We start from the raw sequence: 57,671 nt of genomic DNA on the forward strand, positions 1-57,671 counted from the left end.
AAACACGAGTTATCAGAGTGACATCTAGTAACTAACAAAATCGCCAGAGGCGGTTTTGCACAGCGAGGAACGCTGGCCCTGTAAAGGGTAAGTATCAGGAAGATACACGTAACAGAATCGGTGGAGCGGTAGTTCAGTTGGTTAGAATACCTGCCTGTCACGCAGGGGGTCGCGGGTTCGAGCCCCGTCCGTTCCGCCACCCTATTTAGGGGCGTAGTTCAATTGGTAGAGCACCGGTCTCCAAAACCGGGTGTTGGGAGTTCGAGTCTCTCCGCCCCTGCCAGATAAATAAATAACCCTTCGTGAAAGCGAAGGGTTTTTTTATGTCTAAAAAATCTGTGCCATATCGGTTTTTATTTCTGCGCCGTATCGGTTTGTGCTGTTGGCTACATTCTGAGTGTGTTTTATCCATCCCCTCCTTGCTGTAATGATTTCTACTCTTCTATTTTGGGCTTATCTCCGCATTGGCTCGATGACTTGAACGAGTTTCTCATGCTTGAACAGGCATCCTTATTTACCGTATTTCATTTTAAAAATTCAAAAAAATCCAAAAGGTAACGTTCCCAATGCATACCTATTTAGCTGAATTTATGTACAAAATGATTGTTATTCTGTGGTGTGACACTGCTCATTATTACTTTTACAAAATGTACTAAAACTAATTAACATTTCAGCTATCAGGAAGCTCACCTTAAAAAACATAATGTGTTTTTCGACCGACATTATCTGCAAATTGGCCGAAGTTCAGGGTTGTTAATGACCTGAATGATTATCTTAACTGTTCTTTGGAATAGTAGTGAGTCAACGGCCCGACGATGGCAAGTGAGGAGATAAATATGTACAGGCGTTTACTGTTAGCAGCAGCTGTAACAGCGGCAATGTGTAGTGCAGTTCAGGCGGCTCCGTTAGTCGTGGGCTTCTCTCAAATTGGTTCAGAATCCGGTTGGCGCTCGGCGGAAACTAAGGTTTCTAAGCAAGAGGCGGAAAAACGCGGGATAACATTAAAGATCGCGGATGCTCAACAAAAACAAGAAAACCAAATAAAAGCAGTGAGATCGTTTATCGCTCAAGGCGTTGATGCCATTTTTATCGCACCTGTGGTGGCAACAGGCTGGACACCAGTTTTACAGGAAGCAAAAGAAGCTAAAATCCCCGTATTCTTGCTCGACCGTATGATCGAAGTGAATGACCCTTCTTTATATACCGCAGCGGTTGCTTCGGACAGCGTTTATGAAGGCAAAGTCGCAGGCGAGTGGCTTCTGAAAGACGTAGCAGGTAAACCTTGTAACGTCGTTGAACTGCAAGGCACGGTTGGTTCTAGCGTGGCGATTAACCGTAAGAAGGGTTTTGCTGATGGAATAGCCTCAGCTCCTAACGTGAAGATTATCCGCTCTCAATCAGGTGACTTCACCCGTAGTAAAGGCAAAGAAGTCATGGAGAGCTTCATTAAGGCTGAGCAAAACGGCAAAAATATTTGTGCCGTGTATGCACATAACGATGATATGGCGATTGGTGCCATTCAAGCCATTAAAGAGGCCGGCCTGAAACCCGGTACAGAAATCAAAATCGTCTCTATCGACGGTGTTCCTGACATCTTCAAGGCAATGAGTAGCGGTGAAGCAAACGCGACAGTTGAGTTAACACCAAATATGGCAGGTCCTGCTTTCGATGCATTAATTGCGCTGAAGAAAGATGGTACTCAACCACCTAAATTTATCCAAACAGAGTCCCGCCTGTTGCAGCCAGATACGGCCAAGCAGGAATATGAGTCTAAGAAAAGCCTAGGTTATTGATTCAAATGGCGGGCTTGCCCCGCCTCTTTTCGTCACCTGTATTTAGGCAATATCTGAGTCGTTTTTGAACGTGGGTACATCTGATGGAAACACTGCTAGAAGTCCGTGGTTTGTCAGTTGAATTTCCAGGTGTTAAGGCATTGGATTCTGTCGATTTTTCTCTGCGTCGCGGTGAAGTGGTTGCGTTGTTAGGGGAGAACGGGGCCGGGAAATCAACGTTAATCAAAGCATTAACCGGGGTCTATAAACGTAGCGCCGGTGAAGTTTATTTGGATGGCAAAGCCATTTGTCCTGTTGATACCGCTGATGCTCAGAAAATGGGAATTGGTACGGTATACCAAGAGGTCAATTTACTGCCTAACATATCGGTTGCAGCCAATCTTTTTATTGGTCGCGAACCTTTGCGTTGGGGATTCATTGATCATCGGACGATGAACGAGCAGGCGGCGAAGCTGCTGACAGGCTATGGCTTAACGCTGGACGTACAGCAACCATTAGCTAATTTCTCTATTGCGATACAGCAAATTGTCGCGATTGCTCGAGCCGTTGACCTATCAGCAAAAGTCCTGATTCTGGATGAGCCAACTGCCAGTCTAGATGCTAAAGAAGTCAGTATGTTACTGGATATTTTGCGCCAGTTACGCGACCAAGGCATTGGCATGGTATTCGTAACCCATTTCCTTGATCAGGTTTACCGGATTAGTGATCGTATTACTGTATTTCGCAACGGCAAACTCGTCGGCACGAAAGCAACGGCAGAACTCCCCCGTATTGAGTTGGTCCAGATGATGCTGGGACATAGCTTCGATGAGCAATTACTGAAACGGGGCGAACATAATATTGCCGCCGGTAACCCATTGGTTGAGTTTAAAAACTATGGCCGTCGTGGTGTGGTAGAGAGTTTTGATTTATCTGTTTCACCCGGTGAAATCGTTGGGCTAGCAGGGTTATTAGGCTCTGGACGCACTGAGACAGCACAGCTCATTTTTGGTGTCACCACACCTGACACAGGCGAAGCGAAGATACAGGGGAAACCCGTCAAAATCAGAACGCCGCGCAAAGCATCAAAATTCGGATTTGGTTATTGCCCCGAAGATCGCAAGACGGACGGTATTGTCGGTGCGGCGACAGTTCGAGAAAATATTATTTTGGCCTTACAGGCTCAACGCGGGTGGTTACGGCCCCTTTCGATGCGTGAGCAAACTCAAATCGCTGAGGAATTTATCCAGCAACTTGGTATTCGTACCCCAAGTCCCGAGCAACAAATCCAGTATCTCTCCGGTGGAAATCAGCAAAAAGTATTATTAGCTCGCTGGCTTGCCACAAAACCACGATTCTTAATTTTAGATGAGCCTACACGCGGAATTGATGTGGGAGCACACGCTGAAATTATACGGTTGATAGAGAAGCTATGTGACGAAGGACTGGCACTGTTAATCATCTCATCTGAATTAGAAGAATTGGCGGGTTATGCCGATCGCGTCATTGTCCTGCGTGACCGTCGACATATTGCACAACTCGAACATGGTGAGATTTCCGTCCCTGCGATTATGCAGGCGATTGCGGTGTAATAAGGAGTACCTCATGGTGAATAGGAGCCTATCGATGCCGCAACGACCGCGTAAAGTTAAATGGGTTTTGCCAAAAGGTGCCACTCAATTTGGTGCTCTGGCGGTCATTTTATTAATCGATAGTTTGGTTGCACCGCACTTTTTCTCGATTCATATTCAGGATGGACGGCTGTTCGGCAGCATTATTGATATCTTAAACCGAGGCGCGCCAGTCGCGTTACTGGCTCTGGGGATGACATTAGTTATCGCGACAGGCGGTATTGATTTATCTGTTGGCGCGGTAATGGCAATCGCAGGCGCGACAGCGGCGACATTGACGAGCGCAGGGCAACCATTACCGACCGTGTTAGCTGCTGCAATCGCTGTTGGCGCGTTATGTGGGTTATGGAACGGGTTCTTAGTGGCGGTGTTTCAAATCCAACCGATTGTTGCCACGTTGATGCTCATGGTGGCAGGGCGAGGCATCGCTCAGCTCATTACAGAAGGGCAGATTGTCACATTTGATAGCGGTGGCTTGGCGGAATTAGGCAGCAGTACCTTGATGTATTTGCCAATGTCCGTGGTCATCGCGTTTAGCATGCTGATTATTGTGTGGCTATTGACCCGCAAAACAGCACTGGGGCTATTTATTGAGTCAGTCGGCATTAACCTTCGCTCAGCGCGCAATGCGGGAGTCAGTACTCGGTTAGTGCTTATTGCGGTGTATGTGATTTGTGGTATCTGCGCTGCGGTCGCGGGAATCATTGTGACCGCCGATATTCGTGGTGCGGATGCCAATAATGCAGGTTTATGGCTTGAGTTAGACGCGATTCTGGCGGTTGTTATTGGCGGTGCATCTTTAATGGGGGGACGTTTTAACCTTCTGCTCTCGGTGATTGGCGCTTTGATTATTCAGGGGATGAACACTGGGATTTTACTCTCAGGTTATCAACCCGAATTTAACCTCGTCCTTAAAGCTATCGTGGTATTAGCCGTCTTGGTGGTGCAGTCACCGATGATCTCATTTAGTCATATCTTCCGGAGGCGAAAATAATGTTAAAGCGCAATATTCCTTTGCTGATTACTATCGCCGTTTTTATTCTGGGATATGCATTTTGTCTTAGCCAGTTCCCCAGTTTTTCATCCACCCGTGTCTGGTGCGATTTACTCACTGATAATGCCTTTCTGGGGATTGTCGCGGTAGGGATGACTTTCGTTATTTTATCCGGCGGTATCGATTTATCTGTCGGCTCAGTGATTGCGTTCACGGGTGTATTGCTGGCGAAATTGATCGGCACATATGGCATTCATCCCGCGTATGCCTTTGTGATTGTGCTATTTATGGGAGCGATGTTTGGTGGATTGATGGGTTGGATTATTGATTCCCTAAAGCTCCCTGCGTTTATCATCACCTTAGCTGGGATGTTCTTCGTGCGAGGCATGAGTTTTATCGTATCCGAAGAGTCTATTCCTATTAACCACCCGATTTACGGCACATTAGCGAATTTTGCTTGGAAGATCCCAGGTGGGGGGCGATTCACCTTACTTGCCTTCATCATGTTAATGGTGGTGGCATTTGGCGTTCTGCTGGCTCACCGAACACGTTTTGGCCATAACGTCTATGCGATAGGGGGCAACAGTGTTTCTGCTGCGTTGATGGGGGTTCCAGTCAGAAAAACCACCATCAAAATCTATATGTTATCGAGTACTCTCGCGGCCTTATCGGGCATTGTATTCTCGCTCTATACCTCTGCAGGGTATGCATTGGCAGCCAGTGGCGTCGAACTCGATGCGATTGCGGCTGTTGTTATCGGCGGAACATTACTCACTGGCGGCGTCGGTACTGTCTTTGGGACTTTGTTTGGCGTGCTGATTCAGGGCTTGATACAGAGCTACATCACTTTTGACGGCACTCTCAGCTCATGGTGGACTAAAATTGTTATCGGCATTTTGTTATTTAGCTTTATTGCGATTCAGAAATTGATGAGTGCGTTTTATTTAAACCGCCGAGCACGTCCTCAGTCACCGCCGCTTAATCCTGTGTAGTGCTTTGTGTCGCGTTATTTATGGGGGTTTTTAATAGCTGCCGAATCAATGGTTGCTGATCACTATTTTGCAACCAAACGGCATACAGTGGCCGCATAATGACGGGGATATCAGCGTTCGCAATGAGCTGAGGATATTCTGTTTGCCAATGTTCAGGCAGGAATGCGTAGCCATTAGTCGTTTCTAAGAGTTGCCGAGTAAGATGAGCTGAGGTAGTTGTTAATACCGGTATCTGCTCACTGTCGAGTATCCGACTCTCTTGCTGATGGAAATCAGCTCCCCATTCAAGTTTTATATAGGGTGCCTCATTTGCATTTTCATGCTCATTTTTGGCATCAATATCTTGTGGTAAATCAACGGGTATTGCCGAAAAAAGCCGTAATGAAAAATGCCCTAATAATTGGCTCGCTAACTCATCCATCTTCGGTGGTTCGGTCGTCATCAACAAATCCAGTTGCCGTTCATGTAACTGTTTTACCAACGATTGCCGTAGGGCAATACGCGCTTCAAGGTGCAATGAGCCTCGCTGGTTGTATAGCTGTTGCAACCATGGGGTAAGATAAGCCTCCCAGAGTGAAGCGGTAGCACCGATGGATAACTCGGTATGTTGCGGCGAGTGAGCAACCTCTTTTTTAGCCAATTGCCAAGTACTCATCAGTGTTTCGGCATAGGGAACTAATCGTTCACCTGCCGGAGTCAGACGAATATTATTGCGGTGGCGCGTGAATAAATTTGCACCTAATTGATTTTCCAATTGACGAATACGAAAACTCACCGCCGACTGCGTTAAGTACAAAGATTCTGCTGCGCGACCAAAGTGGCGAGTTCTACTGACCTCCAAAAAGGTTTTCAGTAATTCAGTATCCACACCCATCTCCAATTATTTTTGTCGTTAAGATTTAAATGTTTTGTTTTACACGATGTCAAGCGTATCTAATACTCCGCGCCATAAACAGCACGACCATAAAAGAGTTAGGAGCGTGTCAGATGGCGGAAAGCTTCATCACGACCAATCGTTTTTTTGATAATAAACATTATCCTCGCGGGTTCTCGCGTCACGGCGATTTCACCATTAAAGAGGCGCAATTACTAGAGCGCCATGGTTACGCCTTCAACGAACTCGACTTAGGTAAACGCCAGCCTGCAACGGAAGAAGAACAGCTATTTGTTGCTGTCTGTCGCGGTGAGCGTGAACCCGTCAGTGCAGAGGAAAAAGTCTGGTCAAAATATGTGACCCGGACTCGTCGTCCTAAACGTTTCCACACGCTATCAGGCGGTAAGCCGCAGATGGATGCGGTGGAGGATTATACTGATAGCGATGATTAGCTGCATTCACTTACCCGAATCACTGACTTGGGTATGAGTATAGCGACTGAAAAATAGGGGGCTTTTGCTCCCTTTTTTCATTTTTAGTCATCCGCTACATCAAACTCTTATGCAACTGCAACAATAGCCGGTCCATACAACGATAGCTTAGTGCTTCAGAAAGATGATGCTTTTGAATGCTATCTTCCTGAGCAAGGTCAGCAATCGTTCGGGCCACCTTCAAGATAGAGTGCCAAGCACGCACCGATAATCCCAATTTCAGCAAAACTTGTTCAAGAAAAATGGCGTTTTCAGGCGTTAAATAACAATATTCGGCAACTTCTTGGCTATTCAACTCGGTATTAATCTTTCCGGCCCTATCAAGCTGCTTTTGCCTTGCCTGCAATACCCGCATCCTAACTGTTTCGCTCGTTTCCCCTTGATTCTTTTGTGCGCCAAGCATCCCTGCGGGAAGTAATGGGACTTCTATCGATAAATCAAACCGGTCCAGAAACGGACCAGACAGCTTTGCCAGATAGCGCAGAACTTGCTGGGGTGATGTCCGGTTATGCACCCCCTGATAGTGACCACTGGGGCTGGGGTTCATTGCGGCGATCAGTTGTACTTTTGCTGGGAAGCAAACTTTGGCTGCCGCACGGGAAATGATAATTTCACCTGACTCCAAAGGCTCACGGAGTGAGTCTAATACACGGCGCTCAAACTCCGGCAATTCATCCAGAAACAAAACCCCATTATGGGCCAGCGATATCTCACCGGGGCGAGGGATAGAACCTCCACCGATGAGCGCGGCCATCGAGGCACTATGATGAGGGGCTCGAAAAGCACGGCAACGCCATTGTGCCGGCAGTTCGTTGGTGTGCCGCAAGCCATTGATAGCGGCAGCTTCCAGTGCTTCTTGATCCGTCAGGGGCGGCAGAAGCCCCGTTAACCGATTTGCCAGCATGGTTTTACCTGTTCCCGGAGGCCCGAGCAGTAATAAGTTATGGCCTCCGGCTGCGGCAATTTCCAACGCACGTTTAGCCTGTGATTGGCCGATGATATCTTGCAAGTCCAGCTTGTTATCCCAAGAGGGGGATGATGCTAAATATTGCCCCTGAGCAAGCGTGTTCTCACCTTGTAAAAAACCGCATACAGCCAATAAATGATCAGCAACCCAACTGTTACTTTGTGGGATCAAACCCACTTCATGGCTGTTGGCTGTCGGAAGAATTAATTGCCGCTGATCATCACGACTGGCGAGTGCTGCCGGAATTGCGCCGCTAACGCGCCTTAGCGCACCTGAAAGGGCAAGTTCACCCAAGAACTCATAGTGCGTTAGTTTATCCGCAGGAATCTGTTCTGATGCGGCCAGTATCGCTAATGCGATAGGGAGATCATAACGACCCCCTTCTTTCGGTAAATCTGCCGGTGCCAGACTGACGGTGATTCGTTTGGCGGGAAAGGTGAAGCCGCTATTGATCAATGCGCTCCGAACCCTATCACGCGCCTCTTTTACCGTTGTTTCGGGTAGGCCGACCAAGACGAGGCCGGGCAACCCATTGCTGATATGGACTTCTACCGTCACATTGGGTGCTTGAATCCCCAATGTGGCCCGAGTGTGGATAGTTGCTAGTGACATCATGCATTCCTTTGCTGTCGATACCGCAGCCGAGATAGTGTCCCAGTATTTTTTTCTGTGTGCGGAAAAAACTTGGGATTGCGAAACCTCCCGAGAAGTTTCGTTGCAACGGGGAGTGCAGAATTTAAAATTGCGGCCAATCACGCAAAAAAAGACCAGTCTACTGATGTGGCTTTTACTGATTGATAAATAAAATATTTGTGGCGTTTTATGTGTGTGCTCACAGAATAATAATTTAAATAAATATTGTCAGGTGACCAATAACTGTGATAACTCTGTAGGTATTCGTTCGACACAAGACAGATGAACAACCTCATTATGAAAGCAATCGTCCAAGTGATTAACCTAGTCCTAATTAGCGTGGTGGTGATTATTATCCCACCGTGCGGGGCTGCACTTGGACGAAGAAAGGCATAAAAATCAAGCCTTAATCTCAAGAGAACCCCCGCACCGAAAGGTCCGGGGGTTTTTTTATTGTTACGTTAAAGACGCGAGGAACATAAAATGCACAACAGAATAAAATCCTGTGCCTCCCGCAAAAGGTCGGGGAAATAACTATGAATGGTGCTCAGTGGGTGGTTCAAGCGTTGCGTGCGCAGGGTGTTGACAAGGTATTCGGCTACCCAGGTGGTGCGATCATGCCTGTGTACGACGCTTTGTATGATGGTGGTGTCGAGCATTTGCTCTGCCGCCATGAGCAGGGTGCTGCAATTGCCGCGATAGGTTATGCACGTGCAACCGGTAAAGTCGGTGTGTGCATTGCCACTTCAGGCCCTGGAGCCACGAATCTGATCACCGGTTTGGCGGATGCCTTGCTGGACTCTGTTCCCGTTATTGCGATCACCGGTCAGGTGGGTTCTGCCCTGATTGGCACTGATGCTTTTCAGGAGATCGACGTACTCGGCTTGTCACTGGCCTGCACCAAACACAGTTTCCTCGTTGAATCTCTGGAGGCGCTGCCGGGTATCATGGCTGAAGCATTTGCCATCGCGACCAGCGGCCGTCCGGGACCCGTTTTAATTGATATTCCTAAAGATATTCAGTTAGCTGTGGGTGAGTTGACCCCGCATCTGATGCCGGTTGAAGAATACCTCGTTGATTCTGCCGCTGAGTTACAGCAAGCATGGGATATGCTGGCGACGGCTAAAAAACCCATGCTGTACGTCGGTGGTGGTGTGGGCATGGCACAGGCCGTACCTGCATTGCGCGATTTTATTGAGACGACGGATATCCCTACGGTTGCCACCCTGAAAGGTTTGGGCGCACCTGATGCTGAGCACCCTTGCTATCTTGGGATGTTGGGGATGCACGGCACCAAAGCGGCGAACTTTGCCGTACAAGATTGTGATTTGTTGATTGCGGTTGGCGCGCGTTTTGATGACCGCGTAACCGGCAAACTGAATACCTTCGCCTCAAAAGCAAAAGTTATTCATATGGATATTGACCCAACTGAATTAGGCAAACTGCGTCAGGCACACGTGGCATTACAGGGCGATTTGAAAGTGTTACTGCCCGCGCTACAACAACCACTGAATATTCAACCGTGGCGCGATGAAGTTATAGCGTTAAAAAAGCAGCATAGCTGGCGTTACGATCACCCTGGGCAAGCGATTTATGCCCCGTTGTTACTGAAGCAAATTTCTGAGCGCAAAGCCCCGCAAACCGTGGTGACAACGGATGTCGGTCAGCACCAGATGTGGACAGCGCAACATATGAGCTTTACCCGCCCTGAGAATTTCATCACCTCCAGTGGCTTGGGTACGATGGGCTTTGGTGTACCTGCAGCGGTGGGCGCACAAATGGCCCGTCCCGATGATATGGTTATCTGTGTCTCCGGCGATGGCTCGTTTATGATGAATGTTCAGGAATTGGGCACGATAAAACGAAAACAATTGCCGCTGAAAATCGTGTTGTTAGATAACCAGCGATTAGGGATGGTTCGACAGTGGCAGCAGCTGTTTTTTGATGGACGTTATAGCGAAACCAATCTTTCTGATAACCCCGATTTCATCACTCTGGCCAGTGCTTTTAACATCCCCGGCCAACGTATCACCCGAAAAGACCAAGTCGACGCCGCCCTGGATGCGCTGTTTAACAGCGAAGGCCCTTATCTGCTCCAGGTTTCCATCGACGAACTCGAAAACGTTTGGCCGTTAGTGCCGCCAGGCGCAGGTAATGAAACCATGCTGGAGAAAATCTCATGATACAACATCAACTCTCTATCCAAGCCCGCTTCCGCCCTGAAATGTTAGAGCGCGTATTGCGGGTTGTGCGGCACCGCGGGTTCCAAGTTTGTGCTATGAATATGTCGCCAACGATTAATGATGAGAATATTAATATTGAATTGACCGTTGCCAGCCAACGGCCTGTCGATTTACTGTCTTCTCAGCTGAGTAAGCTTATGGATGTCGCCTGCGTCGAAATCCTACAACCTAATTCATTACAGATACGCGCCTAATGCGCGACAAGGAAAGAAAAGAATGACGAAGAAAGCTGATTACATTTGGTTTAACGGTGAGATGGTTCCGTGGGCAGAGGCGAAAGTTCACGTGATGTCTCACGCGTTACACTATGGCACGTCAGTCTTCGAAGGTGTTCGTTGCTACGATTCCCATAAAGGGCCGGTTGTTTTCCGTCACCGCGAACACATGCAACGCTTGCATGATTCAGCCAAAATTTACCGCATGCCGGTCTCTCAGACGGTTGATGAGCTGATGGAAGCTTGCCGCGAGACACTGCGTAAAAATAATCTGACCAGCGCCTATATCCGCCCATTAGTGTTTATCGGTGATGTAGGCATGGGCGTCAATCCGCCAGACGGCTATAAGACCGATGTCATTATCGCGGCATTCCCGTGGGGAGCTTATCTGGGGCCAGAAGCGCTAGAGCAAGGCATTGACGCTATGGTCTCCTCATGGAACCGTGTCGCACCTAACACGATCCCAACCGCCGCGAAAGCTGGTGGTAACTACCTTTCTTCCTTGCTGGTGGGCAGTGAAGCACGTCGTCATGGCTATCAGGAAGGGATTGCGCTAGATATCCACGGTTTCCTATCTGAAGGTGCCGGCGAGAACCTGTTTGAAGTTAAAGATGGCATCTTGTTTACGCCGCCGTTTACCTCTTCTGCATTGCCGGGGATTACCCGCGACGCCATCATCAAACTGGCGAAAGATATGGGGCTGGAAGTGCGTGAGCAAGTGTTATCACGTGAATCTCTCTACTTGGCGGATGAAGTCTTCATGTCCGGTACTGCGGCTGAAATTACACCCGTGCGCAGCGTAGATGGTATTCAGGTGGGTATTGGTAAACGCGGCCCTATTACCGGCAAGATTCAACAGGCGTTCTTTGGCTTGTTCACTGGTGAGACTGAAGACAAATGGGGTTGGTTGGATCAAGTCTACCCCGACTCATCAGCGAAGTAATTGCTAGCAGACATCGCAGGTGGTTCGTTCGCCACTTGCGACACAGGTTATTAGCAACATGACAGGCTATTTGCATCACAATCAATTAGTTGAAACACAACCCATTATTTGCAACACCGAATTGATGTGCAAAATAAAAAAAGCGGAGTAAAGAGACAATGCCAAAGTACCGTTCCCATACCACCACCCATGGCCGCAATATGGCTGGCGCCCGCGCACTGTGGCGCGCTACCGGTATGACCGATGATGACTTCGGCAAACCGATTATTGCAGTGGTTAACTCATTTACCCAGTTTGTACCGGGCCACGTTCATTTGCGCGACTTAGGCAAACTGGTTGCAGAGCAAATTGAAGCTTCTGGTGGCGTGGCGAAAGAGTTCAACACCATAGCGGTGGATGATGGGATCGCAATGGGTCACGGCGGCATGCTCTACTCCCTGCCTTCGCGCGAATTGATCGCCGATTCCGTTGAGTACATGGTGAACGCCCACTGTGCGGATGCCATGGTGTGTATCTCTAACTGCGACAAAATCACCCCAGGGATGCTGATGGCATCTCTGCGACTGAATATCCCCGTGATCTTTGTGTCCGGCGGCCCAATGGAAGCCGGCAAAACCAAGCTGTCAGACAAAATCATTAAGTTGGATCTGGTGGATGCCATGATTCAGGGGGCGAACCCTAATGTCAGTGATGCCGACAGCGAGCAAATCGAGCGCTCAGCCTGCCCAACCTGCGGCTCCTGCTCAGGGATGTTTACCGCGAACTCCATGAACTGCCTGAATGAAGCGCTGGGCTTAGCCTTACCGGGTAACGGTTCACTACTGGCAACCCATGCTGACCGTAAGCAACTGTTTCTAGATGCCGGTCAGCATATTGTTGCGCTGACCAAACGTTATTACGAGCAGGATGATGTCAGTGCCTTGCCGCGCAGCATCGCCAATAAAGCGGCATTCGAGAACGCCATGACGCTGGATATCGCGATGGGCGGCTCAACCAATACCGTGTTGCACTTACTGGCTGCGGCGCAGGAAGGTGACGTTGATTTCGACATTAGCGATATTGACCGCTTATCCCGTCAAGTCCCGCATTTGTGTAAAGTCGCGCCGAGTACGCAGAAATACCATATGGAAGACGTACACCGTGCGGGTGGGGTGATGGGGATTTTAGGCGAGCTTGATCGTGCTAACCTGCTGAATCGAGAAGTGAAAAACGTTTTAGGGCTGACGTTGACCCAAACGTTGGACACCTATGATGTGATGCTGACCAAAGACGAAGGCGTGAAGCAGATGTACGCCGCAGGTCCTGCGGGTATCCGCACCACGAAAGCGTTCTCGCAAGATTGCCGTTTCCCATCACTAGACACTGATCGTGAAGACGGCTGTATTCGTACCCGCGAACATGCCTATAGCCAAGATGGTGGCTTAGCCGTGTTGTACGGCAATATCGCCGAAAACGGCAGTATCGTTAAAACCGCTGGCGTCGATAAAGAGAGTTTGATCTTCCGCGGCCCCGCTAAAGTGTACGAGAGCCAAGATGCGGCGGTAGAGGCGATTCTTGGTGGAAAAGTGGTGGCCGGTGATGTGGTCGTTATCCGCTACGAAGGGCCAAAAGGTGGGCCAGGGATGCAGGAAATGCTCTATCCAACCACTTATCTGAAATCCATGGGATTAGGCAAAAGCTGCGCATTACTGACAGATGGCCGCTTCTCTGGTGGCACATCAGGGTTGTCTATCGGTCACGTGTCACCAGAAGCAGCCAGTGGCGGCTTGATTGGTTTGGTGCAGGATGGTGACTTTATCAACATTGATATTCCTAGCCGTGGCATCGTATTGGATGTGAGTGAGTCTGAGCTGGCTGCTCGTCGTGAAACTGAAGAGGCCCGTGGCGCTGCTGCATGGTCACCGAAAGCCCGCGAACGTCAGGTTTCTTATGCACTGCGCGCTTATGCCTTATTGGCGACCAGCGCGGACAAAGGTGCTGTGCGCGACAAAAGTAAGCTGGGAGGCTAATCCCCATGGCGGTATCACAACCCTTATCCGCTGCCCCCTGTGGGGCAGAATATCTGCGTGCGATACTTCGTGCGCCGGTGTATGAGGTGGCGCAAGTCACCCCACTGCAAGCGATGGAAAAAATCTCGTCTCGCTTGGGTAATACCATTTTGGTGAAGCGGGAAGATAGGCAGCCGGTGCACAGCTTTAAGCTACGCGGAGCTTACGCGATGCTGGCGAGCCTGACTGAAGAGCAGAAAACGTGTGGCGTGATTACCGCTTCTGCGGGTAACCATGCACAAGGGGTGGCGCTCTCAGCCAGCAAGCTAGGCATCAAAGCGTTGATTGTGATGCCAGTGGCGACTGCCGACATCAAAGTGGATGCGGTGCGTAATTTTGGTGGTGAAGTGCTGTTGTTCGGTGCCAATTTTGATGAAGCCAAAGGCAAAGCTATCGCACTATCCCAACAGCAGGGTTATACCTTTATTCCCCCTTTTGATCATCCAGCCGTGATTGCAGGACAGGGAACACTGGCCATGGAGTTGCTCCAGCAAGATGCACATCTCGATCGGGTGTTTGTTCCGGTCGGCGGCGGTGGGCTGGTGGCAGGGGTCGCCGTGCTGATCAAACAGTTGATGCCGCAGATTAAAGTCATCGGAGTCGAAGCGGAAGATTCGGCCTGTTTACGCGCAGCGTTAGATGCAGGTAAACCGGTCGATCTGGCCCGTGTTGGGCTGTTTGCTGAAGGTGTGGCGGTGAAGCGTATCGGTGATGAACCTTTCCGTCTGTGTCAGGAATATCTGGACGAAGTGATCACGGTCGACAGTGATGCTATCTGTGCAGCGGTCAAAGATTTATTTGAAGATGTGCGTGCTATCGCTGAACCCTCAGGTGCCTTGGCACTGGCGGGCCTGAAAAAATATGTGCAGCAGCACAATATTAAAGGCGAGCGCTTAGCCCATGTGCTTTCGGGCGCTAACGTTAACTTCCACGGTTTACGTTATGTGTCTGAGCGTTGTGAACTGGGCGAACAGCGCGAAGCACTGCTGGCTGTCACTATTCCTGAGCAAAAAGGCAGCTTCCTACGTTTCTGCGAATTGCTAGGTGGTCGTTCAGTGACGGAGTTTAACTACCGTTATGCTGACGCGGATAATGCCTGTATTTTTGTTGGGGTGCGTTTGACGCGCGGTTATGCGGAGCGGGCAGAGATCCTCGCCGAGTTGCAGGAGAAAGGTTATCAGGTAGTGGATTTGTCTGATGACGAAATGGCGAAACTCCATGTGCGTTATATGGTGGGGGGCCGTCCGTCAAAACCATTGCGTGAGCGTCTGTACAGTTTTGAATTCCCCGAGTCACCGGGCGCATTGCTGAAATTCCTGCATACCTTGGGCACGCATTGGAATATCTCGCTCTTCCATTATCGTAGCCATGGCACTGATTTTGGCCGTGTATTGGCAGGGTTTGAGTTGTCTTCATCTGAACCGCAATTTGAGCAACATCTTGCCGCGTTAGGCTATGACTGCCATGACGAAACAAATAACCCCGCATTTAAGTTTTTCTTAGCGGGTTAGCAGTTATATTGCAACGGGCCCTCATATCTAATGATCGATAGAGGGCTTAAGTCATTTTTTCTAGCGGCTCATTGAGCCGTTTTTTTATGCGTCTCATTCAAGTCATATAAATTTGTGAATCATTTAGATCATATTAATGACAGATAGAATATAAATTGAATATTCTCAGGTTAACTGTCATTAGTTTTTCTTGTTCGACATGTAATTTCGTTTACTTTCTTATTAATTATCATGTTGTCAGTTGGCTAGAGATAAAATCGTTAGCGTCTAAGTGTACACGACAATTTTTTGCCTGATACAAATAATTATCACTTTTACTTATTGTGACCTTAGATAAATAGAATCATAAAAATAAATTATTTTAATCTCATAAACAATATAGGTATCTCTATGAACGATAAAAATTCTTACGACCATCATACTGTTAGACGCGACGGTATTAATTTGGAAAACCAGCCGATTAAAGAATACAAAGATAAACGTGGGAATGTGTTACGAGATAAATTTGATATTCACGGAAAATTGATTTGGCGTGAAAAACTGGCTTATAACAAGAACGATAAAACAACCTCAAAAGTTATTACACAATTTACCCGTAATGATAAAGGCTCGATAATTAATCGTCATGATGAGATTTATAGTGCGTCTGGCGAGTTAATTGAATGCAAAGAGCTCGTTAGATCGGGGAGTGGTGAGTCTGCTATAACGAGAAGATCAGAGTGTCAATATAGTGATGGAAATGTAGTCCTTAAAACTGAAAAAACACTTGATTCTAGTGGTAGTATTTTGAATGAAACTAAGCAGTATTTTTATTTTCATCCAGATGGGAGTCTTACATACAGTCATTTGTCTTTATATAAGGATGGGATCTTAGATGGAGTAATTAGGGAAGAAAGCAAGGGGTGGGATGGTGATGAAGTAACTTATAGCGAGATTAGTCACCATAATGGCAAGGAAGAATTGATTTCCATTTGCAAAAGAGAATATTCTAATAAGGGCGGAAGAGATGGGGATGTTAGTTATAAAGACAGAAGATATAATAATAGTGATGAGTTAGTTGAGATTGTAGAACTATCAAAATCATTTAATAAAGATGGGCTGTCATATAGTGTTAATGAGATGTTTTATTCTTCCGAACAAGATTTATATAATGAAAAAGAATCTAAGGTAATTGACAGCGAATTTGACGCTTCAGGTAATTTAATTTTCAGCGATACAACTATTGATAATAAGAAAGTAACGATACATCAAGAATTTGATTCTTTCGGTGAGTTAAAGTCAAAAGAGGAAAAGACCCAACTCACTCGTGATGGGCTGACTTATCAGGAGAATATATATACTTACGATGCTAATGGCGTTGAAATAGATGTGGTTGAGATAACTCACACCTATGATTATTCTAGTCGTAAGTTACAGTCGTCATATGAGTTCCACCGGACTAATGACTCTAAAGGTCAGATGACGAGTTCAATTGAAATACGTAAAGAATATGACTCTAGTGGTAACTTAATATCTAGCATTGAAGATAAGAGTGACCCTGCTGGGGAGTTAGTTAGCGACTCTACAAAAGAGTCAATCTCTAGTTCTGAAAATAAAGTGACTGAACATACGACAGCAACGCAAAAATATAATGACCAAACAACCGGAAAGTTTACAAAAAAAGAAACATCTGATGTTGATGGGAATTTTACTGAAAGAAATAAAGACATATATGACGAAAATGGAATACGAATTAAGAGTGTGACGATAAGTGAAAAAATCAATTCTGCTAGTAACAGAACTTACCTAGCTGAAGAGATTCAAGAGTTTGGCTATGATGGAAAATTAATCGTCAAAGTCGTTGATAATTATGAGTTCAAATTCGGTTCGGATGGAAAACTTCTCTCCCAAACGCAATTAACGCAAGAATTTAATTCAGATGGTGTTCTGACTTTCTGTTCTGGAGGCGAATATAAAGCTGATGGACATAAGACTAAAGACTTTAGTGGCACTAGTGGGCACGATGGGGAACATCGTCATCTAGAGCACCAGTATGAGACGTTAGACCATTTGATGAGTGCGATGAATAGCTTTGACCTCAATGAGGGCGTGCCTACATCGGTAGAGACTCATTTTATGTCCGCTATGAAGCCGAATACACTGGTGGCACCGGTATAAGCAATCTTCAGTTCTACCGCGGCTGAGTTCAATTACAGCAGCCCCCAAAACGCTTCTATCAACGGCTCATTGAGCCGTTTTTTCGTTACGCAAACACCCAACTCAAATGGCTCCACCAGTGAGACATCATCCAGCAGCGAAATACGATTACGCACTGGTTCGGGGCTATTATCCACCACGACTGATGGGATTAATGCCACGCCGCAGCCCAATGCGACCATCGACACAATCGCCTCATGACCAGAGACGGTTGCATAAATTAATGGGCTAGTGATGCGCTGGCGACGAAACCATAAATCGATACGTTTTCGTGAGGGACCATGCTCCGGCAATATAAACGGGATGTTAGCCCAATCAGGCTGATCGATGGATACCTGAGATCGCACCGCGCAAGGCAGGGCAGGTGCAATCAGCACTAACGGAATTTCGCCAATCTGGGTAAAGGCCACACTGCTGGGGAGAACTTCAGGGCGGCCTGCAATCCCAAGATCAGCCTCATTAGATTGCACCTTATCGACAGCATCGGCAGCATCGCCAGTTGTGAGCTTGATTTCAACCAGTGGGTGGCGAGCCCGAAAGCGATCGAGAATGGGCGGTAAGTGGCTGTAAGCTGCAGTGACCGAGCAAAAAAGCCGTAGCTCGCCACTCAATGATGGCCCATGTTGGCCCAAAGCATGGCGCAATTGCTGGTACTGGAGCAATGTCTGTTGTGCAAAAGCCTTTAATTGGGCACCTGCATCGGTCAGTTGCACGGTGCGATTGTCGCGCAAAAAAAGCGGCTGGCCGATGGTCTCTTCCAAGCGCTGGATCTGGCGCGAAAGGGTAGAGGGACTGACGTGCATGGCTTTAGCTGTGCGGCCAAAGTGGCGGCTTTCAGCTAAATGCAGGAACAATTTTAGGTCACGTAAATCCATCACAGGCAGCCTCTTGGTTGAGAAGCACCATTGTATTGCATCAGGATTAAGCTGTATTGCAGAATCTGCAATATGACATTGTTAATATATCAATTTCAGCAATGTGTTTCCTGTCATATAGTGAATGCAAGGTTATCCCCTACACCCATAAAACAGAATTGAACGGAGTAATACCATGGCTAACTATTTCAACACCTTGAACCTGCGTCAGCAGTTGGCGCAATTAGGTAAGTGTCGCTTTATGGCACGTGACGAATTCGCCGATGAAGCAAGCTACCTTAAAGGTAAAAAAGTGGTGATCGTGGGCTGTGGCGCACAAGGCCTGAACCAAGGCTTGAACATGCGTGACTCCGGTCTGGACGTGGCTTACACCCTGCGCAAAGAAGCCATTGCTGAGAAGCGTGCTTCATGGCGTAAAGCGACGGAAAACGGCTTCAAAGTAGGTACCTACGAAGAGCTGATCCCACAGGCAGATTTGGTGGTTAACTTGACGCCAGACAAACAGCATTCAGCGGTTGTTCAAGCTGTTCAACCACTGATGAAAGATGGCGCAGCACTGGGTTACTCCCATGGTTTCAACATCGTTGAAGTGGGCGAGCAAGTGCGTAAAGACATCACCGTCGTGATGGTTGCGCCAAAATGCCCAGGCACCGAAGTGCGCGAAGAATACAAACGTGGTTTTGGTGTTCCGACATTGATCGCGGTTCACCCAGAAAACGACCCTAAAGGCGAAGGCATGGCCATTGCTAAAGCTTGGGCTGCGGCAACGGGTGGTCACCGTGCCGGTGTACTGGAATCTTCATTTGTTGCTGAAGTGAAATCTGACTTGATGGGTGAGCAAACTATCCTGTGCGGTATGCTGCAAGCCGGTTCACTGCTGTGCTTCGACAAATTGGTTTCTGAAGGTACTGACGCGGCATACGCTGAAAAACTGATTCAATTCGGCTGGGAAACTATCACCGAAGCCTTGAAGCAAGGCGGTATCACACTGATGATGGATCGCTTATCCAATCCAGCAAAACTGCGTGCTTATGCGTTGTCTGAGCAGTTGAAAGAGATCATGGCGCCTCTGTTCCAAAAGCACATGGATGACATCATCTCAGGTGAATTCTCCAGCGGCATGATGGCTGACTGGGCGAACGATGATGCAAAATTACTGGGCTGGCGTGAAGAGACAGGCAGAACTGCCTTTGAGAATGCGCCACAGTTTGAAGGCAAAATTTCTGAGCAAGAATATTTCGACCACGGCGTGTTGATGATTGCGATGGTAAAAGCCGGTGTTGAATTGGCATTCGAAACCATGGTTGATTCTGGCATTATCGAAGAATCTGCTTATTACGAATCCCTGCATGAATTACCGCTGATTGCGAATACCATTGCACGTAAGCGTCTGTATGAAATGAATGTGGTTATTTCAGATACCGCCGAATACGGTAATTACCTGTTCGCCAACGCAGCCGTGCCGTTACTGAAAGGTAAATTTATGGATTCCCTGCAAGCGGGCGATTTGGGTAAAAGCATCGCCGGTTCTGCGGTCGATAATGCCCAATTGCGTGATGTTAACGAGGCTATTCGCCAACATCCAATCGAATCTGTCGGTCATAAACTGCGTGGGTATATGACGGATATGAAACGTATTGCAGTTGCGGGCTAAAATATTCTTGTTCGTAAGTTAGCTGTCTAGCTTCACGACAATAATTGAGTCAACGTAAAACGCCGCCATTGATTAATGGCGGCGTTTTTTTATCTATCCGACAAAAACAAACCAGAACTGCGTACTGTTATTTTAAATGACTACTCAGGGGCTTACTGTTGCCTGAATCATCGATTAAGACAAAATCTAAAGCCGTACTGCTGCTCGTGGGTAAGTGATTGAGTGGGAAGTCGAGTGTAGAAAAAGGGGCGACCATATCAGGCAATGCTTCCGACGAACCTAATTTTATTGAGGCCAGAGACGCATAATAAGGTGTGGGGTTATTCACTTTAATCAGTGCAGTGTCACCGTTGCGCACTAAAGAAAAAGTTAATGCTTTGCCTAAGGTATCTTCCGGTGCGGGTATATCCTTTGGTCGATAAAAGATTTTGTACTGCATACGTAAGGCGAGGGTAACGAAAGATTCATCCTCAACTTTAGTGGTGGTCTTCGGCGGAATTTCGTAAACGTTAAGCCAAAATGCAGACTCTCTATCGACAGGTAATTTACTGGCCCCTGATAGAATTAACCGCAAACTGCGCTGTGCTTGCGGTTGTAACCGAAATAACGGTGGCAGCACTAATACTGGGGAAATCGCTTTCTCCGGTGTGGCCAGCAAATCACCATCATCTACCCAGACCTGCACTGCGACTGGGTAGCTGTTGCTGTTGACCAGTTGCAGCGATTCTTCGGTGCTGCCTCCGCTAAAGATGACCCGTGTTCTTTCGGCTATCACGCTGGCCATCGCTGGCACACTGCTGGCCATCATCAGCAAAAGGAGCGAACAGTTGATTCCACGATTAACGCGTTGGATAAGCACGTTATTGGACTCGAATAACCACTTGCGCATGTGCATTCACCGCTCCCGCTGTCACCGTTTGCCCGCTGATCTTGCTTAACTCAGCCCGAAAGTTCTCCGTGTAGCTATTCCCCCCCGACACCGTGCCAGTTATCTGTTGTGCACCTTGGAAAATGCCATACCAGCCACCATTATTACCTGTTTGAGTCACATTCTTTGATAACAGATACATCGGACTATTATTACGGTAAATACGGATGCCAACTCCGCTTGCCATTCCCGCAGCACCGTAATTTTCAGAAACTAAATGGCTGATACCACCACTGCCATTCATTAATCCTAACGTTTGTGCTTTTGCAACACTGGCCGCGGGCACCAAAAAACCCATTGCCACTGTACCCGCGGTGACACCTGAATTAATGCCTGTTTGACACTGAAAATCCACATTAAAATCCGCAGAGCTGGTATTACCATTGTTTAACTCGGCGACAGAAATCCTGGGTAAAATAACTGTCGGCGTAAAGTTAGTGACCGCACATATTGTTGTGCGGCGAAAAGTCATATAATTGTATAGCCCGATGGAAGCAGGCCAAGTCCCATACCAACCAGGCCAATTTGATACTGAGTCGGTGCCTTCAACTGGGCCACTTATCCCTGGGCCTTTAAAAGCAATATAGGCATTTGGCTGGGTATAGGCATAGGCATATGAAGCCACATTATAAGCCCCTGCGCGGGTATAGTTTATGCGAAAAAGCTCAGTATAAAGATTACTGAAATTCTTCGCTTTGACTAAGATACGGCCAGTACTGTCCGTATCAAGTCCCGTTAAACGGCGTCCTTTCCACAAGCGAGAGTAATATTCACCGGTTGAAAGATTTGTCAGTCGAATCACGACATTGGCGACAACGGTGGCAAAACCATAGGGAACATTACCCGCGATGGCACCATCTTCATTTTTGCCACCATAGTCATTATCTCCGTTAGTGGCATACATTTCGAATAGTTGGTCGACATCTGCCGCCGCACAACGAAAGAGTACGCGTTCAGGGTCATAACCCGTATTTAAGGCGAAAGTGGTGAAATCAGAAGTTGCAGCCGCTAATAGCGTACCATCTGGTTGAAAATTGGCATTGGTACTGAGATCGATGACACTCGGTAAGCCAAGTGAGCCATTATTATTGTCCAGTGAACCTGCCCATGCTCCCGCCGTGCCATCGCCAGCGCTAAGCTGGTTTTGCGCTGTAATTTTGGTGCAGGCTGACCATACAGGTGTGCTGCATAGCCCTAGCAGTGCCATCATTCCCGCTATCATGCAGGCGCGACGATAACGCGTTGCGACCGCTGATGGCGGAACTTCGCAAGATAGTAATGGTACTTTTTGTCTAAACATTATTTCTCTCGCATCGTTAACGGCGGCAACTGCCGATTAAATGGATAATATCTTGCTCGGCTTCTTTTGAATCAAACGCATAAGGTAATTCGCATTGTTCATTGCTGTTATCGCCCCAGCGAACATAGAGTGATCCTTTTTTATCCTTCACCCTTGCGTAGATCTGATTGCCTTGACCCACCATACCAACAAGCTCGTCTTTTCCGCTGTAGACATCTGCACCGAGTGGTAACCCCTCACCTTCAGCCGCTTGGGTTTGGATCAATACAGCGTAGCCGGTTAAGGTTTCAAATTTCACTTTAACTGCTGCGCCAGAATAAGGAACCACGCGCCCCTGATTCTCTTTCAGTTCCGTATTACGATTAATCCCTTTCGTATCTAAACCAATCGTATTGTAATTGTAGGGTGTGAGTGATGGCACCAGCGCAAAACCGTTACTATCAATCCTCGCCCCTTGCGAATTACGCACGGTCGCACCTTGGGCACCATCGGCTTCAATTAAGCCAAAAGTCTCACCCAAATAAGGCCCCAATGTCAGGCCTTGGCTATGAATAACCGCCGCACCACGTGCACCCGCCCCATATTGGGTATAATTACTGCCACGAGAATAGCTACCATTGACTGTCGCATTAGGGAACTGCTGCTGCACATTCGCCCCCCAAGTATTCGAACTGCCACTTATATTGCTGTCGTCGTAACCCGCATTGACGGAATAGTTAAAGCTATTTCGTTCACCGGCAGTACCTGATAGTGACGTCTGATAGTTATTACCACTTTTTGGATTACGGTTGGCAGACAGGGATAAATACTGATTCCTGTTACCTATATTCAATGGAATCGACACTGTCAACGACGCGATATTTTCGGTATTGCCATAACGCGTTGATGTCGTTGTGGCATCAGTCTCATCGGTATCCCAGTTATAGAGCGTTGAAGTATAAATCGTACGTTGGCGACTAATGGCCACGTTATAACTGATGTCGCGATAACTGTTTGAGTAATTAAGCTGTAACTGCGTGTCCCGCTGAGTATCGTTATAATAATCGCTGGTTGATGCTGATGCCGACAGTTGCCCATAGCCGCCCAGTGACTGATTTATGGTCGTCGTAAACTGGCTGCGTTGCTTATAAGTGGATGAATCCCAGTTTCCGCCATTCTTTTCTACTGAGCGCACACCGAAAACATCATTTAAGTCGCGATAGCCTTTTGTTGAATAACGATATCCAGCCAATGAGAAGGAAGTCCCCGTTTCATTAAATGTTTGGCTATAGGTAGCCTGCATTCGCCAGCCATCCTGAGTTTGATCATTTTCAACTTTAGCGTGGGAATAAGTGGTATTGAGACCAAATGCACCAACGGGGGTCCCTAATACCCCCCCAACAAGTAGTGCCGTATAATCTTGTGCTAAACGAATCCCACTGTTGGCCGTTAATTGATTCGTTAGACCGCGTTCGTAGGTGAAGTCCGAGAAATAGCTATCGATATCGGTGAAATCACGTGATTCCCCAACAACGGCATTATAACGGCTCACACCTGGGCGCATTGAATCGGGTACGGCACTAAACGGCACGGTAAATGTGGAGCGAGTGCCATTTGCCTCTATTACCTCAACATTGAGGTCACCTTGGCTAGCAGTGCTATATAAGTCGTTAATAACAAATGGGCCGGGTGCGACGTTGGTTTCATATATTTCCTGCCCATTCTGGCGAATAACCACTCGCGCATTACTCGTGGCAACACCACGGACTTCTGGCGCAAAGCCACGCATGGACTCTGGCCACATACGTTGGTCAGTCGCCATTTTAGCGCCACGAAATGACATGGTGCCGAATAATGTACTATCGGTAAATGTTTCGCCCAGCGTTAATTGACTATCGAGTTGTGAAATAGGGCGTTGCACATAAGTCCGGATATTATTCCATTGTGTATCGCTGTTCGTTGAATTACTGGCATAGCGCACGTTTGATTGTTGACGAATTTGCCACAGCCCTAAGTTCAAGCCACCTTTAAGACCCAGAAACCCGTAATCAGAAGTATTATTTTGTGTGCCCTGTGTTTCGCTGCGATAAAAGTTAGTGCTGTAGTTAACAAATGCGAGGTTCTCCCCTTCGTCCCATTCCGAGCGCTCAATATAGCCTCGAGGCTGCTTTTTTAATAAAGCTTGTGGAATAGAGAGTTCTAAGCGCAGCTTGGCTTGATCAAAGTGGAATGAGGCCCCTTTTACCCGTTGAGACAGCGGGATACATTCGCCTGTTGAGGTTTCTGCCGTGGAATTTGAAGGTGCTGGCTCCGGATTGGTCGCATCAGCCACATGAGGTTCTTTCTCCATGGCACTGTCACTACCGATAACTTTAATACCTGCAGCCGTTAAGAACTCATCGCTCAGACAGGGGTGAACCTCTGATGAATCAGTATCCTTAACAAACTTAATTGTCGTACGTTTATACTGTTTATTATTGATCAAGACATCGACAGCATCGTAATTACCCGCTGTTGTGGCATTCTCTTTGTTAAGTTGACTCAGCCCCGCGGCAAAATTTGTGCCTAAAAAGAGAGACTCGTCAAACTCTAGATTCTGTGATGCTTCCTGAGCTAAAACAGTATCAACATGCAAGATTAAGCTGATACATAACGTTAATGCTTTCTTACGACCAGAAAATTTCGTCTTGAATATGCTGCGTGCAAAACCCATAAATATTCCCTTACCGGAAAGGACTATTGAGTCCGATAACTGCCGGTATCTTGCCCGCCGAAATCATTAACGACACGAAAGTTAATAACAGGATTTGAAGGTGCTGAGGAATTTGGAATAATCCATTCAGCTTGAGACATTGGCGCTATCATCTCTGACTTCATCTTAAGTTTTTTACCGCCACCAACCACTTCACCGCTGGCAATAGTGGCAAAGAAGCCTGTAGGATTTTTTCCAGTCACAACCACATTGTTGCCTTGTTGGCGAACACTGAATGTTAATGCACTTGGGACTTGGTCTGACCGGCCTACAATACTGTCAGGACGATAAAATAGCTTGATGCGGTTACGTAGCAGAACTAACATTTTATTGTTTTTCTCTGCTTTATTGACGGGTGGGACCTGTAAGAAGTTAAGATAAAATATAGATTCTTTATCTGTTGGTAGCCCACTACCGGTATATTTCAGGCGTAATGTTTGGCCAGCATTTGCTTCAATGCGAAAGAACGGTGGGGTGACAATAAACGGAGCCTTACCCGTTTCTGGTGTGGATTGAGCGTCTCCACTGTCTAACCAAACTTGAACAGCATTGGCAAAGTTATCATTATTGGTTAATTGTACGCTGTGCTCTTTTGCTCCTGCCGGATATATAATACGGCTGCCACCCATAACGACACTGGCATTGGCAAAGGAGATACCCATAAATATTAATAAAGTGGCAAACAGAAAACGGTAGCTGTAGCTATGTGTATTAAACATGATGGGTATATCCTCTGTGGGAATTAATCGGGTGGTCTCCCACCCGACAGTACTCATATTACAGGTAAGAAACTGCGTATTGTACAGAGCCAATCACTGTTCCTGGTGTTGCTTGTCCTGTTGCATAATACTGGACTGCAAAATCATGTTCTGCAGATGTTTGACCTGCTTTCAATACAATACCATCTTGCGCCAAACCGCTATTCAAATCTATACCTGTTGTTGTTGTTGCATCTTTTAATAATTGAAGCTCAACATTCGTTGCTGTACCGCTATTTTTTAGGTTACCGGTCGCTGAAACTTGGTTACCAATGAAAACAGTTTTGATATCAATATCACTTGCGTCAGCAGTACAACCAGAAACACCTAAGGTAAAGGTTGTTTTACCTGCTTTCTTACCAGAAACATCAAGGTCAGCGCTTGATACAGTCGGCAGTAAAACCATTGGGTTTGCTTCAACACCGTTTACAGTAACTGAACAAGTCTGTGCAGTAACTTCACCCTGGAAAGTAATTGTATTATTACTTGCTGCCATAGCAAAAGTTGTAGATGCAGAGAATAATGCCAAAGCCAAAGTAATCTTATTCATTTAAAACTCCAAAGCGTTAATTTAAAGAGGGTAATCCTCATATATATATGAAGATTTAACTTTATTGATTAAAAATAAAATGGACTATGACTGTAATAGCGATTCTTATTCTATTATGTTCGTCAGTTTCCACAGGGTTTATATTTAAAGTAATTCAGTGCTTATTATTTTTGGCACATCCCTTACTCGATGTGAGACATAATATATAAGGTAACCCTTATTGCACATAGGATAAGCGAACCAGTTTTTGTGGGAAAATTCCTACCGCACTACTTTTAGGACCTTAGATTGCATAATGCTATGTATTTAAAGGTTTTTAATGGGAATGGAATTTAAAATTAATAAGATCTTTCTTGTTGTTTTTCTCTGTAATGGCTTTTATTTGCTATTTTTCGAGTTTTTACAACCCTAGTTTTACATTAAAATGTGCTCGTTTTAGGCTTTATTTATGGTACCTATTTATAGTTAAGTAAAGATTGCATAGAGAAATGACAGGTAAGATTTTTAAGTATAAGAACTTTATGAAACGAATTATGTTGATGATGTAGGTAGGGAAATGTCTGATGGTAAAGATATTATTTGCGCCTCTTATTCCGGAGACGCAAACTAAGCTTAATTCCGATATAGCACTTTAATGATGTGATAACCGAACTGAGTTTTTACTGGACCATAAGGTTGCAGTAGTTCGCAGCTAAAGACGGCTTTATCGAACGCTGGGACCATATCGCCTTTGTTGAACTCACCCAGATCACCGCCGTTGCGCTTTGACGGACAGTTGGAGAACTTCTTCGCCAACGTTTGGAAATCCGCGCCGTTATTTAATTGCGCCAGAATATCGTTTGCCTGCTTTTCATCATCTACCAGAATGTGCAGCGCAGAAGCTTTGTTTGCCATAATTACAATCACCACAATGTTATTTGAACGAAGGTTATCTTCTATGGGCTCTAGAAGCGCGCCAGTGTAGCGTATTTTATTCAGGATGGGGCGACTAGGAGGGCTGTTTTACAAATCAAAAAACGCAGGTGATTTTTTTTCGACTGCGGCTTTCTGCTACAATCCTGTTCCCCCGATAACCCACAGAGCGACCCTGTACCATGCGATTAAATCCCAGCCAACAACAAGCCGTCGAATTCGTCACCGGACCCTGTCTGGTGTTGGCCGGTGCGGGATCGGGTAAAACCCGGGTGATCACCAATAAGATTGCTCATCTAATACGCCAGTGTGGTTATCAGCCAAAACATATCGCAGCGGTGACTTTTACCAATAAAGCCGCGCGTGAGATGAAAGAACGTGTAGCCCAAACTTTGGGGCGTAAAGAATCCCGTGGTTTGATGATTGCGACCTTCCATACGTTAGGATTGGAGATCATCAAAAAAGAGTATACGGCGCTGGGGATGAAATCTAACTTCTCGTTGTTCGATGCGCAGGACCAAATGGGGCTATTGAAGGATTTGACCCACAAGTGGCTGGAAGATGATAAAGCACTCCTGCAACAACTGATCTCAGCGATCTCCAATTGGAAGAATGATCTGCTTGATCCCGCCGGTGCTGCCGCATTAGCGCGATCCGAGCGTGATAAATTGTTCGTTCATTGTTATGGCTTATACGACGCTCATCTGAAAGCCTGTAATGTATTGGACTTCGATGACCTTATCTCTCTGCCGACGCTACTGCTGCAAAATAATTTGGAAGTGCGGGAGCGTTGGCAAAATCGCCTGCGTTACCTATTAGTAGATGAATACCAAGATACCAACACTAGCCAATACCATATGGTGAAACTGCTGGTGGGAAGCAGAGCACGTTTTACTGTGGTGGGTGATGATGATCAATCAATCTATTCATGGCGAGGTGCACGGCCACAGAATCTGGTGTTGTTGAACGAAGATTTCCCTCAGTTACAGGTGATTAAGCTGGAGCAAAATTACCGTTCTTCAGGACGAATTCTAAAAGCGGCGAACATCCTGATTGCCAATAACCCACACGTTTTTGAGAAGAAACTCTTTTCTGAGCTGGAGTATGGCGATGAGTTAAAAGTCATTACTGCCAATAATGAAGACCATGAAGCCGAGAGAGTCGTCGGTGAGCTAATCGCTCATCACTTTGTTAAAAAGACGCAGTACAGTGACTATGCCATCTTGTATCGAGGTAACCATCAGTCGCGTCTATTTGAAAAGTTATTGATGCAAAACCGTATCCCTTATCGTATCTCGGGTGGAGATTCGTTTTTCTCACGCCCAGAGATTAAGGATTTACTGGCTTATTTGCGGGTCTTGACCAATCAAGATGATGACAGTGCATTTATGCGTATTGTTAATACGCCAAAGCGTGAGATAGGGTCGGCGACTATCCAAAAATTGGGTGAATGGGCTAATTTGCGTAATAAAAGCCTATTTCGTGCCAGTTTTGATTTGGGTTTGGGTGAGCATCTAAAAGGCCGTGGTTTGGAGTCATTGCAGCGATTCACGCACTGGATGGATGCCATTATTCGGTTGGTCGAACGCGAGCCAGTGGCGGCAGTACGGGATTTGATCCACGGTGTCGATTATGAGAGCTGGCTGTACGAAACATCCCCGAGTCCGAAAGCCGCTGAAATGCGGATGAAGAACGTAAACCTATTATTTAGCTGGATGACCGAGATGTTAGAAGGGTCGGAGCTAAATGAGCCGATGTCGCTGACGCAGGTCGTAACACGCTTTACACTGCGCGACATGATGGAGCGGGGGGAAAGTGATGGCGAACTGGATCAAGTCCAATTAATGACACTGCATGCCTCGAAAGGGCTGGAATTCCCTTATGTGTTCTTAGTTGGGATGGAAGAAGGTTTACTGCCGCACCAAAGCAGTATTGATGAAGATAATGTCGATGAAGAACGGCGGCTGGCATATGTGGGTATCACCCGTGCCCAGCGCGAGCTGTTCTTTACCTTGTGCAAAGAGCGGCGTCAGTATGGTGAGTTGATACGGCCTGAGCCTAGCCGCTTCCTGATGGAGTTACCGCAGGATGATTTGCAATGGGAAAATGAGCGTAAAGTCGTTAGCCCACAAGAGCGGATGCAAAAAGGCCAGAGTCATCTGGCCAATATTCGTGCTCAGTTAGCAAATGCGAAGAAACAGCCTTGAGTATGTGCTGAATGGGCAGATGACCTGCCCATGCGTTTACGGATTAAGGCGCAACTTGCTTACCATCAACAGTGACGTTTTTCACATCGCTAAAATGCCATGGTGTCTCACCACGCAATTCAGTAAAGACCACATTGTTAAACTCACTGTCACGTAAATCACTGATTGCTGTTGGCGTCACCTGCTTTAATTGCACATTATTGACATGCACTAAGCGGTGCCAAGCCTGATTCGCTGAATCGCCTTTGATTTCAATTGAGGCATTTTTGCCGGTGGTATTATCCACCGTCACATTATTTAAGGTGAAATCATAGAATTGAGCTGGAACTTTCGCCGGTGGGTAATCAATGTTGGCGTTGCTATCAGCATAATCCAGTGTCATGACCATCACTTGTTTTGCTAGATCGCGCATTGCATTGTTACGGAATGTAACATTGCGTGCGCCACCACCAATAGTGCTGGTGCTCTTGGCGCGCAAGCCGATGTCGGTCAGGTACATCACATTATTTTCAGCCAGAATATCTTCAATCCAAGCACCGGTATGGCTACCGGTGACAATGGCGCCGTGTCCCATGCGGAAATAGTTATTGAATAGCCATGCGCCTTTCATCGGCTCTTGTTCCAGTGCTTTCTCACCGGTGCCCGCAGCAAAATTGATGCAGTCATCGCCGGTATCAAAAAAGTTGTTAAACACCATCACATTTTGGCTATTGCCGAACTCAATACCATCTCCATTGTTAGCATCATAAGTTTGATGGACTAAACCATTAGCCACCACATTATGGTTTTCCAGATTCATGATGCCGTGGAACGCGGGGTTACGGACAGTGAAACCGGCCAAGTAAACGTTCTCGACTCCGCGTAATGTCATCAGGCTGGAGCGGCGTTGACCATAAGCATTTTTCAAATCCATACCTTCGGAAACGGCTTTCTCGACCTGATTTTTCGCCAGAATACCGTCTTCATGTACTTTGCTGTTTTTACTCGCCACATATTGCGGCAATGGACGACCTAGCTCATCCGTAATTTCAGCGGTTTTGGCTCTTTGCCAACCATTACCGTCAATGGTGCCTGAACCTGTAATTCGGATATTACGGAATGTGCCAGGCTTGCTGCTATTAGGATTGATGGCATTGATCAGTGAGGCGGGGCGCTCAATCGTTGAGTAAGGATAGAGGCGGTAGCCAGCCGGATAGTCATCCGGGTTATCTGAACCCAGTAACGTGGAGCCAGCCTGCAGATTAAGGGTCATATCACTCTTTAGCCAAAGTGCGCCGCTTTTGTAGGTACCTGCAGGGATATCGACTCGACAACCCGGTTTGCAGCTATCAATGGCTTGCTGGATCGCTTTGGTGTTCAACGACTTACCATCATCAATGGCACCAAAGTCACGGATGTTGACAATCTGTGGCTTCGCACTGGTTTTGGCATTAACAGGCTGGCTAGCTGCAGATAATGTGCCGTCAGCATACTGTGCTTTGACCGTAAATTGATAGCGAGTATCTGGCTTCAGGCCGTCCACAGTGAAATTCTGGAGCACAATTTTATGTTGAAAATTCTCTTTATCATTCGCGTAGAAGTTATCCATATAGGGCTTCGCGGGTGAGAATTTATCATTGTTATCACTGGCCTTACCCAACAATTTTCCAGCAGAGTAAATCTGGTAATCAACAATTTTTCGGGTATCTTCCGGCGCTTTCCAAACTAAAACAATGCTGCTCTCGTCATAGGCGAGAGTGGGGACCTGTAGCTGCTGAGGGGCATCGTGGCTCGTTGATTTAGCGGCCATTGCCAAGGGAGATCCGACCATCAGACTGGAGATAATCACCAACATACCTGCTGTATGTGGGCGTTGAAGCTGTGCTCGCATTATTGTTCCTCATAAAAGACTGAAAATTTGGACACAGCGTCCTTTGCCAGATGGCGGTATAGAAACCCATTATTCAATATAGAAACGCTGTTTTATAAAAATACACACATTGTTTCTGTTTTAAGCTGGGGACGATCACATTCTGAGGGTTTCAGTTTTTTTGTCTGAGGTAACATGAGGTTGATCATGAAGAGGAAGATGATTGGGTGACCAAAAGTCACCCAACAGAAGAAATTGTTAGCTGAGTTCTTCTAATATTAATGGCCACTGGGCATAACTTTGCCAATGACTTTCTTGCTCTAATGCTTCTGCGCGGTAAGGATGTTGTTGCAGCCAGCCTTGAGGCAACAGCACATAAAGTGCTTCGCCATTCGCCCGTAATCTGACAGCTGGAAGCGTGTCATCCCGACGGCGGCTGGAGAAGATGATGGCCAGACGTAATAAACGGCACAAATGTTGCGCCATATCGACTGGCAATGCGTTCTGCTGAGTTAACAGCGTCAGATCAAGAGCGTCACTCTGATTTTGCAGCAGTGCCGAGAAGAGCCGCTTTTGTGCAGGGGTGAAACCGGGTAGGTCAAGATTGCGAATCAGGTAAGCAGCATGTTGGGGAGCATGCTTAAAATCAACACTTAGGCCAATTTCATGGATCAAACAGGTATTTTGCAATAACTCGCGACATCGACCATCGAGATGCCACTCTTTTTCGACCTGTAGCAAGAAATTATCCGCTAATTTACTGACACGCTTAGCTTGCTCAGTATCGAGTAAATAGCGGCGCTGTAAATTTCGCACAGTGCGACTGCGAATATCTTGTTCAACCGGCAGATGAAGCATGCCATAAACAAGCCCTTCGCGCAGTGCCCCGCCAGCGAGTGTCATGCTTTCAATCGCTAGCTCTTGGAATATCGCTATCAAGATGGACAGGCCACTGGGGAAAACTAACGCTCGTTCCAATGTTAAACCGGGGATTTCCAACTCTTCCAATTTGCCGCACTGAATCGCTCTTTGCTTGAGTTGCTGCAATTTGGGCAAGGTAATCAGCTCATCCATCCCTTGGGCGACCATGATCTCTTGCAGGGCCTGTACCGTGCCTGAAGCACCGACACAGATTTGCCAGCCGTGCTCACGAAAACGTGCGGCAACGGGTTTGATCATCTCGCGAGCAGCGAGCTCAGCACGTTCGAAATTGTCTTTTGCCAGATTGCGATCACTAAAATAGCGCTCTAACCAAGTTACACAACCCATTGATAAACTAACTAATATGTTGGCTTGGGCACCATTGCCAGTGACCAACTCCGTACTACCACCACCAATGTCAACCACCAGACGTTTCTCTGGCCCACCGGTAGTATGTGCAACACCGTGATAAATGAGCCGAGCTTCTTCTTCGCCGCTGATCACCTGAATGGGGCAGCCGAGGATCTCGGTTGCCGTTTGCAGAAATTCTTCAGCATTGGACGCTAGACGCAGGGTGGCTGTTGCGACCACGCGAATCTGATCCCGAGGGATATCCTGTAAACGCTCAGAAAAAAGCTTCAAGCATTGCCAACCGCGTTCCATCGCATCTTGCGATAGGTGATTTTGGCTATCCAAGCCAGCCGCCAGACGGACCTTTCGCTTAATTCGGGCCAGCGTCTGGATACTTCCTGCCACCTCACGTACTACCAACATATGAAAACTGTTGGAGCCAAGATCGATGGCAGCATAAAGTGAGGTGGAACTCAGCATCGTTTTTATCAGCTCGGTCGCTTACGGTTATTCCGTGGTGCACCACTACGGCGTGGGGCAGAGTTACGGCGTGGGCCATTCCCAGTACGGGGACGAGCCAAACGTTTCGGCGCCGGTAAATCCGTTAATAGCGCATCGCTATTATATTTGCTGACCGGAATGCTATGACCTGTGTAGGTCTCGATAGCCGGTAAGTTTAACGCATATTCTTCACAGGCCAGACTGATGGAATGACCACTTTCGCCTGCTCGGCCAGTACGGCCAATGCGGTGAACATAGTCTTCGCAATCGTCAGGCAGATCGTAGTTGAAGACATGGGTAACCAGCGGGATATGCAGGCCACGTGCCGCAACGTCGGTGGCAACCAGAATATCGATATCACCTTTGGTGAAGTCTTCCAGAATCCGCAGGCGTTTTTTCTGCGCAACATCACCTGTCAGTAAACCGACACGATGACCGTCAGCAGCCAAATGGCCCCAGATCTCTTCACAGCGATGCTTGGTATTAGCAAAAATAATGCAGCGGTCAGGCCATTCTTCTTCAATCAACGTCTGAAGTAGACGCATTTTTTCTTCATTTGAAGGGTAGAACAGCTCTTCTTTGATGCGGTGGCCGGTTTTTTGTAACGGTTCCACTTCAACATATTCCGCATTATTCATCTGTTCGAAGGCCAGTTCGCGTACACGGTACGAAAGTGTGGCAGAGAACAGCATGTTCAAACGTTTTTCAGCGGATGGCATACGGCGGAACAGCCAGCGGATATCTTTGATAAAGCCCAAATCGTACATACGATCTGCTTCATCCAAGACCACGACCTGAATCGCACCGAGGTTAATATAATTTTGTTTTGCGTAATCGATTAAACGGCCAGTTGTCCCGATCAGGATATCAACGCCACTTTCCAGCACTTTAAGCTGTTTATCGTAGCCGTCGCCCCCATACGCTAAGCCTAATTTCAGCCCTGTCGCTTGGGAAAGTGACTCTGCATCGGAGTGAATTTGCACTGCCAATTCACGCGTGGGTGCCATAATCAACGCACGAGGTTGATTCGTCTGGCGACCCTCTTCTGCCGGGTTAGAAAGCAAATAATGGAAAGTAGACGCTAAGAAAGCCAGCGTCTTGCCGGTTCCTGTTTGCGCCTGACCCGCGACATCACGCCCAGAAAGGGTGAGTGGCAATGCTAACGCCTGAATCGGCGTGCAATACTCAAACCCTTTTCTTTCAAGAGCTTGAGTAACTAGCGGGTGCAGGGCGAAGTCGGAAAACTTCTGTTCGGTCAAGTGTGTTTTGCTCATAGTGTGGTAGAATATCAGCTAACTATTGCTTTACGAAAGCGTATCCGGTGAAATAAAGTCATCCTATTGTTGGTTAATGCTACACCAACGAGGTAGACACAATCCTTTGGAGTAGAACATGAGCGATAAAATTATTCACCTGAGTGATGAAAGTTTCGACACTGACGTACTGAAAGCTGACGGTCCGGTTCTGGTCGATTTTTGGGCTGAATGGTGTGGTCCGTGCAAGATGATTGCTCCGATTCTGGATGAAATTGCTGAAGAGTATGAAGGTCGATTGACCATCACTAAGCTGAATATTGATGACAATGTGGCGACGGCACCTAAATTCGGTATCCGTGGCATTCCTACGCTGTTGTTATTCAAAGACGGTCAAGTTGCGGCCACGAAGGTGGGAGCCTTATCTAAAGGCCAGTTGAAAGCATTCTTGGATGCCAATCTGTAAGCGGCTTTAAACAGCCTAAACCCAAATATTTCAAGATGCGTCGCCAGTGGCAAGCAAGAGAATTCCGATAAGCTAACAGCCTATCAGTTAGCCGGAATGCAGTGAGCAGTCAATGCGGCAGTACCTTGAAAGAGGGTAGGTATAGCTGGGTGTGTAGCGGCAGTTGTGATTTCTCACACTGACCGCTAGACGCCTGCAAAGAAGCGTGTTAAGTTTACTTCACTGCGTATAAAACTTTCCTGTGTATTCAATCCGGGTTTGTAGCATCTAGCTTAATTCTTTAGTACCTATTAAATCTGTAGTACCTATTAGATCTGTAGTATCTATTAAGTTTGAATCTAAGATTTACTCTATGTCGAAATAATGTGTGTTGAGAATAATGATGAACTCAATCAGTTTTTTGACAATCTAACGGTTTTACAAAATCAGTCGAAGGCACTTTCAATCTTTTTACCGTTGAGTCGCGCAAATCTCGCGTAAGTGATTACTTGCGTAGTTTGTCTAAGGCCGGTGATTGAATGTCCCATTAAACAGGCACGGATGACGCTGCCATACCATTCACGACCATAGTTCGAGACATACCCCGAGTTTAAGAACCCACCATTATGAATCTTACCGAATTAAAGAACACGCCGGTTTCTGATCTGATAACACTTGGCGAAAATATGGGGCTGGAAAACCTAGCCCGGATGCGTAAACAAGATATTATTTTCTCTATTCTTAAGCAGCATGCGAAAAGTGGAGAAGATATCTTCGGTGACGGTGTGTTGGAGATATTGCAGGATGGATTTGGTTTCCTCCGCTCTGCAGACAGCTCCTACCTCGCCGGTCCCGACGACATCTATGTATCCCCAAGCCAAATTCGCCGTTTCAACCTCCGCACTGGTGATACCGTTGCCGGTAAGATTCGTCCGCCTAAAGAAGGTGAGCGTTATTTTGCATTGTTGAAAGTTAACGAAGTTAACTATGACAAACCGGAAAACGCCCGTAACAAAATCCTGTTCGAAAACTTAACCCCACTGCATGCTAACTCTCGTTTACGTATGGAACGTGGTAATGGTTCGACAGAAGATTTAACTGCTCGCGTACTGGATTTGGCATCGCCAATCGGTCGTGGGCAACGTGGTCTGATTGTGGCTCCGCCTAAAGCGGGTAAAACTATGCTGTTGCAGAATATTGCAACCAGCATCGCTTATAACCACCCTGATTGCGTATTGATGGTCTTGCTGATTGACGAACGTCCGGAAGAAGTCACCGAGATGCAACGTCTGGTTAAAGGTGAAGTGATCGCTTCTACCTTTGATGAGCCAGCATCCCGTCACGTTCAAGTCGCTGAAATGGTCATTGAAAAAGCAAAACGTCTGGTTGAGCATAAAAAAGACGTTATCATCCTGCTGGACTCCATTACCCGTTTAGCGCGTGCCTATAACACCGTTGTTCCTGCTTCAGGCAAGGTGCTGACTGGTGGTGTGGATGCGAACGCCTTACACCGTCCTAAGCGTTTCTTCGGTGCTGCACGTAATGTTGAAGAGGGCGGGAGCCTGACCATCATTGCCACCGCGTTGGTTGATACCGGTTCTAAAATGGATGAAGTCATCTATGAAGAATTTAAAGGTACAGGCAACATGGAACTGCACTTGTCCCGCAAAATTGCGGAAAAACGTGTCTTCCCAGCGATTGATTTCAACCGCTCAGGTACGCGTAAAGAAGAGTTGCTGACCACCACTGAAGAGCTGCAAAAAATGTGGATCTTGCGCCGTATTCTTCATCCAATGGGTGAAATCGATGCGATGGAGTTCCTTATCAGCAAGCTGGCAACCGCGAAAACCAACGATCAGTTCTTCGATAATATGAGACGCTCATAATTTTATCGTATTAACTAAAAACGTCACGCTCGTCGTGGCGTTTTTTGCTTTTGGAATATACGATAGCCGAGTTTGCAATTCATTTAGTGAATGACCAGATCAAACTAACGATTATTTTGGTACTTATTCTTAGCGCCAACGAAAAAATACCAAAAAATAGAGTTGGGAATAACAAGCAAGGCTGTCATCATATTCAGAAATAACTGAAAGCGTGGCGAAGGCATGGTTTGCGCCAACCTACATGCTAAGCTGATGTAACTTTTTGCAGAGAGCGGTTAAACGTGAATTTACTCACTATGAGTACTGAGATATTTGTTATATTCCTGTTTTCATTGGCATTTTTATTTGTTGCTCGCAAAGTTGCCAAGAGAATTGGATTAGTCGATAAACCTAACTATCGCAAACGCCATCAGGGCTTGATCCCATTAGTTGGCGGTATATCCGTGTTCGCGGGTATTTGTTTTACCTTTCTGATCACCAATCAGCAGATTCCCCATTTCCGTTTATATCTAGGTTGTGCCGGTTTATTAGTCTTCGTCGGTGCGCTAGATGATCGTTTCGATATCAGTGTAAAAATCAGAGCCTTTGTACAAGCCATGGTCGGTATTGCCATGATGGCGATCGGTGGGCTTTATTTACGTAGCTTAGGGCATACTTTTGGCCCGTGGGAAATGGTGCTAGGCCCGTTCGGCTATGTTGTGACGTTATTCGCGGTTTGGGCGGCGATCAATGCATTCAATATGGTGGATGGCATAGATGGTCTGCTCGGCGGCCTATCTTGCGTCTCGTTTGGTGCCATGGGGATTTTGCTGTATCAAAGTGGGCAGATGGCACTGGCGTTATGGTGTTTCGCTATGATTGCCGCAATCTTGCCGTATATCTTGCTTAACCTCGGGTTGCTCGGGCGTCGCTATAAAGTCTTTATGGGGGATGCCGGCAGCACGTTGATTGGTTTCACTGCCATTTGGATGCTGCTGCAAACCACGCAAGGGAATTCACATCCGATTAATCCAGTGACTGCATTATGGATTATCGCCATTCCATTAATGGATATGATCGCCATTATGTATCGGCGTCTACGTAAAGGGATGAGTCCTTTCTCTCCTGATCGTCAGCATATCCACCATTTAATTATGCGTGCTGGTTTTACCTCACGGCAGGCTTTTGTGTTAATTACCCTCGCTGCAGCGATATTAGCGGCGATCGGCGTTATCGGCGAACGGCTCACATTCATCCCTGAATGGGTTATGTTGGCATTATTCTTGCTTGCATTTCTATTGTACGATTACTGCATCAAACGGGCATGGCGAGTGGCACGTTTTATCAAGCGTATGAAGCGCCGGATGCGTCGTGCATCGCAAAATAAGCATGAATCTTAATCAGAGGCTTTTAGGCAGTGATGAAATCAGAATCTATGTCGACGAATAAAACAGGATCTCCCCATAACGAGCCTACTGTGGATAACGAATTAGATATTCGTAGCCTGTGCCGTACGCTTTGGCGTGGCAAAGTATGGATCATCGGGATGGCAATTCTTTTCGCCGCAATCGCGCTGGGTATCTCCTATCTGGTGAAACAGCAGTGGAGTGCGACGGCCATTACCGACAGACCGACAGTGAATAACTTGGGCGGTTTTTATTCTCAGCAACAGTTTTTGCGTAATCTGGACACTCGCATTAATAGCGGTGTTGCCAGTGAACAACCTGGTATTTCTGATGAAGCCTACAGCGAGTTTATTACTCAATTAGCGGCATATGACACCCGCCGTGACTTCTGGCTGCAAAGTGATTACTACAAACAACGCTTAGAAGGTGATGCCAAAGCAGACGCGGCATTGCTTGATGAACTCGTGAATAACATTGTATTCACGCCGCGTGATGACAAAAAAATACTCAACGACAGTATTAAGTTGACGGCAGAAACCGCCACTGATTCTAATAAGCTGCTGCGTAGTTACATTGATTTTGCCAACCAACGTGCGGCCAGCCATTTGAATGATGAGATTGTGGGGGCGTGGGCTGCACGTACACAATCAATGAAAGCGCAGGTCAAACGGCAGGAAGCAGTGGCACAAGCGGTGTTTAATCGTGAAGTCACCGCAGTTCAGCAAGCATTGAAAGTGGCGGGTCAGCAAGGGATTAACCGTAATCAAACGGACACCCCTGCTGAGCAACTCCCTGATTCCAAAATGTTTATGTTAGGCAAGCCTATGCTTGAGGCTCGCTTAGAAACATTGCTGGCTACTGGCCCAAGTTTTGATATTGATTACGATCAGAACCGCGCCATGCTGGCAACATTGAACGTCGGTCCGACACTGGATAAAACATTCCAAACTTATCGCTACTTACGTACACCTGAAGATCCGGTGACACGTGATAGCCCGCGTCGTGTTTTCCTGCTGATTATGTGGGGTGCGATTGGGGCACTGGTTGGGGCCGGAGTTGTATTGGTTCGTCGTACCAGTACACAACCGTAATCTGTGGTGTGTGATGGAATCTATACCTGAATAAATTAGCGTCGCAGCCAGACAAAAAAAGTCATGCTGCGGCGTTCAGTAAAAGCGTATAAATCGTTACTGGGCGCATTGTGCGTCCAACTTGCAGGCGTTGTCTGCGGCTAACTGACCTTAAAGAGATTCACTGTGAAAGTGTTGACTGTTTTTGGCACCCGGCCTGAAGCCATTAAAATGGCTCCTCTGGTGCACGCCTTGGCTCAGGATGAAGCCTTTGAATCGCGAGTCTGCGTGACGGCTCAGCATCGTGAGATGCTGGACCAAGTTTTACGTTTATTCGAAATTCAACCGGATTATGATTTGAATATCATGAAGCCGGGACAGGGATTGACGGAAATAACCTGCCGAATTCTGGAGGGGTTAAAGCCGGTTCTGGCTGAGTTTAAGCCAGATGTGATCTTAGTTCATGGTGATACCACCACGACGTTGTCGACCAGTCTCGCTGCTTTTTATCACCGCATACCGGTCGGCCATGTCGAAGCGGGTCTGCGTACTGGGAATCTCTACTCCCCGTGGCCGGAAGAAGCTAACCGTCAACTGACCGGTCACCTTGCCATGTATCATTTTGCGCCGACAGAGAATTCGCGCCAGAATCTGTTACGCGAGATGGTACCGGATAGCCGTATTTTCGTCACAGGTAATACGGTGATTGATGCGCTATTTTGGGTTCGCGATCGGGTGATGAATAACCCTGAACTTCGCGCTAGCTTGGCTCAGCGTTACCCGTTCCTCGACACCAGCAAAAAAATGATCTTGGTCACTGGGCATCGCCGCGAAAGTTTTGGTGGTGGTTTTGAGCGGATTTGCAGCGCATTAGCGGAAATTGCCCGTCGGCATCCTGATGTGCAAGTAGTCTATCCGGTGCATCTCAACCCGAACGTCAGTGAGCCAGTCAATCGTATCTTGAAAGGTATCGATAATATCATTCTGATTGACCCACAAGATTACCTCCCATTTGTTTATCTGATGAACCACGCCTACCTGATCTTGACCGATTCTGGTGGTATTCAGGAAGAAGCGCCTTCATTGGGTAAACCCGTCTTGGTTATGCGTGATACCACTGAACGTCCTGAAGCTGTCGATTCAGGCACCGTTTTGTTGGTTGGCACTAATATTAATAAGATAGTTGATGCAGTGACCCGCTTGCTAACTGATGAGTCTGCTTATCATCAAATGACCCGGGCACATAATCCTTACGGTGACGGGCATGCCTGTCAACGCATCCTTGAAGCTTTAAAGAATCATCAGGTGACGCTATGAGTTTTGAAACAATTTCTGTTATCGGTCTTGGGTATATTGGCCTGCCAACAGCGGCTGCTTTTGCCTCGCGCAAGAAGAAAGTCATTGGTGTCGATGTCAACGCCCATGCAGTTGAAACCATTAATCGTGGCGCGATTCATATCGTCGAACCCGATCTAGACAAAGTGGTGAAAATTGCCGTTGAAGGGGGCTACCTTCAGGCTGTCACTAAGCCGTTGGCCGCAGATGCGTTTCTCATTGCTGTACCGACACCTTTCAAGGGCGATCATGATCCGGATATGGTTTTCGTTGAATCTGCCGCTAAATCTATCGCACCCGTACTGAAAAAGGGTGACTTGGTCATTCTAGAATCCACATCGCCAGTGGGTGCGACAGAACAAATGGCACAATGGCTGGCTGAATCTCGCCCAGATTTGAGCTTCCCGCAGAACGCGGGTGAAGATGCGGATATTAACGTTGCCTACTGCCCTGAGCGCGTGTTGCCGGGTCAGGTGATGGTTGAGCTGATTCAAAATGACCGTGTTATTGGTGGCATGACCGCAAAATGCTCTGCCCGTGCCAGTGAACTGTACAAAATCTTCTTAGAAGGCGAGTGCGTCGTGACTAACGCGCGTACTGCTGAGATGTGCAAGCTGACTGAAAATAGCTTCCGCGACGTTAACATTGCTTTTGCCAATGAGCTGTCACTGATTTGTGATGCACAGGGTATCAATGTATGGGAACTGATTCGTCTGGCGAATCGCCACCCGCGTGTGAATATCTTGCAGCCTGGCCCAGGCGTTGGTGGTCACTGTATCGCGGTAGACCCTTGGTTCATCGTTTCTCAGAACCCAGAATTAGCGCGTCTGATTCACACCGCACGTCTGGTGAATGACGGCAAACCGCTGTGGGTTGTTGACCGCGTGAAAGCTGCTGTTGCTGATTGTTTAGCCGCGACAGACAAACGCGCCTCAGAAGTTAAAATTGCCTGCTTTGGCTTGGCATTTAAGCCAAATATCGACGATTTGCGTGAAAGCCCAGCCGTTGAAATCGCCCATTTGATCGCGGAATGGCACACCGGTGAAACGTTGGTGGTTGAACCCAATGTTGAGCAATTGCCGAAGTCACTGGCAGGCCATGTGACGCTGAAAGACACGGCGACCGCGTTGCAGCAGGCAGATGTGCTGGTGATGTTGGTTGATCATAACCAGTTCAAGGCCATCAAACCTGAAGATGTGAAGCAACCGTGGATTGTCGATACCAAAGGAGTATGGCGTTGAGACGTATTCTAGTCACAGGCGGGGCCGGTTTTATCGGCTCTGCGGTGGTAAGACATATTATCGATGGCACTCCAGATAGCGTCGTGGTGGTCGATAAACTCACCTACGCCGGTAATCTGGAGTCTCTGACCGTGGTCGCCAAAAGCGAGCGCTATGCGTTTGAGCAGGTCGATATTTGTGACCGTGCTGAATTGGACCGTGTGTTTGCGCAATATCAGCCGGATGTTGTCATGCATCTGGCGGCTGAAAGCCATGTTGACCGCTCTATTGATGGGCCGGCGGCCTTTATCGAAACTAACGTAGTGGGGACTTACACTATGTTAGAGGCGGCTCGCCATTACTGGCAGCAACTGAGTGCTGAAGCCAAACTGGCCTTTCGCTTCCACCATATCTCCACAGATGAGGTCTATGGTGACCTGCATGGCACAGACGATCTCTTCACTGAAACCACGCCGTATGCACCTAGCAGCCCTTATTCGGCGTCTAAGGCATCCAGCGACCATCTGGTGCGCGCTTGGTTGCGTACTTATGGCTTGCCGACGTTGGTCACCAACTGCTCGAATAACTACGGCCCGTACCATTTCCCTGAAAAACTGATCCCGTTGGTGATTCTCAATGCGCTGGCAGGCAAACCGTTGCCGGTGTATGGCAATGGCGCGCAAGTCCGTGATTGGCTGTATGTTGAAGACCATGCACGCGCTTTATATCAAGTTGTGACCGAAGGCGTGGTGGGTGAAACCTACAATATCGGTGGTCATAACGAGCGCAAAAATATCGAAGTGGTCGAAACCATCTGCGTATTGTTAGACGAATTAGTGCCAGAAAAACCGGCTGGCATTGCTCATTACCGCGACTTAATTACCTACGTCAAAGACCGGCCTGGCCATGATATGCGCTATGCCATCGATGCCAGTAAAATTGAGCGGGAACTGGGTTGGCGACCACAGGAAACATTCGAAAGTGGTATCCGCAAAACCGTGTTGTGGTATTTGAATAACGAATCTTGGTGGCGACGTGTTCAGGATGGTTCCTACGCCGGTGAGCGTTTGGGCTTGAGCGACTAAGACTCGTCATCTTTCAAGTTGCAGGTGCGTTAGCTGCGCTCGAATACCCGAATCGCTTACGACTGATGTAAGTTCATCGGTGCCGCTTTCCTGCATCTGAATTCTATTCATCATTGGGATGACATCATGCCGCAGTCTGCATGATGTTTTGCCTATGTATAACGTCTGCCTGATGGTTTCAGGCGATTGTCTCTTTCAGGAGATCGTATGAAAGGTATCATTCTGGCTGGTGGCTCTGGCACTCGATTGCATCCCATCACCCGTGGTGTCTCTAAACAGCTACTTCCCGTTTACGATAAGCCAATGATTTACTACCCGCTGTCAGTGCTGATGCTGGCAGGGATCCGCGATATCCTGATTATTTCGACGCCGGAAGATTTACCGTCGTTTCAGCGCTTGCTGGGGAATGGCGATGAATTCGGTATCAATCTGAGTTATGCCGCTCAACCGAGTCCAGATGGCTTGGCACAAGCCTTTATCATCGGTGAAGAATTTATCGGCAATGAGCCATGCTGTTTGGTGCTAGGCGATAATATTTACTTTGGCCAAGGTTTTAGCCCAAAACTGAAAACGGTTGCTGCCCGTCAGCGCGGTGCGACGGTGTTCGGTTATCAGGTTATGGACCCAGAACGTTTTGGTGTGGTGGAGTTTGACGATAACTTCCGCGCCTTGTCTATCGAAGAGAAACCAAGCCAGCCGAAATCCAACTGGGCGGTAACTGGGCTTTATTTCTATGACAATCAAGTGGTTGATTTTGCCAAGCAGGTTAAACCTTCCTCCCGCGGCGAGCTAGAAATTACCAGCATCAACCAGATGTATCTGGAGCGCGGAGAGCTGACGGTTGAACTGTTAGGTCGTGGTTTCGCTTGGTTGGATACCGGCACCCATGACAGCTTGATTGAAGCCAGTACCTTTGTGCAAACCGTTGAAAAACGGCAAGGTTTCAAAATCGCCTGTCTGGAAGAAATTTCATGGCGCAATGGTTGGTTAGATGATGAGGGAGTAAGACGCGCAGCAACCGCGCTGTCTAAAACCGGTTACGGCAAATATTTGTTGGATCTGTTACATGCCCGTCCACGCCAGTATTGAGCCACTGGCCTGGGAAAGTGAATTTTTCCAGCGCCACAGTGCAAAACTGATTTTCTCCGACTCAGCCCCGCAACTTAATCCGGCTGAGTTGGATGCTTTTACCCTCACTCAAGCCAAAGTGCCAACGCATCGTGTTGACCTGATTGATGCTCTTGGTCAGCTAGACTTCAAATTAGTGGAAGGTGAAGTCGATCTTTCCTTAGCTATCGCCGCAAAAGCAGTGATTGGCACGAAAAATGCTACATCTGAGGCAGAAGCTGAGCTGAGCGTCGCAACAGTCGACGATATCCCGCTTTTGCGCCGTGTTGCCACGGATGCCTTTGCGTTAAGTCGTTTTCGTGCGCCTTGGTATGACCCACAAGACAGTGGGCGTTTTTATGCCTTGTGGGCTGAAAAGGCGGTATTGGGCACCTTTGATCACCAATGCTTATTGGTGATGGATACGCAGGGGCAACCAGCGGGCTTTGTGACGTTGCGGGATTTGCAAGATGGTAGCGCACGTATTGGCTTGCTAGCGGTATTCCCTGATGCACAGGGTAAAGGTATCGGTACATCATTAATGTCGGCGGCAAAGCAGTGGTGCCAGAGTCGTGGGTTACAGCGGTTACGCGTCGCCACGCAGATGAGCAATATTGCTGCTTTACGTCTTTATATTCGCAGTGGTGCTTCGATTGAGAGCACCGCGTATTGGTTATGCAGGGGATGAAATGATTCCATTTAACGCTCCACCGGTAGTAGGCACCGAACTTGGTTACATGCAGGCCGCAATGGCAAGTGGGAAATTATGCGGTGATGGTGGGTTTACCCGTCGCTGTCAGCAGTGGATGGAGCAGCATTTCGGCTGCCCGAAAGTCTTACTGACCCCCTCTTGTACGGCTTCGCTGGAAATGGCAGCGTTATTGCTGGATATCAAACCCGGCGATGAAATCATCATGCCAAGCTTCACTTTCGTGTCGACCGCCAATGCCTTCGTGCTGCGCGGTGCGAAAATGGTGTTCGTCGATATCCGTCCCGATACGATGAATATTGATGAAACCAAGATTGAAGCCGCGATTACCGATAAAACCAAGGTTATCGTGCCAGTTCATTATGCGGGTGTGGCCTGCGAGATGGACACCATTATGGCGCTGGCGAAAAAGCACAATTTGTTTGTGGTCGAAGATGCCGCTCAAGGTGTGATGTCCACTTATAAAGGCAAAGCGCTGGGGACTATTGGTCATATTGGCTGTTTCAGTTTCCATGAAACCAAGAACTACACCGCGGGCGGTGAAGGTGGTGCAACGCTTATCAATGATCCGTCACTGATTGATCGTGCTGAAATCATTCGTGAAAAAGGCACTAACCGTAGCCAGTTCTTCCGTGGGCAGGTGGATAAATATACGTGGCGTGATATTGGCTCTAGCTATTTGATGTCTGACTTGCAGGCCGCTTACCTGTGGGGGCAGTTGGAAGCCGCGGAACAAATCAACGCACGCCGTCTGGCGCTATGGCACACCTACTACAATGCCTTCAAGCCATTAGCAGACGCTGGGCGCATTGATTTGCCGGTCATTCCCGCTGATTTAGCACAAAATGCGCACATGTTTTATATCAAACTGCGTGACATCGACGATCGCTCTCAATTTATTAGCTTCCTAAAAGAAGCGGAGATCATGTCGGTATTCCACTACATTCCATTGCATGCTTGTCCGGCCGGTGAAGAATTTGGCCGTATGGCGGGTGAAGACCGCTTTACGACCAAAGAAAGTGAGCGTCTGGTTCGCTTGCCAATCTTCTATAACCTGACTGATATCAATCAGAAAACGGTCATTAACACTGTGCTGAGTTACTTCGCCTGATATGTCTCTGGCAAAAGCATCGATTTGGACTGCTGGCTCTACGCTGATTAAAATCGGCGTAGGGCTGTTAGTGGTTAAACTGTTGGCGGTGACCTTTGGCCCCAGTGGTGTTGGGCAGGCGGGGAATTTTCGCCAGCTAATTACGGTATTAGGCGTGCTCTCTGGCGCGGGTATCTTTAACGGTATTACGAAATATGTTGCTGAATATCATCAGCAACCTGAACGTTTGCGTGCGGTTCTGGGCACCTCATCGGCTATTGTGCTGGGGTTCTCGACGCTGCTGGCGCTGATTTTCCTATTGGCGGCAAAACCCGTCAGTATTGCTTTGTTTGGTCATAGCGATTACCAGAATGTGGTGCGAGTGGTCGCGCTTATCCAAATGGGTATCGCTTACGCCAACCTGTTTTTAGCGATCCTCAAAGGCTATCGCGATGCGAAGGGCAATGCGTTGGCGGTGATCGCGGGTAGCTTGATTGGTGTGGTGGCTTATTATATTTGCTTCCGCATTGGGGGGTATCCCGGTGCATTAGTGGGCTTGGCGCTGGTCCCCGCCTTGGTGGTCATTCCTGCGTTAACCCTACTGGTTCGCCGCAAGACCATTCCGCTGAGCTATCTTAAACTGAGCTGGGATAAAGCCTTAGCCAGTCATTTAGGCAAATTTACCGTCATGGCGCTGATCACCTCAGTGACCTTGCCGGTCGCCTACGTGATGATGCGTAACTTGCTGGCTGACCAATATGGTTGGGATGCGGTAGGGATCTGGCAGGGGGTGAGCAGTATTTCGGATGCTTATCTACAATTTATAACGGCATCATTTACCGTCTATTTGCTGCCAACGCTGTCGCGACTCAAAGCTAAAGCGGAGATTTCTCGTGAAATTCTGCGCTCACTGAAATTTGTGTTACCGGCGGTGGCCACCGCCAGCTTGATGGTTTGGCTGTTACGTGACTTTGCTATTTGGCTGCTGTTCTCGCATCAATTCACGGCCATGCGTGACCTCTTTGCTTGGCAGTTGGTTGGCGATGTATTGAAAGTAGGGTCGTATGTGTTTGGCTATCTGGTCATTGCCAAAGCCTCACTGCGCTTTTACATTTTGACGGAAGTGAGCCAGTTCTTACTGTTGACCGGGTTTGCCCATTGGTTAATTCCAATGAATGGCTCTTTAGGCGCGGCACAAGCCTATATGGCGACTTATATTGTCTATTTTGCGCTCTGTAGCTGCGTATTCATTATGTACCGTAGACATTCATCACCGTAAACACTCTTTACAGTAGAAAAAAATGACAACCCTGATTCATGTACTGGGATCTGATATCCCGCACCATAATCTGACTGTAATGCGCTTCTTCAATGATGTGCTGGCCACGCGTGTGCCGGTAGAGCAGGTACGGCACTTTATGGTGGCGGCAAAAGAGACGGCAGCTTTTTCATCATTCACACAGTTGGATATCGAAACACACAGCAATAAAAAAGCCTTGGCTGAAGCGGTTATCGCCCGCGCACAAGCAGATCGCAGTACGCGCTTTTTCTGGCACGGCCAGTTTAATGCCCCCCTTTGGCTGGCGCTGTTAAGCGGAAAAATCAAACCGCGACAGGTCTACTGGCATGTTTGGGGCGCTGATTTGTATGAAGATGCCAAAAGCTGGAAGTTTCGACTGTTTTACGTATTGCGCCGTCTCGCTCAAGGGCGGGTAGGGCATGTATTTGCGACCCGAGGTGATTTGATTTATTTCCAGCAGCGCCATCCTCGGGTGCCTGCATCATTACTTTACTTCCCAACCCGTATGGATCCCGCATTAACCAATATCAGCGTAGAAAAGCCGATGGCGGGGCCAATGACGATTTTAGTGGGGAACTCGGGTGATACGACAAACCGCCACATTGAAGCGTTGAAAGCGATTCATCAGCAGTTTGGGCCAGATGCCAGAGTCATTCTGCCCATGGGTTATCCGGCGAATAATGAGCACTATATCGAGCAAGTTCGGCAGGCGGGATTGGCACTGTTCGCGCCAGAGAATCTCCGTATCCTGACCGACCAGATCCCCTTTGATGATTATCTGAATATCCTGCGCGAATGCGATTTGGGCTACTTTATTTTTAATCGTCAGCAAGGCATTGGCACCCTATGCTTGCTCACCCAATTTGGTGTGCCTTTCGTATTGAGCCGTAAAAATCCCTTCTGGCAAGATTTGGCTGAACAACATATCCCCGTGCTGTTCTATGGTGACTCATTGGATGAACCTTTGATTCGTGAGGCACAGCGCCAATTAGCTGGGTTGGATAAACAATCTATCGCCTTCTTTAACCCCAATTACATTGAGGGCTGGCAGCAAGCGCTGGCACTGGCAGCAGGAGAACACCCATGACACTGGGGCAATTTGGCGGTCTGTTTAGTGTCTATCTGATCGCATTGGTGTTTATCCTCATCTTGACGTATCAAGAGTTTCGGCGCGTGCGCTTTAACTTCAATGTGCTGTTTTCGATGCTCTACTTGCTGACCTTCTATTTCGGCTTCCCACTGACCTGTATGCTGGTTTTCCAGTTTGGTGTCGCGGTAGTACCGGTTGAGTACTTGCTCTACGCCATGCTGTCTGCCACGGCGTTCTATGCCATTTATTATGTAAGTTACAAAACACGCCTGACCAAGCCGCGCAGCCAACCACGGACGCCGATTTTTACCATGAATCGGGTAGAGACCAATCTGACGTGGGTATTGCTGGCACTGGTGGCTATTGGCACCGTCGGCATTTTCTTTATGCAAAATGGTTTCCTGCTATTTAAGCTGGACTCCTACAGCAAAATCTTCTCCAGTGATGTCTCTGGCGTTGCCTTAAAGCGCTTTTTCTACTTCTTCATCCCCGCGATGCTAGTCGTCTACTTCCTGAAACAAGATATGCGTGCTTGGTTCTTCTTCCTCGCCAGCACGGTAGCATTTGGCATCTTGACCTACGTTATCGTCGGCGGCACTCGTGCGAATATCATCATCGCGTTCTCTTTATTCCTGTTTATCGGGATTGTGCGCGGTTGGATAACCTTGTGGATGCTGGCCGCTGCCGGTGTCTTTGGTATCGTCGGGATGTTCTGGCTGGCGCTTAAACGTTATGGGCTGGATGTGAACGGCGCAGAAGCGTTTTACACCTTCTTATACCTGACGCGAGATACGTTCTCACCGTGGGAAAACCTCGGGTTATTGCTACAAAACTACGACAAAATTGATTTCCAAGGTTTAGCCCCGATTATCCGTGACTTCTATGTGTTTATCCCTAGTATCCTGTGGCCGGAACGTCCTGATTTGGTCTTGAATACGGCCAATTACTTTACTTGGGATGTGCTGGATAACCACTCTGGACTGGCGATTTCACCGACGCTTATCGGTTCTTTGGTGGTGATGGGCGGCGTACTGTTTATCCCGTTGGGGGCCATTGTCGTTGGGCTTATCATTAAATGGTTCGACTGGCTTTATGAGCAAGGGAAAGCAGAAAAGAACCGCTACAAAGCGGCTATTCTGCAAAGTTTCTGTTTTGGTGCGATATTTAACATCATCGTTTTGGCGCGAGAAGGTCTAGACTCCTTTGTCTCGCGCGTGGTGTTCTTCTGCGTCATTTTTGGTGCCTGTCTGGTACTGGCGAAATTGTTGTACTGGTTGTTCGATACGGCAGGGTTGATAACACAGCGGGTACAACGCCGTGTTAGCAAGTCTAAGCGCCTGTCCATGCCTGAAACGGGCAATCAACTGTAAGGACTGTAATGGAACTGAATACTGCTATTCCAACCCAAGAAACGAACATTCCTAAATACAATGTTCGTGGTTTCGAGATTTGGGGTTTTCGTGACATGAATCAGACGCTGGATCACCTGCTGAGCAGTGGTCCGGTCAAAACGGGTACGCTGGTGGCCATGAATGCAGAGAAGCTGCTGAAGGCCGAAGACGATACCGCGTTGCGCGAATTGATTAACCAAGCTGAATACCTGTATGCCGATGGTATCAGTATGGTACGCGCGATTCGTCGTAAATACCCACAGGCTCAGCTTTCACGTGTTGCAGGGGCGGATTTATGGGAAGCCTTAATGCAACGTGCGGGCCAGCAAGGCACGCCAGTCTTTTTGGTCGGTGGTAAGCCTGAGATCTTGGCCGAAACAGAAGCCAAGCTACGTGCGCAATGGAATGTGAACTTGGTCGGTAGCCAAGATGGCTATTTCACGCCGGAACAGCGTGAGGCGCTATTTGCCCGTATCGCTGCCAGCGGTGCAGCGATTGTGACCGTTGCCATGGGGTCGCCTAAGCAGGAAATGTTTATGCATGACTGCCGTAAGTATTATCCTGATGCGCTGTATATGGGCGTTGGCGGGACTTACGATGTCTTTACTGGTCATGTTAAGCGTGCACCAAAGATCTGGCAGAATCTGGGGCTGGAGTGGCTTTATCGCCTACTGGCACAACCAAGCCGTATTCGCCGCCAATTCAAACTGCTCAAATTTGTGGGTTATTATTACAGCGGTCGCTTGTAAACATGAGCGCAGAGTAGGGCCAGAGATGGCCCTACTACCATAACCACTTCACCTATCTTTTCCCTTTATCCCGCCTTCATTCTTAATTCCATTATGGAATCAATTTTATTTTATTTATTCTATAAAGTTTTAACTTCTTGTTTGCTTATCTGACGCAGATACGGAACGATACGGGCCGGCTAGGGTTTTGTAGACACAATCATTTTTATTATGGTCTGTTTCCCTATCATTTAATTCGTCGTTATTAATAATCAGGCTGAATGTTTTCGTTTGGCCTCGTATTTTTTTGCTTAAAAAAACAATAACCGGGTATCCGGAGCAGACACACACCAGTAGGTTCACAGAGGGATTTATGGCAGACAACGAAGAGAAAAAAGGATTACACCGTGGGCTGGAAGCTCGGCATATCGAGCTGATAGCCCTCGGCGGCACCATAGGCGTCGGGCTCTTTATGGGGTCAGCCAGTACATTGAAATGGGCGGGGCCGTCGGTGTTGCTGGCCTATATTATCGCCGGATTATTTGTGTTCTTTATTATGCGAGCGATGGGCGAGATGCTACACCTAGAGCCTGTGGCTGGCTCATTCGCCGTCTATGCACATAAATATCTCAGCCCCTATTTTGGTTATCTGACCGCTTGGGGTTATTGGTTTATGTGGATAGCGGTGGGGATATCTGAAATTACCGCTATTGGCGTCTATGTGCAGTTTTGGTTCCCTGAAATCCCCCAATGGATGCCTGCTATCGCGGGGGTTGCCATCGTGGCGCTGGCGAATCTGGCCGCGGTCAGATTATATGGTGAGCTAGAGTTTTGGTTTGCGATGATCAAAGTCACCACCATCATTGTGATGATACTGGTGGGGCTGGGGGTTATCTTCTTCGGTTTTGGTAATCACGGCCAACCGATTGGTTTTGACAACTTGACGGCTCACGGCGGTTTCTTTGCCGGTGGTTGGAAAGGGTTTATGTTCGCGTTATGTATTGTGGTGGCATCCTATCAAGGTGTTGAATTGGTCGGCATTACGGCCGGTGAAGCCAGAAACCCACAGGTGACGTTAAAGCGAGCCATCAATAATATCTTGTGGCGCATTTTGATTTTCTATGTGGGCGCAATATTTGTCATCGTCACTATCTTCCCTTGGAATGGTATTGGCACTGAAGGTAGCCCCTTCGTTCTGACTTTCGCCAAAATAGGGATCACCGCAGCCGCAGGTATCATCAACTTCGTGGTGCTGACAGCCGCGCTATCGGGTTGTAACAGTGGCATGTACAGTGGTGGGCGGATGTTGTACGCCTTGGCGAAAAACCGCCAGTTACCGGCTTTCCTGACGAAACTTTCTGCCAGTGGTGTGCCCGTTTATTGCATCGCAGTTACGATTCTGTGCCTATTGGTGGGATCTAGCCTCAATTACATTATTCCCAACCCGCAGCAGGTGTTTGTGTACGTCTATAGCGCCAGTGTGTTACCAGGGATGGTGCCGTGGTTTGTGGTGCTGGTCAGCCAACTCCGTTTTCGACAGGTACACAAAGAGGCATTAAAGCAGCATCCGTTTAAATCCATCCTCTTCCCTTATATTAACTACCTCACGATCGCCTTTTTGATCTGTGTGTTAGCTGGGATGGGGATTAATCCTGATACCCGTTTATCGCTGTTAGTTGGGGTGATTTTCCTTGGGTTAGTCTCGGCCTGCTATTTTGGGCTGAAAATGAATAAACCGAGCGTTGTTGAAACCGAACGTTTATAAAACCCACAAACGGGTGAGGTAACGGCTAACAATGGCTGACTTTTGTGGCAGAGTGAGCAAAGCGTAAGCAAACGCGCCATTTCTTCTAAAAAAGCACTAGACAGCCAAGTATTAAAACCGTAGTATCCTCACCCGCAACGGCGCTAAGCGCCCGTAGCTCAGCTGGATAGAGCGCTGCCCTCCGGAGGCAGAGGTCTCAGGTTCGAATCCTGTCGGGCGCACCATTAATTTTGTGTGCAAGAGCTGCGGTGGTAAGATTGCCGCGTACGATGAAGTACGAAGTCAGTTTTATGATGTAAGAAGTCTGTAGTAAGAAGTTATGGTGGCTATAGCTCAGTTGGTAGAGCCCTGGATTGTGATTCCAGTTGTCGTGGGTTCGAGCCCCATTAGCCACCCCAAATTTTGTGGAACATGCGATGGTGGCGGAATTGGTAGACGCGCTAGCTTCAGGTGTTAGTGTCCTTACGGACGTGAGGGTTCAAGTCCCTCCCTTCGCACCACACAACATGTAGATTTTATTAATATTTACATGGACATAGGTCGAAAGACCATGTAGAGTAACAAGCAAGAAATCGGCGAGTAGCGCAGCTTGGTAGCGCAACTGGTTTGGGACCAGTGGGTCGGAGGTTCGAATCCTCTCTCGCCGACCAATTTCAGAAGAAACCCCGCAATGCGGGGTTTTTTTTCGTCTGCACTTTATCGATACCAAATCTATTTGCCTAGGCATATCGGCTCACCTGCCTTTTGCCGCCAGCTATCATGACCTTTAAACCCACACTCTGTCTTACTAGCCACTCCCGACACAGCATTGTCGTTTCTCTTACGCCATAAACTCGTTTTTCTTACACCATAAACATTTGTTGCTGCCCTTTGATCAAATTAGGCCATTAGCCTGACAAGATCGGCAATTTCTCCTCTCCAGTTGTTGGTGTTGGTTTTTCACGACAAACGACTCATACATTGTCTCTAAATGGTGACGCACAACCATTTGATAAATAAAAATAAAAATGATGATGACTGATAGCGTCGTTTTGTAGCGACAGATCACTAGATGTGTAACGTAGCGGGCGGCGGTAGGACGAGAGACAGCATAGAAATGAGATGTAAAAATAAAACCATTAATAATCAGTTGATTAAATGGTTTCTCAGTTTTTTTTGAATAAAATAGCTGCCGATTACGCGATTTGGCACGGTAACTGCAATATCTAACCTGTAGATGCTCATCTCACTTATTATGACAGCTTGGTTTTGATAACCAGTTCGGCTTCATAAACCCAGAGATGATGCAGAGCCGATTTTAGGGTGCCTATTGTCCACGTAAACGATGTTGAATATCTTCATCACATACCGGGCATAACGTTGAGTGAGGCGCCGACATTGTTGTCTGTAGACCTGAAAATTTAGACGCTTGCCTTGATGGCAGGCGTTTTTTTTGACCAAAAATGAGCGAATAAAAAAGCGCCCGTAGGCACTTTCAGGTTTTTGACAACGTGGCAGGGCGGGAGAGGACAGGCAGATCGTAAAGACGCCGTGAATCCATCCTTGGAGGCTCGAGCCGCGCCATCCTTGGCGCGGACGCTTTACTCCTCCGCCTGTCCTCTCCGTTTCAGATCGAGTGAAGGGGGGAGCCGGCAGTGTGAAAGCTTCCATTGGGCCGCCCATCAATGTAACCAACTCAATCAGAGCGAATCACCATTCTGTCGTAGGGTCGAGAGTAACCCCTCACGACGGGCCTGCGCTGCTTCCTCTGGACGATGGAGTTTATCCAACGCATCGGCTAGCCATGCATAATCATACCCGTCCGTGCGCTGTGCAAGCGCAGCGGCAAAGGCTTCACGGGCTTTTTCCCATTCTCCGTGTTTCAGCATAAGCTGACCTAAGGTGCTATTAAGCAAGGGTGTCGCACCGTGCTGCTTAATTTGCTGACGCAATGACTTTTCTACTGGCTCAGGGTTACCCGATTTTAGGCGTGGGATCAGCAACACTAAACGCTCATCATACTGGCGCTTCAGGCCATCCAGAATGATTTGTTGTGCGACCTCATGATCATCACATTCAATCAGATGCTCAGCCAAGGCCACTTGCAGAGGGATCTCGTTGCGAACTTTGCGGCTTTGCTCTTTCCACCAGCGTTTCAGGCCATCACTACCTTCTTCCGCCATGCATTGATTCATCATGCCAATATAAGCTTGCTGCTCAAGTGCGGCGATTTCTTCAGGTGTATGCAATTGGACCTTACTGATTGACGGTAAAATTTCCAGTAATGAGCTGTAAGCCCCCGAACGCAGATAAGCTTGTTCTGCTAAACGCAGAACTTCAGGATGCCGAGGTGCTTGATCCAGCAGACGGTCAACGCCATGACGTGCTGCGTGAATATGCCCTTGTGCCAATTGAATGCGCACACGGGTGATATCCACCGGCAATTGGTCGGTATCGGCCACTTCTGCCGCCCGCTCCAGATATTGATTAGTGCGGAACTCATCACCACGCTGTTGAGCCGCTTCTGCCGCCAACAGATAGTTCACCATCGGCTGCTCAGCATGATCGGCGTTGCGCGTGAGCAACTTCTCGACCTGTTTGAAATCACCTTCGGCCAGTTTGATCAGCGCGGCCTTCGTTTGCTTACGGGCGCGGGTACGTTTGCGGCCCATAAACCAGCCACGGGTACGGGCACCGGTGCGGAAGATCCGGCGCAATATCCATTCAACGATCAAGAAGGCGACCAAAACCAGCACCAGCATGATAACCAGACCGGTCACACTGGTTTCAACGTTATAGTTGTCGGTTTGGATCAGCACATAGCCCTGATGACCCGCCAGCATGGGGCCAAGAACAATCCCTGCGGTCAGAATGAGGAATAACAGTAAAACTCGTAACATACTTATTCCCCCTGAGTGGTCGCTGGCGCTTGTGCTAGCAAGTTACGAACGCGAGTTTGCATCAATTTTTCCAGCATTGGCTGGCTCTTCAATTGATCAGGAACATCCATTGAAATTGACTGCTGACTCAAACTGTCTAATTCATCCAAGAACGCCTTAGTACTTGGGTCATTCACATCAAAATAGGCGCGTACCCAAGTAGAAATTGTCTCAAGTGACTGTTTGTAGACTTCATCTTGATGGCGAGGAACGGCTTGAGCTGCCACTAACAGGCGTGAACGGATATTCTCCCGCAGATAAACGTCTTGATTCGGTGCGAGCAGTGGTTCTGCGCTGCTATCACGACGGCGAATAGTGATGAAGTCAGACATAAAGCTGTGCCAGCTTTTGGTCAAATTCTGACGCCATTCAGACAAGGAACTGGACAGTTCATCGCTATCGGCATCCATTGGTGAATCATCAATATTGTTATCGGCTAAACGCAGGTTATCCACCTGATTTGAAAGCTGATTTAATTTAAGAATGATACCGTCAAAATCCACCTGACTGACGGCGGAAAGGGTGCTGATATCCTCCGTCAATGCACGGCGTACATCAATGAGGCTAGGATCATTCATATCAGCGAGGCTGGCATCGGCACTTTTCAGTAATGTGGCTGCGGTGGTGACATCTTGATCACTCCACAGCTTACGACCCGCCATCTTCACCAGAAAATCAGCTTGTGCCAGCAACCACGTTTTGGCATCACTTCCAGAAATGGTGGCGACTTTTTCCTGCAACTCATTAAGTTGGCGAATCAGTGAGGTTTGTTGGCGGTCAGCCGCTTCTAACGCTTTACCTTGTTGTTGTAACAATGACTCAAGCTGTTGTTTTTCCTGTAACTGACTCTGTTTCAGTTCAGCCAGTTGTTCTTGTAGCGCCAGTGTTGCCGCATCCTGTAATTGGGCCTGTTGGTGTCCGTAATAATAAAGCCCTGCCCCCAGCGCGATGGCCAATGCGATTGCAATCGCTCCCAGAATTGGACCGGTACGTTTTTCGCGGCGCTCTTCGGGTGCTGGCTGTTGGTGCCTCTCAACCGCAGTGGTTGTCTCTTCCACTGGTGCGGATGGGGTATTTTGTTCCGTCATATTGGGCGTCCCATAGTCAGGTTTAGGTATGTTTTAGGTCTTGTAGCGCGCGGATCAGCGCGTCATTATCAGCATTCTCAGCCACCTTGACATCACGCCAACCCATTTGGGCAGCCAAGGTAGCCAAACGATCACTCACCACCACTAAGCGGCAGCGTAGTAACCAGGAAGAACGATAGTAATCAGGAACTAAAGTATAGATCTGTTGTAACATTTCGCCGCTGGTCACCACCAGAATATTGACGCCAGCGCGTTGCCAGTGAGCACTTTGTTCACTGCCATCATAAAATATCGGACTGCGTTGATAACATTCGCAGAAGGTGACCGCTGCACCTCGCTGCGCTAGGCTTTCACCCAATAACTCTCGTCCACCATTCCCGCGTAACAACAGCGCTTTTTTGCCCGACAGTTTTTGCAGATCAGGCAATGATAGCAGCATCTCACTCGTTTCACCCATCGGTGGAAATGTGACATGCAAACGGCTGGCGGTATGCAGAGCCAACGCCGTGCCACGACCAATAGCATAATAAGATAACTGTGTCGGCCATGACAGGTTATTTCTTTTTAACAGCGGGTTAGCATAGCGGACGGCATTTTGCGATAACGCAAACACCAAGTCACCCGCTTGCATCTCTTGCAACAAGGCAGGCAATTTAGGCAGGTCATGACCGGGTGAAAAATCGATCAACGGAGCATGATAGGCAACCCGGCCCAGTGCACGCAGGCGACTGACTAACTGCTCCCCAGCCGGAGAGGGGCGGGTCACCAGAATAGTCATAGTGGTGGGTTATCCTGATAAACATCAGCCAATATTTCGCGTGCCCCGCGTGAAAGCAGCTCATCAGCCAGCTCAATCCCCATTTGCTCTGCCAGCTCTGCTGGGCCTCGGCGTTCACCACGAATAATCTCGCTGCCATCAGGTGCGCCAACTAAGGCACGGAGCCACAATTCGTTGCCCTCCAATTCAGCGTAACTGCCAATAGGGACCTGGCAACCGCCTTCAAGGCGCGTATTCATGGCGCGTTCGGCGAGCACGCGTAATTCGGTGGCGCGGTGATTCAGAGGAGCCAATAGCTGGCGGGTAGCATTATCATCCAAACGGCATTCAATCCCCACGGCACCTTGACCAACTGCCGGTAATGACTCTTCGGCAGGCATAGCATAGCGAATACGTGTTTCCAGCCCGAGGCGGTTAAGGCCAGCGACAGCAAGAATAATGGCGTGATAATCGCCGTTATCCAACTTGGCTAGGCGAGTACCGACATTACCCCGCAGGTCGCGGATAATGAGGTCAGGGCGGCGTTCGCGCAATTGGCACTGACGACGCAAGCTAGACGTGCCAACAATGCTGCCAGCAGGGAGTTCATCCAGATGGGCGTAATTCGATGAAACAAAAGCATCGCGTGGGTCATCACGCTCGCAAATAGTGACCAAACCTAAGCCTTCAGGGAACGCGATCGGCACATCTTTCATCGAGTGAACCGCGATATCAGCTCGCCCTTCCAGTAAGGCAAGCTCTAACTCTTTGACAAACAAACCTTTGCCACCAACTTTCGCCAAAGGTGTATCCAGAATAATATCCCCGCGAGTCACCATCGGAACCAGCTCAACACGCAGACCGGGGTGATTCGCTTGCAATAAATCTTGAACATAATGTGCTTGCCATAAGGCGAGCGGGCTTTGTCGCGTGGCAATTCGAATAATATTGTCTAACATTGCTTGTTACCGTTTTTATATTTTGTGACCCATCCTACCATTG

45 protein-coding genes and 6 tRNA genes are annotated in these 57,671 nt (G+C 47.9%); 35 read left to right on the top strand and 16 right to left on the bottom strand.

Annotated features, from left to right (window positions below):
• Positions 1-122: 122 nt before the first annotated feature.
• From BN68_RS20770 to yjfF, 6 genes are all read left to right on the top strand, one after another.
• Positions 123-199, top strand: a tRNA-Asp gene (locus BN68_RS20770).
• A gap of 8 nt (positions 200-207) precedes the next feature.
• A tRNA-Trp gene (locus BN68_RS20775) sits at positions 208-283 on the top strand.
• Between the two features lie 553 nt (positions 284-836).
• Positions 837-1,793, top strand: a complete 957-nt coding sequence (ytfQ, locus tag BN68_RS20780; protein WP_019213113.1) for a galactofuranose ABC transporter, galactofuranose-binding protein YtfQ — start codon at positions 837-839, stop codon at positions 1,791-1,793.
• Between the two features lie 83 nt (positions 1,794-1,876).
• On the top strand, positions 1,877-3,364 hold the full coding sequence (gene ytfR, locus BN68_RS20785; protein WP_019213114.1) for a galactofuranose ABC transporter, ATP-binding protein YtfR: 1,488 nt from the start codon (positions 1,877-1,879) through the stop codon (positions 3,362-3,364).
• A gap of 13 nt (positions 3,365-3,377) precedes the next feature.
• Entirely contained in the window at positions 3,378-4,397 is a 1,020-nt protein-coding gene (gene ytfT, locus BN68_RS20790; RefSeq protein ID WP_072084854.1) for a galactofuranose ABC transporter, ATP-binding protein YtfT, read from the top strand.
• Positions 4,397-5,389, top strand: a complete 993-nt coding sequence (gene yjfF / locus BN68_RS20795; protein ID WP_019213116.1) for a galactofuranose ABC transporter, permease protein YjfF — start codon at positions 4,397-4,399, stop codon at positions 5,387-5,389. Before ytfT ends, yjfF begins: the two co-directional genes overlap by 1 nt.
• Here yjfF and hdfR read toward each other — a convergent pair.
• A complete protein-coding gene (gene hdfR / locus BN68_RS20800; protein WP_019213117.1) occupies positions 5,376-6,257 on the bottom strand; it encodes an HTH-type transcriptional regulator HdfR in 882 nt (293 codons plus the stop codon). The genes yjfF and hdfR overlap by 14 nt on opposite strands.
• 119 nt (positions 6,258-6,376) lie before the next feature.
• Between hdfR and BN68_RS20805 the strand changes: the two genes are divergently transcribed.
• A complete protein-coding gene (locus BN68_RS20805; RefSeq protein ID WP_019213118.1) occupies positions 6,377-6,715 on the top strand; it encodes a DUF413 domain-containing protein in 339 nt (112 codons plus the stop codon).
• Between the two features lie 94 nt (positions 6,716-6,809).
• Here BN68_RS20805 and BN68_RS20810 read toward each other — a convergent pair whose 3' ends face one another.
• The gene (locus tag BN68_RS20810; RefSeq protein ID WP_019213119.1) at positions 6,810-8,333 is read right to left on the bottom strand and encodes a YifB family Mg chelatase-like AAA ATPase; all 1,524 of its coding nucleotides are present in this window, start codon (positions 8,331-8,333) and stop codon (positions 6,810-6,812) included.
• A gap of 318 nt (positions 8,334-8,651) precedes the next feature.
• Between BN68_RS20810 and ilvL the strand changes: the two genes are divergently transcribed.
• From ilvL to BN68_RS20845, 7 genes are all read left to right on the top strand, one after another.
• Complete coding sequence (gene ilvL, locus BN68_RS23540; RefSeq protein WP_071822504.1) at positions 8,652-8,750, top strand: ilv operon leader peptide; 99 nt, start codon at positions 8,652-8,654, stop codon at positions 8,748-8,750.
• A gap of 140 nt (positions 8,751-8,890) precedes the next feature.
• Entirely contained in the window at positions 8,891-10,537 is a 1,647-nt protein-coding gene (gene ilvG, locus BN68_RS20820; protein WP_019213121.1) for an acetolactate synthase 2 catalytic subunit, read from the top strand.
• On the top strand, positions 10,534-10,791 hold the full coding sequence (gene ilvM, locus BN68_RS20825; RefSeq protein ID WP_019213122.1) for an acetolactate synthase 2 small subunit: 258 nt from the start codon (positions 10,534-10,536) through the stop codon (positions 10,789-10,791). The genes ilvG and ilvM overlap by 4 nt, the downstream gene beginning before the upstream one ends.
• 22 nt (positions 10,792-10,813) lie before the next feature.
• A complete protein-coding gene (locus tag BN68_RS20830; protein WP_019213123.1) occupies positions 10,814-11,755 on the top strand; it encodes a branched-chain amino acid transaminase in 942 nt (313 codons plus the stop codon).
• A 158-nt stretch (positions 11,756-11,913) separates the two neighbouring features.
• The gene (gene ilvD, locus BN68_RS20835) at positions 11,914-13,764 is read left to right on the top strand and encodes a dihydroxy-acid dehydratase (protein WP_019213124.1); all 1,851 of its coding nucleotides are present in this window, start codon (positions 11,914-11,916) and stop codon (positions 13,762-13,764) included.
• Between the two features lie 5 nt (positions 13,765-13,769).
• A complete protein-coding gene (ilvA, locus tag BN68_RS20840) occupies positions 13,770-15,314 on the top strand; it encodes a threonine ammonia-lyase, biosynthetic (RefSeq protein ID WP_019213125.1) in 1,545 nt (514 codons plus the stop codon).
• A 390-nt stretch (positions 15,315-15,704) separates the two neighbouring features.
• A complete protein-coding gene (locus tag BN68_RS20845; RefSeq protein ID WP_019213126.1) occupies positions 15,705-17,471 on the top strand; it encodes a hypothetical protein in 1,767 nt (588 codons plus the stop codon).
• Positions 17,472-17,503: 32 nt separating this feature from the next.
• Here BN68_RS20845 and ilvY read toward each other — a convergent pair whose 3' ends face one another.
• Positions 17,504-18,385, bottom strand: coding sequence for an HTH-type transcriptional activator IlvY (gene ilvY / locus BN68_RS20850; protein ID WP_042807061.1), 882 nt, complete (start codon positions 18,383-18,385; stop codon positions 17,504-17,506).
• Between the two features lie 175 nt (positions 18,386-18,560).
• On the opposite strand from ilvY, the gene ilvC reads away from it, so the two are divergent.
• Complete coding sequence (ilvC, locus tag BN68_RS20855; protein WP_019213127.1) at positions 18,561-20,039, top strand: ketol-acid reductoisomerase; 1,479 nt, start codon at positions 18,561-18,563, stop codon at positions 20,037-20,039.
• A 127-nt stretch (positions 20,040-20,166) separates the two neighbouring features.
• Here ilvC and BN68_RS20860 read toward each other — a convergent pair whose 3' ends face one another.
• From BN68_RS20860 to ppiC, 6 genes are all read right to left on the bottom strand, one after another.
• Entirely contained in the window at positions 20,167-20,934 is a 768-nt protein-coding gene (locus tag BN68_RS20860) for a fimbrial biogenesis chaperone (RefSeq protein ID WP_042807062.1), read from the bottom strand.
• Positions 20,900-22,177, bottom strand: a complete 1,278-nt coding sequence (stbD, locus tag BN68_RS20865; RefSeq protein ID WP_019213129.1) for a fimbrial usher protein StbD — start codon at positions 22,175-22,177, stop codon at positions 20,900-20,902. Before stbD ends, BN68_RS20860 begins: the two co-directional genes overlap by 35 nt.
• Positions 22,178-22,283: 106 nt before the next feature.
• A complete protein-coding gene (locus tag BN68_RS20870; RefSeq protein WP_019213130.1) occupies positions 22,284-24,959 on the bottom strand; it encodes a fimbria/pilus outer membrane usher protein in 2,676 nt (891 codons plus the stop codon).
• Between the two features lie 23 nt (positions 24,960-24,982).
• Positions 24,983-25,717 carry a fimbrial biogenesis chaperone gene (locus BN68_RS20875; protein WP_019213131.1) on the bottom strand — a complete coding sequence of 245 codons (735 nt, stop codon included), beginning with the start codon at positions 25,715-25,717 and terminating at the stop codon, positions 24,983-24,985.
• Between the two features lie 58 nt (positions 25,718-25,775).
• Entirely contained in the window at positions 25,776-26,306 is a 531-nt protein-coding gene (locus BN68_RS20880) for a fimbrial protein (RefSeq protein WP_019213132.1), read from the bottom strand.
• 612 nt (positions 26,307-26,918) lie between these two features.
• Positions 26,919-27,200 (bottom strand): peptidylprolyl isomerase PpiC, encoded by a 282-nt coding sequence (gene ppiC / locus BN68_RS20885; protein WP_019213133.1) that lies wholly within the window; start codon positions 27,198-27,200, stop codon positions 26,919-26,921.
• A 200-nt stretch (positions 27,201-27,400) separates the two neighbouring features.
• Between ppiC and rep the strand changes: the two genes are divergently transcribed.
• The gene (rep, locus tag BN68_RS20890; RefSeq protein WP_019213134.1) at positions 27,401-29,425 is read left to right on the top strand and encodes a DNA helicase Rep; all 2,025 of its coding nucleotides are present in this window, start codon (positions 27,401-27,403) and stop codon (positions 29,423-29,425) included.
• 43 nt (positions 29,426-29,468) lie between these two features.
• Here rep and BN68_RS20895 read toward each other — a convergent pair whose 3' ends face one another.
• From BN68_RS20895 to rhlB, 3 genes are all read right to left on the bottom strand, one after another.
• Entirely contained in the window at positions 29,469-31,295 is a 1,827-nt protein-coding gene (locus BN68_RS20895) for a glycosyl hydrolase family 28 protein (protein WP_019213135.1), read from the bottom strand.
• A 237-nt stretch (positions 31,296-31,532) separates the two neighbouring features.
• On the bottom strand, positions 31,533-33,026 hold the full coding sequence (gene ppx, locus BN68_RS20900) for an exopolyphosphatase (protein ID WP_019213136.1): 1,494 nt from the start codon (positions 33,024-33,026) through the stop codon (positions 31,533-31,535).
• An 8-nt stretch (positions 33,027-33,034) separates the two neighbouring features.
• A complete protein-coding gene (gene rhlB / locus BN68_RS20905) occupies positions 33,035-34,321 on the bottom strand; it encodes an ATP-dependent RNA helicase RhlB (RefSeq protein ID WP_019213137.1) in 1,287 nt (428 codons plus the stop codon).
• A gap of 118 nt (positions 34,322-34,439) precedes the next feature.
• On the opposite strand from rhlB, the gene trxA reads away from it, so the two are divergent.
• From trxA to BN68_RS21000, 19 genes are all read left to right on the top strand, one after another.
• On the top strand, positions 34,440-34,766 hold the full coding sequence (gene trxA / locus BN68_RS20910) for a thioredoxin TrxA (RefSeq protein WP_019213138.1): 327 nt from the start codon (positions 34,440-34,442) through the stop codon (positions 34,764-34,766).
• Positions 34,767-35,371: 605 nt separating this feature from the next.
• Positions 35,372-36,631: a transcription termination factor Rho gene (rho, locus tag BN68_RS20915; protein WP_004704159.1), complete on the top strand. Its 1,260-nt coding sequence runs from the start codon at positions 35,372-35,374 to the stop codon at positions 36,629-36,631.
• Between the two features lie 281 nt (positions 36,632-36,912).
• A complete protein-coding gene (wecA, locus tag BN68_RS20920; RefSeq protein ID WP_019213139.1) occupies positions 36,913-38,010 on the top strand; it encodes a UDP-N-acetylglucosamine--undecaprenyl-phosphate N-acetylglucosaminephosphotransferase in 1,098 nt (365 codons plus the stop codon).
• A 20-nt stretch (positions 38,011-38,030) separates the two neighbouring features.
• Positions 38,031-39,107, top strand: a complete 1,077-nt coding sequence (gene wzzE / locus BN68_RS20925) for an ECA polysaccharide chain length modulation protein (RefSeq protein ID WP_019213140.1) — start codon at positions 38,031-38,033, stop codon at positions 39,105-39,107.
• Between the two features lie 165 nt (positions 39,108-39,272).
• Positions 39,273-40,403 carry a non-hydrolyzing UDP-N-acetylglucosamine 2-epimerase gene (gene wecB, locus BN68_RS20930; protein ID WP_019213141.1) on the top strand — a complete coding sequence of 377 codons (1,131 nt, stop codon included), beginning with the start codon at positions 39,273-39,275 and terminating at the stop codon, positions 40,401-40,403.
• Positions 40,400-41,662: a UDP-N-acetyl-D-mannosamine dehydrogenase gene (gene wecC, locus BN68_RS20935; RefSeq protein ID WP_019213142.1), complete on the top strand. Its 1,263-nt coding sequence runs from the start codon at positions 40,400-40,402 to the stop codon at positions 41,660-41,662. The genes wecB and wecC overlap by 4 nt, the downstream gene beginning before the upstream one ends.
• Entirely contained in the window at positions 41,653-42,726 is a 1,074-nt protein-coding gene (gene rffG, locus BN68_RS20940) for a dTDP-glucose 4,6-dehydratase (protein ID WP_019213143.1), read from the top strand. Before wecC ends, rffG begins: the two co-directional genes overlap by 10 nt.
• 207 nt (positions 42,727-42,933) lie before the next feature.
• Entirely contained in the window at positions 42,934-43,815 is an 882-nt protein-coding gene (rfbA, locus tag BN68_RS20945) for a glucose-1-phosphate thymidylyltransferase RfbA (protein ID WP_019213144.1), read from the top strand.
• A complete protein-coding gene (gene rffC / locus BN68_RS20950; protein ID WP_019213145.1) occupies positions 43,793-44,521 on the top strand; it encodes a dTDP-4-amino-4,6-dideoxy-D-galactose acyltransferase in 729 nt (242 codons plus the stop codon). The genes rfbA and rffC overlap by 23 nt, the downstream gene beginning before the upstream one ends.
• 1 nt (position 44,522) lies before the next feature.
• Positions 44,523-45,653 (top strand): dTDP-4-amino-4,6-dideoxygalactose transaminase, encoded by a 1,131-nt coding sequence (gene rffA / locus BN68_RS20955; protein ID WP_019213146.1) that lies wholly within the window; start codon positions 44,523-44,525, stop codon positions 45,651-45,653.
• Between the two features lies 1 nt (position 45,654).
• Positions 45,655-46,911 carry a lipid III flippase WzxE gene (wzxE, locus tag BN68_RS20960; RefSeq protein WP_019213147.1) on the top strand — a complete coding sequence of 419 codons (1,257 nt, stop codon included), beginning with the start codon at positions 45,655-45,657 and terminating at the stop codon, positions 46,909-46,911.
• A gap of 22 nt (positions 46,912-46,933) precedes the next feature.
• Positions 46,934-48,019, top strand: coding sequence for a TDP-N-acetylfucosamine:lipid II N-acetylfucosaminyltransferase (locus BN68_RS20965; RefSeq protein ID WP_019213148.1), 1,086 nt, complete (start codon positions 46,934-46,936; stop codon positions 48,017-48,019).
• Positions 48,016-49,392, top strand: coding sequence for an ECA oligosaccharide polymerase (wzyE, locus tag BN68_RS20970; protein WP_019213149.1), 1,377 nt, complete (start codon positions 48,016-48,018; stop codon positions 49,390-49,392). The genes BN68_RS20965 and wzyE overlap by 4 nt, the downstream gene beginning before the upstream one ends.
• 8 nt (positions 49,393-49,400) lie before the next feature.
• Complete coding sequence (gene wecG / locus BN68_RS20975) at positions 49,401-50,162, top strand: lipopolysaccharide N-acetylmannosaminouronosyltransferase (protein WP_019213150.1); 762 nt, start codon at positions 49,401-49,403, stop codon at positions 50,160-50,162.
• 352 nt (positions 50,163-50,514) lie between these two features.
• A complete protein-coding gene (thrP, locus tag BN68_RS20980; protein ID WP_019213151.1) occupies positions 50,515-51,906 on the top strand; it encodes a bifunctional threonine/serine APC transporter ThrP in 1,392 nt (463 codons plus the stop codon).
• Positions 51,907-52,053: 147 nt separating this feature from the next.
• Positions 52,054-52,130, top strand: a tRNA-Arg gene (locus BN68_RS20985).
• A 98-nt stretch (positions 52,131-52,228) separates the two neighbouring features.
• Positions 52,229-52,304 (top strand) — tRNA-His (locus BN68_RS20990).
• 15 nt (positions 52,305-52,319) lie between these two features.
• Positions 52,320-52,406: transfer RNA gene (locus tag BN68_RS20995), tRNA-Leu, on the top strand.
• Positions 52,407-52,479: 73 nt separating this feature from the next.
• Positions 52,480-52,556, top strand: a tRNA-Pro gene (locus tag BN68_RS21000).
• 1,029 nt (positions 52,557-53,585) lie between these two features.
• Here the strand turns inward: BN68_RS21000 and hemY are convergent.
• The 4 genes from hemY to hemC are packed head-to-tail and all read right to left on the bottom strand — an operon-like array spanning position 53,586 to position 57,628.
• Positions 53,586-54,785 carry a protoheme IX biogenesis protein HemY gene (gene hemY / locus BN68_RS21005; RefSeq protein WP_019213152.1) on the bottom strand — a complete coding sequence of 400 codons (1,200 nt, stop codon included), beginning with the start codon at positions 54,783-54,785 and terminating at the stop codon, positions 53,586-53,588.
• Positions 54,786-54,787: 2 nt separating this feature from the next.
• A complete protein-coding gene (gene hemX / locus BN68_RS21010; RefSeq protein ID WP_019213153.1) occupies positions 54,788-55,912 on the bottom strand; it encodes a uroporphyrinogen-III C-methyltransferase in 1,125 nt (374 codons plus the stop codon).
• Positions 55,913-55,934: 22 nt separating this feature from the next.
• Positions 55,935-56,690: a uroporphyrinogen-III synthase gene (gene hemD, locus BN68_RS21015; RefSeq protein ID WP_019213154.1), complete on the bottom strand. Its 756-nt coding sequence runs from the start codon at positions 56,688-56,690 to the stop codon at positions 55,935-55,937.
• Positions 56,687-57,628, bottom strand: a complete 942-nt coding sequence (gene hemC, locus BN68_RS21020) for a hydroxymethylbilane synthase (protein ID WP_019213155.1) — start codon at positions 57,626-57,628, stop codon at positions 56,687-56,689. The genes hemD and hemC overlap by 4 nt, the downstream gene beginning before the upstream one ends.
• Positions 57,629-57,671 lie beyond the last annotated feature (43 nt).

The organism is Yersinia massiliensis CCUG 53443 (assembly GCF_000312485.1).
GTDB lineage: Bacteria > Pseudomonadota > Gammaproteobacteria > Enterobacterales > Enterobacteriaceae > Yersinia > Yersinia massiliensis.

What these genes read in the sequence shown, in the direction of transcription:
- BN68_RS20810 (WP_019213119.1), bottom strand. Translation starts at nt 8,333, where the DNA reads ATGTCACTAGCAACTATCCACACTCGGGCCACATTGGGGATTCAAGCA.
- ytfT (WP_072084854.1), top strand. Translation starts at nt 3,378, where the DNA reads ATGGTGAATAGGAGCCTATCGATGCCGCAACGACCGCGTAAAGTTAAA.
- stbD (WP_019213129.1), bottom strand. Translation starts at nt 22,177, where the DNA reads ATGATGGCACTGCTAGGGCTATGCAGCACACCTGTATGGTCAGCCTGC.
- ilvC (WP_019213127.1), top strand. Translation starts at nt 18,561, where the DNA reads ATGGCTAACTATTTCAACACCTTGAACCTGCGTCAGCAGTTGGCGCAA.
- BN68_RS20845 (WP_019213126.1), top strand. Translation starts at nt 15,705, where the DNA reads ATGAACGATAAAAATTCTTACGACCATCATACTGTTAGACGCGACGGT.
- wzxE (WP_019213147.1), top strand. Translation starts at nt 45,655, where the DNA reads ATGTCTCTGGCAAAAGCATCGATTTGGACTGCTGGCTCTACGCTGATT.
- thrP (WP_019213151.1), top strand. Translation starts at nt 50,515, where the DNA reads ATGGCAGACAACGAAGAGAAAAAAGGATTACACCGTGGGCTGGAAGCT.
- BN68_RS20870 (WP_019213130.1), bottom strand. Translation starts at nt 24,959, where the DNA reads ATGGGTTTTGCACGCAGCATATTCAAGACGAAATTTTCTGGTCGTAAG.
- yjfF (WP_019213116.1), top strand. Translation starts at nt 4,397, where the DNA reads ATGTTAAAGCGCAATATTCCTTTGCTGATTACTATCGCCGTTTTTATT.
- ppiC (WP_019213133.1), bottom strand. Translation starts at nt 27,200, where the DNA reads ATGGCAAACAAAGCTTCTGCGCTGCACATTCTGGTAGATGATGAAAAG.
- ilvL (WP_071822504.1), top strand. Translation starts at nt 8,652, where the DNA reads ATGAAAGCAATCGTCCAAGTGATTAACCTAGTCCTAATTAGCGTGGTG.
- hemD (WP_019213154.1), bottom strand. Translation starts at nt 56,690, where the DNA reads ATGACTATTCTGGTGACCCGCCCCTCTCCGGCTGGGGAGCAGTTAGTC.
- trxA (WP_019213138.1), top strand. Translation starts at nt 34,440, where the DNA reads ATGAGCGATAAAATTATTCACCTGAGTGATGAAAGTTTCGACACTGAC.
- wecC (WP_019213142.1), top strand. Translation starts at nt 40,400, where the DNA reads ATGAGTTTTGAAACAATTTCTGTTATCGGTCTTGGGTATATTGGCCTG.
- BN68_RS20880 (WP_019213132.1), bottom strand. Translation starts at nt 26,306, where the DNA reads ATGAATAAGATTACTTTGGCTTTGGCATTATTCTCTGCATCTACAACT.
- BN68_RS20895 (WP_019213135.1), bottom strand. Translation starts at nt 31,295, where the DNA reads ATGCGAGCACAGCTTCAACGCCCACATACAGCAGGTATGTTGGTGATT.
- BN68_RS20875 (WP_019213131.1), bottom strand. Translation starts at nt 25,717, where the DNA reads ATGTTTAATACACATAGCTACAGCTACCGTTTTCTGTTTGCCACTTTA.
- rffG (WP_019213143.1), top strand. Translation starts at nt 41,653, where the DNA reads ATGGCGTTGAGACGTATTCTAGTCACAGGCGGGGCCGGTTTTATCGGC.
- wecG (WP_019213150.1), top strand. Translation starts at nt 49,401, where the DNA reads ATGGAACTGAATACTGCTATTCCAACCCAAGAAACGAACATTCCTAAA.
- ytfQ (WP_019213113.1), top strand. Translation starts at nt 837, where the DNA reads ATGTACAGGCGTTTACTGTTAGCAGCAGCTGTAACAGCGGCAATGTGT.
- rffA (WP_019213146.1), top strand. Translation starts at nt 44,523, where the DNA reads ATGATTCCATTTAACGCTCCACCGGTAGTAGGCACCGAACTTGGTTAC.
- ppx (WP_019213136.1), bottom strand. Translation starts at nt 33,026, where the DNA reads ATGCTGAGTTCCACCTCACTTTATGCTGCCATCGATCTTGGCTCCAAC.
- BN68_RS20860 (WP_042807062.1), bottom strand. Translation starts at nt 20,934, where the DNA reads ATGCACATGCGCAAGTGGTTATTCGAGTCCAATAACGTGCTTATCCAA.
- hemY (WP_019213152.1), bottom strand. Translation starts at nt 54,785, where the DNA reads ATGTTACGAGTTTTACTGTTATTCCTCATTCTGACCGCAGGGATTGTT.
- BN68_RS20830 (WP_019213123.1), top strand. Translation starts at nt 10,814, where the DNA reads ATGACGAAGAAAGCTGATTACATTTGGTTTAACGGTGAGATGGTTCCG.
- rho (WP_004704159.1), top strand. Translation starts at nt 35,372, where the DNA reads ATGAATCTTACCGAATTAAAGAACACGCCGGTTTCTGATCTGATAACA.
- hemX (WP_019213153.1), bottom strand. Translation starts at nt 55,912, where the DNA reads ATGACGGAACAAAATACCCCATCCGCACCAGTGGAAGAGACAACCACT.
- ilvD (WP_019213124.1), top strand. Translation starts at nt 11,914, where the DNA reads ATGCCAAAGTACCGTTCCCATACCACCACCCATGGCCGCAATATGGCT.
- ilvG (WP_019213121.1), top strand. Translation starts at nt 8,891, where the DNA reads ATGAATGGTGCTCAGTGGGTGGTTCAAGCGTTGCGTGCGCAGGGTGTT.
- rhlB (WP_019213137.1), bottom strand. Translation starts at nt 34,321, where the DNA reads ATGAGCAAAACACACTTGACCGAACAGAAGTTTTCCGACTTCGCCCTG.
- rep (WP_019213134.1), top strand. Translation starts at nt 27,401, where the DNA reads ATGCGATTAAATCCCAGCCAACAACAAGCCGTCGAATTCGTCACCGGA.
- BN68_RS20805 (WP_019213118.1), top strand. Translation starts at nt 6,377, where the DNA reads ATGGCGGAAAGCTTCATCACGACCAATCGTTTTTTTGATAATAAACAT.
- ilvY (WP_042807061.1), bottom strand. Translation starts at nt 18,385, where the DNA reads ATGGATTTACGTGACCTAAAATTGTTCCTGCATTTAGCTGAAAGCCGC.
- rffC (WP_019213145.1), top strand. Translation starts at nt 43,793, where the DNA reads ATGCCCGTCCACGCCAGTATTGAGCCACTGGCCTGGGAAAGTGAATTT.
- rfbA (WP_019213144.1), top strand. Translation starts at nt 42,934, where the DNA reads ATGAAAGGTATCATTCTGGCTGGTGGCTCTGGCACTCGATTGCATCCC.
- wzzE (WP_019213140.1), top strand. Translation starts at nt 38,031, where the DNA reads ATGAAATCAGAATCTATGTCGACGAATAAAACAGGATCTCCCCATAAC.
- ytfR (WP_019213114.1), top strand. Translation starts at nt 1,877, where the DNA reads ATGGAAACACTGCTAGAAGTCCGTGGTTTGTCAGTTGAATTTCCAGGT.
- wzyE (WP_019213149.1), top strand. Translation starts at nt 48,016, where the DNA reads ATGACACTGGGGCAATTTGGCGGTCTGTTTAGTGTCTATCTGATCGCA.
- ilvA (WP_019213125.1), top strand. Translation starts at nt 13,770, where the DNA reads ATGGCGGTATCACAACCCTTATCCGCTGCCCCCTGTGGGGCAGAATAT.
- BN68_RS20965 (WP_019213148.1), top strand. Translation starts at nt 46,934, where the DNA reads ATGACAACCCTGATTCATGTACTGGGATCTGATATCCCGCACCATAAT.
- hemC (WP_019213155.1), bottom strand. Translation starts at nt 57,628, where the DNA reads ATGTTAGACAATATTATTCGAATTGCCACGCGACAAAGCCCGCTCGCC.
- ilvM (WP_019213122.1), top strand. Translation starts at nt 10,534, where the DNA reads ATGATACAACATCAACTCTCTATCCAAGCCCGCTTCCGCCCTGAAATG.